The organism is Sphingobium sp. D43FB, assembly GCF_002312805.1.
In the GTDB taxonomy this organism is placed as follows: domain Bacteria; phylum Pseudomonadota; class Alphaproteobacteria; order Sphingomonadales; family Sphingomonadaceae; genus Sphingobium.
This window is the reverse complement of record NZ_NMUA01000007.1, coordinates 1-57,671: the sequence shown is the minus strand read 5'-3', so window position 1 is coordinate 57,671 and position 57,671 is coordinate 1. Positions and strand designations below refer to the sequence as shown.

The 57,671-nt window shown below is 62.5% G+C and carries 40 protein-coding genes (1 of these 40 running past the window's edge); 26 read left to right on the top strand and 14 right to left on the bottom strand.

Annotated features, from left to right (window positions below; all coding sequences use genetic code 11):
* From SxD43FB_RS08075 to SxD43FB_RS08050, 6 genes are all read left to right on the top strand, one after another.
* Nucleotides 1–212: the 3' portion of an LUD domain-containing protein gene (locus tag SxD43FB_RS08075; protein ID WP_096061730.1), read on the top strand. Its footprint begins 397 nt before the window's first position; only the last 212 of its 609 coding nucleotides appear in the window; the start codon falls outside the window, past its left edge; its stop codon occupies nucleotides 210–212.
* A 100-nt stretch (nucleotides 213–312) separates the two neighbouring features.
* Complete coding sequence (kduI, locus tag SxD43FB_RS08070) at nucleotides 313–1,152, top strand: 5-dehydro-4-deoxy-D-glucuronate isomerase (RefSeq protein ID WP_096061729.1); 840 nt, start codon at nucleotides 313–315, stop codon at nucleotides 1,150–1,152.
* Between the two features lie 114 nt (nucleotides 1,153–1,266).
* Entirely contained in the window at nucleotides 1,267–2,022 is a 756-nt protein-coding gene (kduD, locus tag SxD43FB_RS08065) for a 2-dehydro-3-deoxy-D-gluconate 5-dehydrogenase KduD (protein WP_096061728.1), read from the top strand.
* Between the two features lie 102 nt (nucleotides 2,023–2,124).
* Nucleotides 2,125–4,518, top strand: a complete 2,394-nt coding sequence (locus tag SxD43FB_RS08060; protein WP_096061727.1) for a beta-galactosidase — start codon at nucleotides 2,125–2,127, stop codon at nucleotides 4,516–4,518.
* Nucleotides 4,515–5,726: a glycosyl hydrolase 53 family protein gene (locus tag SxD43FB_RS08055; RefSeq protein WP_096061726.1), complete on the top strand. Its 1,212-nt coding sequence runs from the start codon at nucleotides 4,515–4,517 to the stop codon at nucleotides 5,724–5,726. The genes SxD43FB_RS08060 and SxD43FB_RS08055 overlap by 4 nt, the downstream gene beginning before the upstream one ends.
* Nucleotides 5,723–6,667 carry a glycoside hydrolase family 43 protein gene (locus SxD43FB_RS08050; protein WP_096061725.1) on the top strand — a complete coding sequence of 315 codons (945 nt, stop codon included), beginning with the start codon at nucleotides 5,723–5,725 and terminating at the stop codon, nucleotides 6,665–6,667. Before SxD43FB_RS08055 ends, SxD43FB_RS08050 begins: the two co-directional genes overlap by 4 nt.
* Nucleotides 6,668–6,676: 9 nt before the next feature.
* Here SxD43FB_RS08050 and SxD43FB_RS08045 read toward each other — a convergent pair whose 3' ends face one another.
* Nucleotides 6,677–7,072: a polyketide cyclase gene (locus SxD43FB_RS08045; protein ID WP_096061724.1), complete on the bottom strand. Its 396-nt coding sequence runs from the start codon at nucleotides 7,070–7,072 to the stop codon at nucleotides 6,677–6,679.
* Between the two features lie 192 nt (nucleotides 7,073–7,264).
* Here SxD43FB_RS08045 and kdpF point away from each other — a divergent pair, with 192 nt between their 5' ends.
* From kdpF to SxD43FB_RS08010, 7 genes are all read left to right on the top strand, one after another.
* Complete coding sequence (gene kdpF, locus SxD43FB_RS08040; RefSeq protein ID WP_096061723.1) at nucleotides 7,265–7,354, top strand: K(+)-transporting ATPase subunit F; 90 nt, start codon at nucleotides 7,265–7,267, stop codon at nucleotides 7,352–7,354.
* A complete protein-coding gene (gene kdpB / locus SxD43FB_RS08035) occupies nucleotides 7,354–9,363 on the top strand; it encodes a potassium-transporting ATPase subunit KdpB (RefSeq protein WP_096061722.1) in 2,010 nt (669 codons plus the stop codon). Before kdpF ends, kdpB begins: the two co-directional genes overlap by 1 nt.
* Before the next feature lie 18 nt (nucleotides 9,364–9,381).
* Nucleotides 9,382–11,040 carry a potassium-transporting ATPase subunit KdpA gene (gene kdpA / locus SxD43FB_RS08030; protein ID WP_176482709.1) on the top strand — a complete coding sequence of 553 codons (1,659 nt, stop codon included), beginning with the start codon at nucleotides 9,382–9,384 and terminating at the stop codon, nucleotides 11,038–11,040.
* A gap of 30 nt (nucleotides 11,041–11,070) precedes the next feature.
* The gene (kdpC, locus tag SxD43FB_RS08025; protein WP_096061721.1) at nucleotides 11,071–11,625 is read left to right on the top strand and encodes a potassium-transporting ATPase subunit KdpC; all 555 of its coding nucleotides are present in this window, start codon (nucleotides 11,071–11,073) and stop codon (nucleotides 11,623–11,625) included.
* Nucleotides 11,626–11,638: 13 nt separating this feature from the next.
* Nucleotides 11,639–14,287, top strand: coding sequence for a sensor histidine kinase KdpD (locus SxD43FB_RS08020; RefSeq protein ID WP_096061720.1), 2,649 nt, complete (start codon nucleotides 11,639–11,641; stop codon nucleotides 14,285–14,287).
* Nucleotides 14,256–14,978, top strand: a complete 723-nt coding sequence (locus SxD43FB_RS08015) for a response regulator transcription factor (RefSeq protein WP_255245639.1) — start codon at nucleotides 14,256–14,258, stop codon at nucleotides 14,976–14,978. The genes SxD43FB_RS08020 and SxD43FB_RS08015 overlap by 32 nt, the downstream gene beginning before the upstream one ends.
* Before the next feature lie 67 nt (nucleotides 14,979–15,045).
* The gene (locus SxD43FB_RS08010; protein WP_255245638.1) at nucleotides 15,046–16,257 is read left to right on the top strand and encodes a diguanylate cyclase; all 1,212 of its coding nucleotides are present in this window, start codon (nucleotides 15,046–15,048) and stop codon (nucleotides 16,255–16,257) included.
* A 7-nt stretch (nucleotides 16,258–16,264) separates the two neighbouring features.
* Here SxD43FB_RS08010 and SxD43FB_RS08005 read toward each other — a convergent pair whose 3' ends face one another.
* Entirely contained in the window at nucleotides 16,265–17,995 is a 1,731-nt protein-coding gene (locus SxD43FB_RS08005) for a class I SAM-dependent methyltransferase (protein WP_176482708.1), read from the bottom strand.
* 31 nt (nucleotides 17,996–18,026) lie between these two features.
* Entirely contained in the window at nucleotides 18,027–18,683 is a 657-nt protein-coding gene (locus tag SxD43FB_RS08000; RefSeq protein WP_096061718.1) for a class I SAM-dependent methyltransferase, read from the bottom strand.
* A 92-nt stretch (nucleotides 18,684–18,775) separates the two neighbouring features.
* Here SxD43FB_RS08000 and SxD43FB_RS07995 point away from each other — a divergent pair, with 92 nt between their 5' ends.
* The 10 genes from SxD43FB_RS07995 to SxD43FB_RS07950 all read left to right on the top strand — a co-directional run bounded on the left by SxD43FB_RS07995 (nucleotide 18,776) and on the right by SxD43FB_RS07950 (nucleotide 32,529).
* On the top strand, nucleotides 18,776–20,734 hold the full coding sequence (locus tag SxD43FB_RS07995) for a polysaccharide pyruvyl transferase family protein (RefSeq protein ID WP_141249476.1): 1,959 nt from the start codon (nucleotides 18,776–18,778) through the stop codon (nucleotides 20,732–20,734).
* Between the two features lie 148 nt (nucleotides 20,735–20,882).
* The gene (locus tag SxD43FB_RS07990; protein WP_141249475.1) at nucleotides 20,883–22,577 is read left to right on the top strand and encodes a hypothetical protein; all 1,695 of its coding nucleotides are present in this window, start codon (nucleotides 20,883–20,885) and stop codon (nucleotides 22,575–22,577) included.
* A complete protein-coding gene (locus SxD43FB_RS07985; RefSeq protein WP_096061715.1) occupies nucleotides 22,574–23,869 on the top strand; it encodes a polysaccharide pyruvyl transferase family protein in 1,296 nt (431 codons plus the stop codon). The genes SxD43FB_RS07990 and SxD43FB_RS07985 overlap by 4 nt, the downstream gene beginning before the upstream one ends.
* On the top strand, nucleotides 23,866–24,150 hold the full coding sequence (locus SxD43FB_RS07980; protein WP_096061714.1) for an acyl carrier protein: 285 nt from the start codon (nucleotides 23,866–23,868) through the stop codon (nucleotides 24,148–24,150). Before SxD43FB_RS07985 ends, SxD43FB_RS07980 begins: the two co-directional genes overlap by 4 nt.
* Nucleotides 24,147–25,034, top strand: coding sequence for a glycosyltransferase family A protein (locus SxD43FB_RS07975; protein WP_096061713.1), 888 nt, complete (start codon nucleotides 24,147–24,149; stop codon nucleotides 25,032–25,034). The genes SxD43FB_RS07980 and SxD43FB_RS07975 overlap by 4 nt, the downstream gene beginning before the upstream one ends.
* Nucleotides 25,031–25,855 (top strand): phytanoyl-CoA dioxygenase family protein, encoded by an 825-nt coding sequence (locus SxD43FB_RS07970; RefSeq protein ID WP_096061712.1) that lies wholly within the window; start codon nucleotides 25,031–25,033, stop codon nucleotides 25,853–25,855. Before SxD43FB_RS07975 ends, SxD43FB_RS07970 begins: the two co-directional genes overlap by 4 nt.
* Complete coding sequence (locus SxD43FB_RS07965; RefSeq protein WP_176482707.1) at nucleotides 25,852–27,486, top strand: fatty acyl-AMP ligase; 1,635 nt, start codon at nucleotides 25,852–25,854, stop codon at nucleotides 27,484–27,486. Before SxD43FB_RS07970 ends, SxD43FB_RS07965 begins: the two co-directional genes overlap by 4 nt.
* Entirely contained in the window at nucleotides 27,486–28,337 is an 852-nt protein-coding gene (locus tag SxD43FB_RS07960) for a phytanoyl-CoA dioxygenase family protein (protein ID WP_096061710.1), read from the top strand. The genes SxD43FB_RS07965 and SxD43FB_RS07960 overlap by 1 nt, the downstream gene beginning before the upstream one ends.
* Complete coding sequence (locus tag SxD43FB_RS07955) at nucleotides 28,334–29,464, top strand: cytochrome P450 (RefSeq protein WP_096061709.1); 1,131 nt, start codon at nucleotides 28,334–28,336, stop codon at nucleotides 29,462–29,464. Before SxD43FB_RS07960 ends, SxD43FB_RS07955 begins: the two co-directional genes overlap by 4 nt.
* Nucleotides 29,465–29,505: 41 nt before the next feature.
* Nucleotides 29,506–32,529: a glycosyltransferase gene (locus SxD43FB_RS07950; protein WP_176482706.1), complete on the top strand. Its 3,024-nt coding sequence runs from the start codon at nucleotides 29,506–29,508 to the stop codon at nucleotides 32,527–32,529.
* A 16-nt stretch (nucleotides 32,530–32,545) separates the two neighbouring features.
* Here SxD43FB_RS07950 and SxD43FB_RS07945 read toward each other — a convergent pair whose 3' ends face one another.
* The 6 genes from SxD43FB_RS07945 to SxD43FB_RS07920 all read right to left on the bottom strand — a co-directional run bounded on the left by SxD43FB_RS07945 (nucleotide 32,546) and on the right by SxD43FB_RS07920 (nucleotide 42,478).
* Entirely contained in the window at nucleotides 32,546–33,799 is a 1,254-nt protein-coding gene (locus SxD43FB_RS07945) for an MFS transporter (RefSeq protein WP_037475605.1), read from the bottom strand.
* Nucleotides 33,796–35,436, bottom strand: a complete 1,641-nt coding sequence (locus SxD43FB_RS07940; RefSeq protein WP_096061707.1) for a sulfatase — start codon at nucleotides 35,434–35,436, stop codon at nucleotides 33,796–33,798. The genes SxD43FB_RS07945 and SxD43FB_RS07940 overlap by 4 nt, the downstream gene beginning before the upstream one ends.
* Nucleotides 35,433–36,365: a formylglycine-generating enzyme family protein gene (locus SxD43FB_RS07935; RefSeq protein WP_096061817.1), complete on the bottom strand. Its 933-nt coding sequence runs from the start codon at nucleotides 36,363–36,365 to the stop codon at nucleotides 35,433–35,435. Before SxD43FB_RS07935 ends, SxD43FB_RS07940 begins: the two co-directional genes overlap by 4 nt.
* An 8-nt stretch (nucleotides 36,366–36,373) precedes the next feature.
* The gene (locus tag SxD43FB_RS07930) at nucleotides 36,374–38,299 is read right to left on the bottom strand and encodes a glycoside hydrolase family 3 N-terminal domain-containing protein (RefSeq protein ID WP_096061706.1); all 1,926 of its coding nucleotides are present in this window, start codon (nucleotides 38,297–38,299) and stop codon (nucleotides 36,374–36,376) included.
* The gene (locus SxD43FB_RS07925; RefSeq protein WP_096061705.1) at nucleotides 38,293–40,002 is read right to left on the bottom strand and encodes a glycoside hydrolase family 3 N-terminal domain-containing protein; all 1,710 of its coding nucleotides are present in this window, start codon (nucleotides 40,000–40,002) and stop codon (nucleotides 38,293–38,295) included. Before SxD43FB_RS07925 ends, SxD43FB_RS07930 begins: the two co-directional genes overlap by 7 nt.
* Before the next feature lie 85 nt (nucleotides 40,003–40,087).
* Entirely contained in the window at nucleotides 40,088–42,478 is a 2,391-nt protein-coding gene (locus tag SxD43FB_RS07920; RefSeq protein ID WP_255245637.1) for a TonB-dependent receptor, read from the bottom strand.
* A gap of 258 nt (nucleotides 42,479–42,736) precedes the next feature.
* Here SxD43FB_RS07920 and SxD43FB_RS07915 point away from each other — a divergent pair, with 258 nt between their 5' ends.
* From SxD43FB_RS07915 to ligD, 3 genes are all read left to right on the top strand, one after another.
* Nucleotides 42,737–43,783, top strand: a complete 1,047-nt coding sequence (locus tag SxD43FB_RS07915) for a LacI family DNA-binding transcriptional regulator (RefSeq protein WP_176482705.1) — start codon at nucleotides 42,737–42,739, stop codon at nucleotides 43,781–43,783.
* Between the two features lie 169 nt (nucleotides 43,784–43,952).
* Nucleotides 43,953–44,840, top strand: coding sequence for a Ku protein (locus SxD43FB_RS07910; protein WP_096061816.1), 888 nt, complete (start codon nucleotides 43,953–43,955; stop codon nucleotides 44,838–44,840).
* Nucleotides 44,841–44,912: 72 nt separating this feature from the next.
* A complete protein-coding gene (gene ligD, locus SxD43FB_RS07905) occupies nucleotides 44,913–47,390 on the top strand; it encodes a DNA ligase D (protein ID WP_096061702.1) in 2,478 nt (825 codons plus the stop codon).
* 91 nt (nucleotides 47,391–47,481) lie between these two features.
* On the opposite strand, the gene SxD43FB_RS07900 is transcribed toward ligD, so the two are convergent.
* The 5 genes from SxD43FB_RS07900 to SxD43FB_RS07875 form a co-directional block, all read right to left on the bottom strand.
* On the bottom strand, nucleotides 47,482–49,656 hold the full coding sequence (locus SxD43FB_RS07900) for a TonB-dependent siderophore receptor (protein WP_096061701.1): 2,175 nt from the start codon (nucleotides 49,654–49,656) through the stop codon (nucleotides 47,482–47,484).
* A gap of 233 nt (nucleotides 49,657–49,889) precedes the next feature.
* A complete protein-coding gene (locus SxD43FB_RS07890) occupies nucleotides 49,890–51,056 on the bottom strand; it encodes a PepSY-associated TM helix domain-containing protein (RefSeq protein ID WP_096061699.1) in 1,167 nt (388 codons plus the stop codon).
* 282 nt (nucleotides 51,057–51,338) lie between these two features.
* On the bottom strand, nucleotides 51,339–54,281 hold the full coding sequence (locus SxD43FB_RS07885) for a TIM-barrel domain-containing protein (protein ID WP_255245636.1): 2,943 nt from the start codon (nucleotides 54,279–54,281) through the stop codon (nucleotides 51,339–51,341).
* 38 nt (nucleotides 54,282–54,319) lie between these two features.
* Nucleotides 54,320–55,711 carry a glycoside hydrolase family 43 protein gene (locus SxD43FB_RS07880; protein WP_096061698.1) on the bottom strand — a complete coding sequence of 464 codons (1,392 nt, stop codon included), beginning with the start codon at nucleotides 55,709–55,711 and terminating at the stop codon, nucleotides 54,320–54,322.
* A 97-nt stretch (nucleotides 55,712–55,808) separates the two neighbouring features.
* Nucleotides 55,809–57,467, bottom strand: coding sequence for an alpha-L-arabinofuranosidase C-terminal domain-containing protein (locus SxD43FB_RS07875; RefSeq protein WP_343228838.1), 1,659 nt, complete (start codon nucleotides 57,465–57,467; stop codon nucleotides 55,809–55,811).
* Between the last annotated feature and the right edge of the window lie 204 nt (nucleotides 57,468–57,671).

Below are 57,671 nucleotides of genomic sequence, written 5' to 3'. Positions count from 1 at the left end.
CGATGCTGCCCAATTTCCTGACGCTGCATCATATCGTGCTGTTGGCGATCCGCGACATCTCCCCCCACCTGGAGGATGCGCCCCTGCCGGGTCCGCAACCGCGCGCCCATTACTGGATCACCGGCGTATCCGGTACGACGGATATCGAGGGCACCTATGTGCGCGGCGCGCACGGCCCGCGCTTCCTGCATGTCATTCTGCTTCAAGAATGATAACCGCATATCGGTTCGTCATTCCACATTAAGGGATAAATACTTTCCTTCGTGGCACTGGACGCTATAAGGCTTGGCAAAGCCATTCAGGAGACAGCCGATGTTCGACAAGACCTATTACGCGACGCACCCCGACATGATGGAATGCGTGTCGAACGAGGAATTGCGCGATCGCTATCTGATCGGCGGGTTGTTTCGCGATGGCGCGTGCGTGTTGAACTATACCCATGCCGACCGTTTCGTGATCGGCGGGGTTGCGGTGGCGGATGCACCGGTCGCGCTGCCGGTGCAGAGCGAGCCTGCGTCCGCTGCGGGCCACCCCTTCCTCGAACGCCGTGAAATGGCGGTGGTGAACGTCTCGAACGTCGAAGGCACCGTTACCGTCGATGGCGAGAGCTTCACGCTGGGCAACAAGGATTGCCTCTATGTCACCATGGGCGCGAAGGATGTGAGCTTTGCGGGTGCAGGCGCGCGCTTCTATCTCGCCTCCTGCCCGGCGCATAAGGGCTTTGTTACCCGCAAGCTCGGTATCGCCGATGCCAATGCGCTCGAACGCGGCTCCCTCGAAGAATCCAACGAGCGCACCATCTTCCAGCTCGTCATCCCCGGCATCTGCGACAGCGCGCAGCTGGTCATGGGGCTGACCGTGCTCAAGCCCGGTTCGGTGTGGAACACCATGCCCCCGCATATTCATGAGCGCCGCAGCGAGATTTATTTCTACTTCGAACTGGATGGCCCGTCGGATCGCGTGTTCCATTATATGGGCGAAGGCGATGCGATGCGGCATATCGTCATGGCCAATGAGGAAGCGGTGATCTCGCCGCCCTGGTCGGTGCATATGGGGTCGGGCACCAAGGCCTATGCCTTCATCTGGGCGATGGCGGGCGAGAATCAGGATTATACTGACATGAACGTGCTGGATATCTGCCAGCTCGCCTGAACCCTATTGGCGTCATTCCCGCGAAAGCGGGAACCCATCTCCCAGCCTAGCATCCGAAACGACGCTTGGGAGATGGATCCCCGCCTGCGCGGGGATGACGTGGAGTAAAAGTCCATGACCAACCCCTTTGATTTGCGCGGCAAAGTCGCCATCGTCACTGGCGCGAATACCGGCATTGGCCAGGCCGTCGCCCTGTCGTTGGCTGCTGCCGGTGCGGATATCGCCGCAGTCGGCCGCACCCCGGCGCAGGAGACTGTCGAAAAGGTCCGCGCACTTGGGCGTAGGGCGGAGATCATCTCCGCTGACCTGTCGACCATCGCGCCGGTCCAGCGCGTGGTGGACGAGACGCTGGAGAAGCTTGGCGGGCTACACATCCTCGTCAACAATGCCGGGATCATCCGCCGTGCCGACAGCGTGGACTTTACCGAGGCAGACTGGGATGCCGTGATCGACACCAATTTGAAGGTGCTGTTCTTCCTGTGTCAGGCGGCGGGTCGCCACATGATCGGCCAAGGGGCGGGCAAGATCATCAACATCGCTTCGCTCTTGTCCTTTCAGGGCGGCATCCGCGTGCCAAGCTATACCGCGTCCAAGAGTGGCGTTGCTGGCCTGACCAAGCTGCTGGCGAACGAATGGGCGGCCAAGGGTGTCAACGTCAACGCCATCGCGCCAGGCTATATCGCCACCAACAATACAGCCGCGCTGCAGGCCGACGAGACCCGAAATCGCCAGATTCAGGAACGCATCCCGGTCGGCCGCTGGGGCGATCCGTCCGACATTGGCGGGGCGGCCGTGTTCCTCGCGTCGAGAGCAGCAGGCTATATCCACGGGCATACGCTTGCGGTCGATGGGGGATGGCTCGCGCGCTGAGGCGCCTGACCTGCGCGAAGCAACGCCCTTCGACAGGCTCAGGGCGAACGGACGATCGAACAGAGGAGGGATAACCCTCCCAACCCAAATCATGGAGGATGGATGCCCGATATCGACAGGCGTGCGGCGCTTACCGCCACTGGTCTCGTTGCACTGGGAGCCGCCCTCCCCGCGCCCGCCGTCGCGCAATCGCCGCTGGCGCTCGGTGCCGGAAAGTCCGGCCCGCCGCTCAAAACGGGCCATCTGCGCATGGGCACGGGGACCGGCCCCGATGGCACGATCGGCCTCACCAACCTGACCCTCATCCGCGACGGCCAGCCCTGGCTGCCGGTGATGGGTGAATTTCATTTCACCCGCTTCCCGGCGCGCTATTGGGCGGAGGAACTGCGCAAGATGAAGGCGGCGGGCATCACCATCGTCGCCAGTTACATATTGTGGAACCATGTCGAACTGTCCCCGGGCGAGATCGACTGGACCGGCGACCGCGACATTCGTCGCTTCATCCAGCTTTGCGACGCCGAGGGATTGCTCTTTTTCCTGCGGCCCGGACCTTGGGGGCATGCCGAAGCGCGCTTTGGCGGCATCCCCGACTGGATCGTGGCAGGCACGCACCCACGCAGCAATGATGCCGCTTATCTGGCGGAGGTCGAACGCTTCTGGCGCAGTCTTCATCACCAGGTGAAGGGCCTTTTCTGGAAGGATGGCGGCCCGATCGTCGGCATGCAGATCGAGAATGAATATAATCTCGATGGGCCGGGACAGGGCCGCGCCCATATCGCGATGCTCAAAACCATGGCGCAGAAGATCGGCTATGACGTGCCGCTATATACGGTCACGGGCTGGGACCAGACGCTCTATCCCAAAGGCGAGGTCGTTCCCGTCCATGGCGGCTATCCTGACGAACCCTGGTCGGCCAAAACCACCGCGCTGCCGCCCAAGGAAAATTACCTGTTCCGTTTCGATAGCCGGGTGAGCGGTGACCTTGGCGCGCAGACCCGGAGCAATCGCCGGGGCGACGCCGACAGCGACATGGCAGATACACCATTCCTGGGCGCGGAATATGGTGGCGGCGTGCCAGTCATGTATCGCCGCCGACCGCTGCTCGACCCCAAGGACGTGGCTGCCGCCGTCACCACCCAGGTCGGGTCGGGCGTCAATCTGCTGGGCTATTATATGTTCCACGGCGGGGCAAACCCGCTCGCGCAGGGTCGCACCCTGGAAGAGACCCAGCGGTCGGGCGGCTATAATGACTGTCCGATCATCGGCTATGATTTTCAGGCGCCGATCGGCCAATATGGTGAGGTGAACCCGGTCAACGCCGCGCTGCGACCGCTGCATTATTTCCTTGGGCAATATGGCGATCGGCTCGCACCCATGGCCGTTCAGGCCCCTGCCAGGCTACCCAGCGACAAAAACGACCTGCACACCCTGCGCTGGTCGGTCCGGTCGCAGGGGGAGAGCGGTTTCCTGTTCGTCAACAACCATGTCCGCCAATATGCCACCCCTGCCCATCGCGGCGTGCAGTTCACTGTCCAACTGACCAGTGGCCCGGTCGTCCTGCCGTCGCGGCCGGTCACGATTGCAACAGGCGACTATTTCTTCTGGCCGATCGGCCTGGACTTGGACGGCGTGTTGCTCAGCTGGGCCACCGCCCAGCCCGTCACTCGACTGGCCGATGCGGATGGCCCGATCCATGTGTTGATCGCCACTGCGCCAGGGTCCGTCGAACTCGCCTTCCCTTCGGGCACACGCCTGTCCGCGCCATCGCGCACAGAAGGTCCGCACGTCATCGCCGATGTCCCGCCTGCCCCGGACCGGCTGCTGACCGTGACCGGAGCCGATGGCCGCAAGGTTCGGTTGCTTCTGCTCGATCAGATGTCCGCGCGCAGCCTGTGGGTTGGCGATCTGTCGGGCCAGCGCCGCCTTGTCCTGACGTCTGCCGACACGATGTTCGGAACTGACAGCCTGACCCTGCGCCAGCGCGGCGATCCCGCCTTCCGCTATCGCATGATGCCCGGTCGCGCGGGCACGGCAACGGCGAAAGGCCCGGCATCCAGGGCCATTCCCTTTACCCAGAGCCGCGCCGCCGGCACTGCACCGCCCATCATTATCGGCGGCCCCGCCAACGCCGCGATGCAACCCCTGCCCGAAGCGCATCGCGCGGCCGCCGCCTTTACCTTCACGCTGCCCAAGGATGCGCTGGCAACGGGCGACGCCTTTTTGGAAATCGATTGGCGCGGCGACATGGGTCGCCTGTTCGACGGTATGGATATGCTGGACGATGCCTTTTGGGACGGCCGCGTCTGGCGCATCGGCCTCAAGCGCTTCGCCGAACGGTTGGGGCGACCATGGACACTGACCATCCTACCGCTGCGTGCCGACGCGCCAATCTACCTGGACGATAGCGCCCGCGCGAAACTGCCAAAAGCGGCCCAAGTTGCGGACCTGCTCACCCTTTGCCTCGTCCCAGAATATCAGTTGGAGCTCCGCGCATGACCGCTCTTACCCGCCGCGCCACGCTTGGCCTCGCCACACTGCCGTTACTGACCACGCCTGCGCTGGCCGCGCCCAAGAAGACCGGCGCACGCCCCGGCCCTTTCCTGATCGGCGCGGACATCAGCTGGATTCCCGAAGATGAGGCCGCAGGTGCGCGCTATTTCACGAAGGATCAGCAGAAGGACCCTATCCTCCTGCTGCGGGACGCAGGGTTCAACGCCATTCGCCTGCGCATCTTCGTCGATCCGGCGAATGGCTATTCGAAGCGGGAGCCAGACAAGGCATGGGCCGGGCTGGAACAGACCGTCAAACTCGGCCGCCGCGTCCGCGAGGCGGGCCTATATCTGGTTCTGAGCTTTCATTATAGCGACACTTGGGCAGACCCGGAGCATCAGGGCGTGCCCGCTGCCTGGGCAGGCTATGACCTGCCCAAGCTCGCCAAAGCCGTCGATGCCCACACGCATGACACGCTCGTCGCGATGCGTGCGGGCGGCGCGCCTGTCGACATGGCGGTGATCGGTAACGAAACGACCTTTGGCATATTATGGCCCCATGGCCGGGTGAAGCTGTCTACCCCAACGGGCAATCCCATTACCGACGCCAATCATGCCAAGGTCGGTCAGGTTGGTGGCTTCGATGCCTTCGCCGCCTTGTTGCGCGCGGGCATAGCGGGCGCGCGTCGCGCCGAACCGGGCATCGCCATCCAGTTGCACAATCATCTGGGGCGTCATTGGGGCATCGTGCGCGAATGGACCGACGCGCTGGTGGCACGCAATGTCGATTTCGACGTCATCGGCTTTTCCGCCTATCAGCAGCAGCGACAGGGCGACTGGGCCAACAGCTTCGACCAGTTCCTCAAACGCTATCCGCGCAAAGGGCTGCTGGTCGCCGAATATTCCAGCCGCAAACGCTATATCAACGATCTGGTCCACGCCCTGCCGGACAAGCGTGGCTGGGGCACGTTCATCTGGGAACCGACGCGGCATCAGGAAGCGATCTTCGATCGCAATGGCGAGAATGCCGGCGAAGGCCCCAAACCTGACCTGTTGAGCCAAGGCATCAACAGCGCCGAAGCCCCCGGCGGCCTTGCCACCGCTGCGCCAGCGCCCAAGCCCCAACCGACAGGACCGATGGGCGTTGGCGGTGACTATATCGCCAATCCCCTGCTCGATCTCTATGGTCGGATGGCGCAGGATTATCGACCGTGAACCGCCGCGACTTCACGCTGGGCGCTGGGGCGATGGCGCTCACCGCCTGCACCACGCGCCCGGTGGTCGGGGCCGATCCGTTGGTGTTCGCCTATTTCACGACCGGCAAGGGCGAGGCGGATGGCCTGAAACTGGCTACCAGCGACGATGGCTTCACCTTTCGCCCGTTGGCGGGCGGGCGCAGCCTGCTGGTGCCGCAAGTCGGCGAGAAAAAGCTGTTGCGCGATCCCTTCCTGTTTCGGGACGGAGCCCTCTATCATCTGCTGTGGACCACCGCCTGGGAGGGCGTGACGATCGGCCATGCCACCAGTCGCGACCTCGTCCACTGGTCGCCGCAGCAGGCTATTCCGGTCATGGCGACCATAAGCGGCACGCGCAATTGCTGGGCACCCGAAGCCATCTATGATCCGCGCGCGCGGCACTGGCTGCTCTTCTGGTCCAGCACGGTCACCGGCCGCTACCGCGAAACCGAAGGCACGTCGGAATCAGGGTACAACCATCGCCTCTGGTCCACCACTACGCGCGATTTCACGACCTTTTCCCCGCCGCAACCGCTCTATGATCCCGGTTTCAGCGTCATCGACGGCAGTTTTGCGCACGCGCCGGACGGTAGCCTGCACCTGATCGTCAAGGATGAGACGGTGTCGCCACCGCGCAAATGGTTGCGCAGCGCACCCGCCCACAGTCCGTCCGGCCCCTTTGGCGCGCTGTCCGCCCCTTTCTCGCCTGCCTGGGTCGAAGGGCCGATGACCACGCGGATCGGCGATGCGCTGGTCTGCTATTACGACATTTACAAGGAAGGCCGCTGGGGCGCAGCCATGACCCGCGACATGGCGACATGGCAGGATGTCAGCGATCGGCTGGCGCTGCCAATAGGCGCCCGCCATGGCTCGCTGCTTAGCGTGCCGCGTGGAGTGATCGACGCGATCGAGAACGAATAGAGCAGGTGTTTACGCCATCGCGAAGGCTTTGAGCGCACGCAGGTCGCGGGTGATCCATTTGGCGTCGCGAGCGAACATCTCATCATCCATGCCGGGCTGACGGAACAGCGTCAGCATCACCTCCGCCCCATGGCCATTGGCGATGACGCGCAAGGGGACATGGATTTCCGTGCCGTTCCCGGTATCGACATAATGGTCCATCACGCCGAACGCATTATGCGGCGTGAAGCGGATGGCCACTGGACCTTCCGGGCCATCAGCCAACCACCGATCGCCCTCCTGGCGAAGATTGGATTCGGCAAGGCCGGAAGCCCATTTGGGGAAGATTTCCGGCCGCCAGATTCGGTCGTAGAGCGCCTGCCAATCCCGGTCGATCGATATGCTGTAGGTGCGTGCAGGCAGCATGAGGCCTCTCCATCCTGGGTCCAAAGCGAGGTCCGATAGCGCGATAAAGACACCCTGTCACCGATTGGTCGAGCGAGGATGGGTCAGTCTGCACGGCATTTTTACAGGATTTTCATGGGTAAGGTCATGAACCCCCATCGATAGTTCACGCGCATAGCGACCATCATCGGCTCCGATAAAAAGGAGTCTTTGATGACGTTCGACTTTGTCCTTGCTGGTCTGGTAGCATTGGGCCTGCTGGGCTATCTGACCACTGTGCTGATCCGGCCGGAGCGCTTCTGATGGCCGGTACCTCGCTGTTCGAGCGCGCGCTGCTGCTGCCTGCGGTGCGGGATGCGTTCATCAAGCTCGATCCCCGAACGCTGGTGCGTAATCCGGTGATGTTCACTACGGCCATCGTCGCCATGGTCGCGACGGTCATCCTGGTGCGTCACATGATCGCCGGTATGGGCGATCTGGCGTTCGAAGCACAACTCATATTCTGGCTGTGGCTGACCGTGTTGTTCGGCAATTTCGCCGAAGCGTTGGCGGAGGGGCGTGGCAAGGCGCAGGCGCAAAGCCTGCGCGCGACCAAGGACCAGCTTGTCGCGCTGCGCATCGGCAAGAATGGCGCGACCGAGGAAGTGCCCGCCACGCAGTTGCGGCAAGGCGATGTGGTGCTGGTCACGCAAGGCAGACAGATCCCGGCCGATGGCGAAGTCGTGGCCGGCGTCGCCTCCGTCAACGAAGCCGCGATCACCGGCGAAAGTGCGCCGGTGATCCGCGAGGCAGGCGGGGACCGGTCGGCCGTGACGGCTGGCACGACCGTCCTGTCCGACGAAATCCGCGTCAAGGTGACGGCGGAACCGGGCAGCGGCTTTCTCGATCGCATGATCGCGCTGGTCGAAGGCGCAAGCCGCCAGAAGACGCCGAATGAGATTGCGCTGACGATCCTGCTCACCGGGCTGACGCTGATCTTTCTCGTCGCAGTGGGGACGCTCCCGGCCTTTGCCGCTTATGCGGGCGGCGTGCTCTCCGTGCCGGTGCTGATCGCGCTTTTCGTCGCGCTGATCCCCACCACCATATCGGGACTGTTGTCCGCCATCGGCATTGCGGGCATGGACCGGCTGATCCGTTTCAACGTGCTGGCCAAATCGGGCCGGGCAGTCGAAGCAGCAGGCGACATCGGCACATTGTTGCTCGACAAGACCGGCACCATCACGATCGGCGACCGGCAGGCAAGTGAGTTCGTGCCGCTGCCGGGTGTGGCGCAAGCAGACCTGATCGCCGCGGCGCGGATGGCCAGCCTGTCCGACACCACGCCGGAGGGCCGTTCGATCGTGACGCTGGCGGGGGACGGCGACGCCCTGCCCGCCGATGCGACACCGGTGGGCTTTACGGCGCAGACTCGGGTGAGCGGGATCGACCTACCGGGGCGGAGCATCCGCAAGGGCGCGGTGGACGCTGTGCTCAAGCTGGGCGACTTCCCCGAAGACATCGTGCGCGCGCTCAGAAAGATTACCGATCGTATCGCGCAGGCGGGCGGCACGCCGCTGGCGGTTGTGGAGAATGACCGACTGCTGGGCGCGGTGCATCTCAAGGATGTGATCAAAGCGGGCATCCGCGAACGCTTTGGCGAATTGCGGCGCATGGGCATCCGCACGGTCATGATCACCGGGGACAATCCGCTGACGGCAGCCGCAATCGCGGCGGAAGCCGGGGTCGATGACTTCCTGGCCGAAGCAACGCCAGAGGATAAGCTGGCCTATATCCGCAAGGAACAGGCAGAGGGCAAGCTGGTCGCCATGTGCGGCGATGGCACCAATGATGCGCCTGCGCTGGCCCAGTCCGACGTCGGTGTCGCGATGAATACGGGCACGCAGGCAGCGCGCGAGGCCGGCAATATGGTCGACCTGGACAGCGATCCCACCAAGTTGATCGAGGTGGTGGGTATCGGCAAGCAGTTGCTGATGACGCGCGGGGCGCTGACCACCTTCTCGATCGCCAATGATATCGCCAAATATTTCGCGATCCTGCCTGCCATTTTCGTGGTGCTGTATCCGTCGCTTGGCGTGCTCAACCTGATGGGGCTGGCGAGCCCGTCGAGCGCCATCCTCTCGGCGATCATCTTCAATGCGCTCATCATTCCGCTGCTGGTGCCGCTGGCGCTCCGGGGCGTCGCGTATCGCCCCATGCCTGCGGCCAGCCAGTTGCTCCACAATCTGGGCATCTACGGCGCAGGCGGCGTGATCGCCCCCTTTATCGGCATCAAGCTCATCGACGTCGCCGTCGCCGGCCTCGGCCTGGTTTGAGCAGGAAAGGACCAGATCATGTTCACAGCCATTCTCACCATCATCCTGATCGTCGGCGGCGCGGCGCTGCTGTCCTGGCCGCTTGGCCGCTATATGGCGGCGCTGTTTTCGGGGCGCTTCGCGGGCGCCGATGGACTGTTCGTGCGGGTTGCAGGACGCGCACCGCAGCAGGACTGGAAACATTATTCGATCGCACTGTTGGCGTTCAACGCTTTGATGTTCGCGTTTGTTTTCGTGCTGCTGGCGACGCAACATTGGCTCCCGCTCAATCCCGATGGGCAGACCGCCGCGTCGCTCGACCTGGTGTTCAATACGGCGGCGTCCTTCACCACCAATACCAATTTGCAGCATTATTCCGGTGAAAGCAGCTGGAGCTATTTGGCCCAGCTTGGCGGGTTGATGTGGCTGCAATTCGTGTCGGCCGCGACCGGGATCGCCGCTCTGGCAGCCCTTGCGCGCGGGATCGCAGGGCAAGCGAGCATGGGCAATTTCTTCGTCGACCTGCAACGCGCGACTTTTTGCGTGCTTTTGCCCCTGGCGATCCTCGTCGCGCTGATGCTGGCGCTGAACGGCGTCCCGATGACCTTCGAAGGCGCGGCCCATGCTACGACGCTGGAGGGCGTAGCGCAGACGATCGCACGCGGGCCTGCAGCAGCTTTCGTGGCGATCAAGCAATTGGGCACCAATGGCGGCGGTTTCTTTGGTCCCAACTCGACGCACCCGTTGGAAAATCCGAACTTCTGGTCGAACGGCTTTTCGATGATTGCCATCATCACCATTCCCATGGCCTGTGTGTGGATGTTCGGGCGGATCATCGGGCGGATGAAACATGCCGGCGTGATTTTCGCTGTCATGCTCGCCTTCCTACTGTTGAAGATTGGCGGATCAGTCGCCTTCGAGGCCGCGCCGACCCAGGCCTTCGTCCATCTGCCGGTGATGCAGGATGTCGGCAATCTGGAGGGCAAGGAATTGCGCCTTGGTGCCACGACCGGGCCGCTCTGGGCGGTGCTGACCACGTCGACCAGCAATGGATCGGTCGCGGCCATGCATGACAGCCTTAACCCCCTCACCGGCCTGATGCCGATGATCGGCATGTGGCTCAACGCCACCTTTGGCGGGGTCGGCGTGGGGATGATCAACATGTTCCTCTATATCGTCGTGGCGGTCTTCATTGCCGGGATGATGGTAGGGCGGACGCCCGAATATCTTGGGCACAAGGTCGAAGGCGGGGAAATGCGGCTGGCCATATTGGCACTGTTCAGCCACGCCCTGCTCATATTGGGTGGCACCGCCCTGTTCGCGGCAACCACCTGGGGACAGGCGACGCTGCACAATGTCGGCGCGCATGGCTTTTCCGAAATTCTCTACGAATTCAGCTCTGCGGGGGCGAATAACGGGTCGGGATTCGAAGGGTTGGGCGATAATACGGTGCCTTGGAACATCGCCACCGGGCTGGTCATGCTGATCGGACGCTATCTGCCGATCATCGTGCCGTTGGCGATCGTCGGATCGCTGATGGCCAAGAAGCGCAGCGCCGAAAGCGCGGGCACGCTGAGCGTGGAGGGCGGCAGTTTCGGCATCATGCTGGTGATCACCATCTTAATCTTCGGCGCGCTGACTTTCTTCCCCGCCGCTGCGCTCGGCCCGATCGCCGAACATGTGACATTGATGCGCTAAGCGGCCTCTTGGTCGAAAGGATTATACGCAATGGCCTATCTCATTCCCTCGATCCGCCTGTGGCTGGTGACGCTGCTTGTTTGCGTTGTCGGCTACACGCTGCTCGTTCTCGCCTTCGCGCAGAGCGTCGCGCCGTTCCGGGCCAATGGATCGATCATCATAGTCGATGGCCGGGCGGTCGGCAGCGAACTGGTGGCGCAGAATTTCACGTCCGACCGCTATTTCTGGCCACGTCCGTCCGCCGCCGATTATGATGCCATGGGCGCGGCGGGTAGCAATCTGTCGCCAACCAGCGAGACACTGACCATGCGGGCCGCCGACACCGTCGCGCGCTATGGGGCAACGGCCGCCAATCCAGTACCGGCCGATCTGGTAGCCGCGTCGGGTGGAGGGCTGGACCCGCATATCTCCCGCGCCGGGGCGCTGTATCAGGTGCAGCGGGTGGCGCGCGCGCGGGGCATCGATCCAGCGGCGGTGGCACGGCTGGTCGATGACAAGGGGATCGTGCCTGGTGGCCCCTTCGCGCCTGACCCGATCGTCAATGTGCTGCAACTCAATCTGGCGCTGGATCGCCTGAAGCCATAGAGCAGGTCCAGCGATGACCCAGTCCACCCCCTCCACCGATGCGGACCATTATCTGCGGCTGGCGCGCCAGGAGCAACAAGGGCGTCTGACCGTCTATCTGGGTGCTGCGCCGGGCGTGGGTAAGACCTATCGCATGTTGCAGGATGCGGCGCGGCGACAGGCGGAAGGGGTGGATGTCGTCGTCGGCGTGGCGGAAACCCATGGTCGCAGCGAGACGGCGCTGCTGCTTGAACCGTTAAGCATATTGCCGCGCCACCGCGTCGATCATCAGGGCCATGCGCTGGACGAGTTCGACATCGACGCCGCGATCGCGCGGCATCCGGGGCTGATTTTGGTGGATGAACTGGCGCACATCAATGCGCCGGGCAGCCGACATCCCAAGCGGTGGCAGGATGTTGAGGAGTTGCTGGCGGCGGGTATCGACGTCGCCACCACGGTCAATATCCAGCATATCGAAAGCCTCAATGACGTCGTAGCGGGCTTCACCCATATCCGCGTGCGCGAAACCGTGCCCGACCAGATATTGGACGATGCCGAACTGATCATTGTCGACCTGCCCCCCGATGCCCTGATCGAGCGATTGGCGGCAGGCAAAATCTATCTGCCCGACACGGCGGGCCGAGCGCTCTCCAATTTCTTCACGCCGACCAAGCTGGCGGCGCTGCGCGAACTGGCACTGCGCTTTGCCGCGCGCAGCGTCGACCGGCGCCTCACCGATCAGTTGCGCACGGCAGGCGACGAGGGCGATTTCGTCGCTGGCGAGCGGCTGATGGTCGCGGTCAGCCCCGGCAAAGGCGGGGCGCAGGTCGTCCGCCATGCCAGGCGGATGGCCGATATATTTCATGCGCCCTGGACCGCCGTGGTGGTGGAAAGCGGCCGGGCGCGCGCGATCGTCGGCGCGCAGCGGGAGCAGTTGGCCGACAATCTGGCGCTGGCGGCGTCGCTCGGCGCATCATTGATGACGGTAGCGGCTGATCATGTCGGCGATGCGCTGGTCGATCAAGCCCGACAATTGCGGGCCAGCCAGATCGTGATCGGCAAGAGCCGCCGGTCGCGCTGGTTCGAATGGCGGCATGGATCGATCGCTCAGGACGTGATCCGCAAGGCGCAGGGGGTTGCGGTGCATGTCGTGCCGCTCAGCGATGCGGACGAGAGGCCCGACAAGCCGCGCGAAGCCGCCTTTGCCCGCGACGATGTGGTGGCGTTTGCGATCGTCGTCGCGACCGTTGCCCTGTTGCGCCTAGCCCAGCCATGGCTGCCGTTCGGCGCGATCGACCTGCTGCTCTTGATCCCCGTCATCCTGTCCGCGACGGTGCTGCGGCTGCGTGCGGGTCTCTGGTCGGCGGTCTGGGCCGCACTGTGTTATAATTTCTTCTTCATCCCGCCGCTCCATAGCCTGACCATCGACGATCCCCAGAATGTCATCACCTTTGCCGTGCTGGCGCTGGTCGCGGCCGTGGTCGGCTGGCTTGCCGGGCGCATTCGGCGGCAGGCCGAAACGAGTGCCGGGGTCGCGCGCCTCAACGCATCGCTCGCGCGCTTTGCCGGCTTGATGGGGGGATTGTCGGAAAAGGAGGAGACGGCGCGCGTGGCGTGTCGCGAAATCGGCAACCTTCTCGATGTCGAGGCAGTGATCGTCACGATCGAGGATGGGGATATCGTGGTGCGCGGCAATGACGCCTATCGCCGGATCGACATGATCGACGAAGCCGCAGTCCGCTGGGCACTGGAACAGGGTATCGCGACGGGGCGGGACACCGGGACGTTGAACGCATCCGATTGGCAATTCCATCCACTCAGGACATCGCTTGGCACCATGGGGGCGCTGGGACTGGCGCGGCCCTCGCAGGAGCGGATCATCCGGCCCGACGATGCGGTCATGCTCGCCTCGCTGGTGGACCAGGCCGCGCTCGCGCATGAACGCATCGTGCTGGAGGGGCAGGCGCGTCAGGTCGATGCCTTGCGCGAGAGGGACCGCCTGCGCGGCGCGTTGCTCGGCAGCATCGCGCATGACTTGCGCACCCCGCTGACGGCCGTGATCGCTGCGACAGAGGCGATTACGGTGGAAGGGGCGTTCGCGGACGAGATTCGTATCGCCCGTTCGGAATCGCGGCGGTTGCAGCGTTTTCTCGACGATCTGCTGGAAGCGTCCCGGATCGAACATGGCGCGATCGAACCGCGATGGGAGAGTGTGGACCTGACCGATATCATCACCGACGTCCTGCGGGCGCTACGCCAGGACGAGGCCGGTTCGCGGGTCACGACGCGGATCGACGGCGATTGCCCGTTCGTGTCCAGCGATCCGCTACTGTTGCGCCATGTGCTGATCAACCTCATCGACAATGCACTGAAATTTTCGCCTGTAACGACGCAGGTGGAGGTCGAATTGCTCTGCCGTGACGGCGATGTCCTGTGCCGCGTGCTGGATTCCGGCTCTGGCCTGCCCGCCGATACCGACGCTTTGTTCGATCGCTTCCACCGGCTGGAGGGGAGCGACCGGGTCGGTGGATCGGGCCTTGGCCTGTGGATCGCCAAGAATTTTACCGAAGCAGTCGGCGGGACGATAACGGCTGGCAACCGGGCGGGTGGGGGCGCGATGTTCGAGGTCATATTGCCGGGGCGCCCCAAGGATGAAGCGGAAGGACGCGCTGCCGATGCATAAGGATGTGCTGATCGTTGAGGATGAGCCCGCGATCCGGCGCTTGCTGATGGGCGCGCTTGATCGGACGGGGCTGACCTATGCCGAGGCATCGACAGCCGCCGAAGCGTTGCGTCTGGCGGCCGTTCAGCCACATCCGCTGGTCGCGTTGCTCGACCTTGGCTTGCCCGACCGGGACGGGTTGGAGATCATCCCGCAACTGGTGGAGGCTGGATTGGCGGTCATCATATTGACCGCCCGCGATGCCACCGAGGAGAAGGTGGCGGCGCTGGACCTTGGCGCGGATGATTTCGTGACCAAGCCCTTCGACAGCGCCGAACTGCTGGCGCGCATACGCTCGGCGCTGCGGCGCAAGACGGGTAGTCGCGCCGACCCGCAACGGCGGGCGTTCGAGGGCGGGATGATCGATCGTGAAGCCCATGCCGTGATGATCGGTGGCGCGGCGGTGGCGCTGACCCCGCGCGAGTTCGACCTGCTCTGGGCGCTATGCGAAAAGCCCGGCCGCGTCCTGACGCACAGGGCGTTGCTCGAAACCGTCTGGGGCCTGGCCCATCGCGACGATGTCGATTACCTCCGCGTCGCCATTCGCGCCCTGCGCAAGAAGGTCGAAACGGATCCGTCGCGTCCGAAGCTGATCATCAATGAACCCGGTGTCGGCTACCGCCTGGCAGGGTCGGCACAAAGGGTCGCGTGAAGCGGAAGCCTTTTCGGTTCGGCGCACCGGTAGGATACTGTTAACATTCTTGCGCCCATGATGGCGTATGGAGAGACGCGCCAAGAATGGAACGCATCGCCGAATTTCGGCATTCAGCGCGGCAGGTGAGAGTAGCCTGCCGGACGCCGTATATCGCGACCTCGTCTCCACGCTCTTTGCCATGGCGATGCCGATCATCGGCTTTGGCATCCTCTACGCCCTTGTCGGCACGCTGATCTTTCTCAAATGGCAGGATGGCGTGATAGCCGTTCTGACCGGTATTGCCATTGTGATCACCATGGCGCGTGTCTGGCTCATAAGAGCCTATAATCGCGCGGGAAGCACTACGCAGGATATCCCAGCGCTGAAGGCATGGGAGAGACGCTATGCGTTTTTGACCTATATATTCGCGCTATTGCTGGCGGCGCTCCACATACGTGCCTTGTCCGCGCACGAGCCGCTCGTGCATATCGCAACGATCAGCCTCATCTTCACCTTTGGTGCGGGAATCGTATCGCGCAACGCCTCTCGCCCCAAGTTATGCGTCATGAGCTTGTCGCTGGTGGTTCTGCCGACGGCGATTGCCATGCTAATCCATGCCACGCGCGAATATGGCCAATTGCTACACGCCGAATTTTTTGCCCTGCAAGCCCTGCTGCTGGTCACGGTCGCGCTGATGAGCTTGCAGTCGGTGCGGCATCTCTATGCGTCGTCCGTCGAACATCTGACCACCAAACATGATCTGGCGACGCTTGCGCGCTTCGATCCGCTCACCGGCCTGCCCAACCGCCTGTTGTTGCGGGAGACTTTTCAAACCAACGTGCAATCGTCGGAGATTGGCGACCAGATGGCAGTCCATTATCTGGATCTCGACGGCTTCAAGGCGATCAACGATCGATATGGCCATCCCGCTGGTGACGCGGTGCTGCGGGAGGTCGCCCGGCGGCTGCAGAGCATGATCCGGACAGAGGATGTGGCGTGCCGTCTGGGTGGCGACGAATTTCTGCTGCTCCAAGGCCATGTGCGGCATCAGGACCAGGCCGACCTGCTTGCCCGGCGCATCATCAAGCAGTTGAGCGAGCCCTATCTGGTCGATGAGATAGAAATGCGCATCACTGTCAGCGTCGGCATCGCGATGGCCCCCGAATTCGGCCTGGAACTGGAGCGGCTGATGGCCTTTGCCGATACCGCCCTTTACCGATCCAAGGCCAAGGGGAAGGCGCAGGTGCATTTTTGTACGGCAGAGGATTTGCGACAATCCGGGCAGGCCGTAGCCTGAGCGCGGCTTAAAGCGCCTTTGTTGATACGAGCGTCACGCCGACAACATGCCCCGCCCCGCCACGATAAGGAATGGCGGTGGTCGGCAGCCCCATGGCCGACAATATCTGGTTAATATCCCGGCCGAAATCGGTATAGACCAGCGACAGGCTGTCCGCACCCGATCCATGATAGACCGGCGGTAACAGCATGATGTCCTCCGGCCCGCTGGTGTCCACGCGCGGGCGCGTGAGCGGCGGCGGCGGCATGCCGATCGGCACGGTCCATATGTGCATTCCACCTGGACGCAGAATGCGATGGACTTCGGCAAAGGCCAGCATTGGCTTGCGGATATGTTCGAACATGTCGGACGTGATGACGACATCGAAACTGTCATCGGCGAAGGAGGTCGCCATCAGATCCTGACAGGTCAATGCCCCGCGCCGCGTTCCGCTGGGTACGTCCGGTTCATAGAAGGATTGTTCGTAGCGGCGCGCGCGGCCCAGCCAGCGGCGCAATGGCCCTGAAAAGCCAGCTTCGAATATGTCCAGTTTCGGCAATAGGTCCGACGCTGCCAGCGCGGCCAACGTGTCGAAACGGCCGCCACCCAAGCGATCGACTAGGGTTTTGGCCTGTTCGCGATAGCGCAATGTGGCCCGGCAATCATGACAAGCCAGCGTTTCCCGTTCGCTGGCGTGGGTGCGGCGGAACAGCCCTTCCCATCCGCATAGATTGCAGCGGTCCGCCATTTCATAAACGGCAAAGCCGGGTCTGCCGATCGCGTCCAGCCGCGCCTGCAAGGCAGGTGCCACGGCCCAGGCCGCCGGCTCTGAGCCCGCGCTAGCCAGTTCGTGCGCATTGACGATATTGCCGGAATTCTGGTCCAATCCGCGCACGAGCGATGACGGCAAGGCCGCCGCATCCGCGGGCTGATGGATGTCGATATGGCTGTCGCGCACCCCGAAGCCGCCATTGAAGATCAGCGAGGGCAGAATATCCGTCGATCGAAGCGTCAGATCGACACGGACAGACCGGACATTGGAAAGCAGCATGGCGCATTCCGTCCATGTATCAGCATCGACATCAGCGGTAATCGCCTCGATCGGCGCATCCCGGCGACCAAGCAGGGACAACGCACGCCGCACCTTGCTGGCACGGAGCCTGATCTCACCTGTACATGCGCTTTCTCCGGCTTCGCTACGCTCGATAGTGATCGCACTGCCGTTCACATCGTCGATGTCGGCATCGATCGAAAACCCATCGCAATCGATCAGATGGATGGCGGGCGCGGCGGCGCGGTGGGCGATGTTGCGGGCTTTTACCGTCAATCGAAGCTGGTCGCACCGGGTAAATGTCGCGGCCTGCTGGCCTGCGTCCTTAACGATCAGGTCGGTAATGGTGAATCGTTGGCATCCGTCCGCCCGCAAGCCGCTTCCCTGCACGCCGACGATGCGGACGCCGTCCAACACGCAATCATCCGCAGCGACCGTCAGCAATGACGTAGCCCGATGCCCGCTCCCGGTCAGCGCTAACGACTGAAGCTGGCTTCCGTCGCCGCGCATCGTGAGGCCATGACGCGGATCGGTGAAATGCAGGATGGGTAGGAGCCCGTCCGCTCCCAATAGAGTGATCGCATGATCCAGCAGAATGTCCTGCGCCAAATCATAGCGCGGCGCATCGAGCAGGATATGTGCGCCGGGCGCCGCCTGTGCAAGCAGAGCCACCAGGGCTGTGGTGTCGGCGGCACGAAGGTCCGTCATCGGGTGGCGAACCTGCGTCTTGGCACCCGGCTCATAGCTTCCGGTAGGCGCGTCGATGCTCCACGTCGCGATAGCCCAGGGGTATCTGTTCGAAACCGGCATCGGGGTCGAGCAGCAGGCTGCATATCATCTCGACATGCGACAATTCGATCTGCTCCTCGCTATAATCCGCCAGCACGGATGGATTATGCGAGGGTCGCATCGTCGGCGATTTCGCGATGGTCCAGTCATAATCGTCGAGCAGCAAATAGCCGCCTGGCTTGAGCAGCTCCTTGCAACAGACCGCTGCCAACGTATCATATTGATAAAGATGTCCGCCATCCAGATAGATGAAGTCGAACATGCCTTCGGGCCGGTCGATGCGCGCGCGCCGCGTCAGCATCGCGAGCGTCCAGCCATAGCTGTCGAAGGTGCGCCGCGAGTTGCCGACAATCTCGACATTGCTATAGCCGATGTCGGCAAGGTCAGCGCGCAATTCCTGCACGCGGCTGTCGAAATCGAACAGCCATAGCATGCCGCGATGATCCATCGCGCGCGCCAAGGCCAGCGACGTCGCACCGATGCCGATCCCGACTTCCGCGATAAGCGGGTCGGCATGGGTCGCCAGAACGCGGGTCGCCAATTCGACCGCCTCCGCGCAGGGTCGCGAAATGGCTTGATAGCGGGGCTCTGCGTGCTGCTCCAACATGGCTTATGTTCCCGTCCATCGGCCAACAAGGCGGTTTACCAACGCGATAGGCCATAGTAGCTCTGTCCTCAAGACATGGGAGGCTTGGCCGCGTGACCGATGCAAATAATTCGCCGCCGGACAGTTCCGGCGCAGGCCCGCGCGTCGCGCTTTATGGAACATTCGACGTCCTCAACTATGGCGACCTGTTGTTTCCGCTGCTGCTGCGCGATCGGCTGGGCATCCCCGAAGAGGATTTTCACGCTTATTCCCCGCGTGGCGGCAAACCGGCCTGGGACGACACCGTCCCCTGCCTGCCGATCGAGACCGCAGCCGATTGTTCGGCGGACCTGCATGTCATCGGGGGCGGCAACATCATCCATGCGACCAGCACGCCGTTGCCCGACTATGCCGAAACGCGCTTCGGCGCGCAGGGCAGCTATGCGGCGTTGTGGCTGGGCGCGGGGCTGATCGCTGCGCAGACGGGCGGACGGATCGCCTGGAATGCGCCCGGCCTGCCCCACCCGCTACTGCGTGGCCCGGTGCGAACCTTGAGCGACGCCATTCTGGCCGCTAGCGCGCAGGTGACCGTGCGGGACGAGGCAAGCCGCAATTTCCTGGGAAAATCGGGCGATGCATCCGTCCAGATTTTGCCAGACACCGCGCTTGACCTCGCTGCGCTCTGGCCTGCAGCGGACTTGCGCGCCATCGCCGAGACGGCCTTTGCGCGACACGGTATGGCCGTGCCCGATCGCTGGGTGGCGGTGCATGTGAACAGCCGCTATCTCGACGCGGATGAGGCCGAGCAGGGAAGGCAGGTGGCAGCGCTGGCCGACCGGCTGAACGCTGTGCCGGTACTCATCGCGATCGGACCCTGCCATGGTGACGATCAATTGGCCCAGCGCGTCGGCGCATTGCTGCCAATGCCAGTGCTGATTCTGGATCAGCCCGAAGGTCTGAAGGAAATTGCGGCTCTGATCGCCCATGCCGCCTGCTATGTCGGTTCTTCCATGCACGGGCTGATCACGGCGCTTGCCTATGAGAAGCCAGCGCTCGTCATTGCCCGGCCACGCATGGTCAAGTTCGCCGGTTTTCTGGAGCAACTCGGCATGACGGAGCGGCTGAGCCACAGCTGGGCCGAGGCGTTGGGCAAAACGGCCCTGATGACGCCATTGCAAGAGCAAGAACGGAGCGCGATCAACACCGCGCGCGCGCGGATAGCCGATCATTGGGCGCAATTGCGCGCGCTGTTGCACGAGCCCATGAGCGAACGCGAAACGCAAGCCATGGACAGGCTGCGCCACTGGATCGCCGACCGCCCCGAAGGGCAGCGCGACTGGCAAAGCTTTGAGGCCGTCCTGCCCGTCCTTCTACCCCAAGCAGTATCGCCGATCAGCAAGCCGTTCCATTGCAATATCTGTGGCGGCAAGACGGTGCGACCGAACCGCCGACAAGCGGACGATATGGTCGGCCACGATCATATTTGCGCCGGTTGCAACGCGACAGCCCGGCATCGCGCCATGCGCCAGGTGTTGGAGGTGCTTCGGTCGGACCCGGCCTTGCGCACCATGGGATTGCAATATGGGCGGCACCGCGTGGCGGCAGGCGGCTGGTTTGCGCAATTCGACCTGATTGCACCAACGCATGAAGGCTCTACGCTGGTGGCTCCGCCCGCCGACAAACGCTATGATATGATCTTGTGTCTGGACATGCTGGAACAGGTGGCGGATATTCAGGCAACCTTGATGCAATTGCGGGAGACGTTGGCCGATGATGGCGTGCTGCTGCTATCCTTTCGCACCGTGCCGGCGCGGCAAACCACGCTGGAATGGGGATTTCCGCGGGGCGACGACCATGGTCGCCTGCGCGCTTTTGGCACCGATATCCTGGCGCGTCTCGGCACCTATCTGCCAGATGCTTTCCTGACCTTCGCCTGGCCATCGGACCCCTATTCGGACACGGAAACCGTGCTGTGCATCGCGACGGCTACGCAGGCACGGCATGACTGGATACAGGCCAGCGCCATCGCCGAAATGGCCCGATCAACCGACGGTCTTGCTGATCGACTATAGTATCGTCCAATCTCGACCAGTTCCTGCGACACCGTCCAAATCGGACTTCAATATTGACCCGGTTTGGATTAGCCATTGTCATGGCCATTGAAGGCAGGGGGTACACGGGGGGCCGATGTTACACCGGGCAGACAAAAAAGCTGATGGTGTGACCGCATCGCTCCTGCGCGATGAGATTGCCGCACTGGAGGCGCTGACGAGAGCGGCGGGCGACGACGATAGGTCGATCGATCGCCGCATATCTCTGGCGCGCGGGCGCTGGCCCGATGATCTGCGCCTGCGTCTTATCGAAGGCGGCTGGCTGGAAAAGACAGGCCGGGTCGAGGAAGCCGTGGCGGTCTTCCAGACGGCGCGCGACGATCATCCCGCCAACCCTTGGCCTGCGGTCCGACTGGTCGAACTCTTCCTGCGCCGCCAAAGGCCTGACGATGCCCGCATGCTGTTTCGTGAGGCCGTGTGGGCAGGTAGCGCGCCAGAACAGACGCGAACCGGGCTGCTGTCTCGCATCCTCATGACCCTGGTCGATCCGGATATACGGCGCGCCTATCTCGAAACCCTGCTGCGGTCGCACCCGGATGATCGCTTCATCCTGCTGAAACTCGCCGCGATCCGCTTTCGCCAGCAGGATCGAAGCGGAACCGAAGCATTGTTCGACAAGGCACGCGCCTGGGGACCGCTAACCGATGAAAGCCGGTTGATCGAGCTGGAGCTGCATCTGGCGGCCGCACGGTTCGAAGATGCCTATGCCCTGTCCGTCCAGTTGATGGAGCGCAACCCCGACCGGGTCGAGTTCGCCCGCCGCGCGATCCAGGCGGCCATTTTCACTGGGCGGATCGACAGCGTGATCGCGCTGCTCGACGCGGCACTGACCCGCTGGCCGGACGATTGGCTGTTGCTGTTCCGCTATAATCGCTGCCCTTTGTCCGATAGCGTGGACAAGCGGCTGTTCGCGCTATTGCGCGCGCGCACACCGGAACAGGCGAGCAATTCGCGCTGGCTGTTCCAATATGCGATAGCCGCCCTGCGGCACGATGCTGTGGCCGATGCGCGGGCGATCATCGATCGTTTGGCGACGCAGGATGCCGTCGCCCATATGGCCGGGCCGTTGCGCACCGCCATGGCCGCGCATCCTGCTGCGACCTGGGACAATAAGCGCGCGGTTCGCCATGGTTGCGACCTCGACGTTCAAATTCTGCCCATGGCAGGTGCGCAGGCGACAATCCTGTTGTTTGCCAGTGTCGTTGGGGGGCTGGGCTATCTGCCTTTTGGACTGGCCGACGGATTGCTGCGCCAGCGCCCCGTGAACATCCTCTATCTGCGCGATCGCAACCATCGCAGTTTCACCAGCGGCATCGCATCGCTCGGCCCGGATCATGATGCCATGATCGAAGCGTTGCACCGGCTGACCGAGGATTTGGGCGTGCCGGTCATCACCATCGGATCGTCCATCGCCGGGGTCGCGGCCATTCGGTGCGCCGCCATGATGGGAAGCCATGCCGCCATATCCTTTGCCGGGCCGGTCAATCTGGGGCTGGATGCCGCCGAAGACGCGCCGGTTGCGGCCAATGGCACGCGCGCTTCGCTGTTTTCGACCTTTACGAGCGCGGATATGGACTTGGTGGGCCTCATCCGGTCCGTGCCGCAAACCCATGTGCATCAGGTCTTCGGCGCCGCGCACGCCCCCGATGCGGAGGCGGCACGCTGCCTGGATGGTCTCGACAATGTCACCCTCTATCCGATCGCGGACTGCGCCGACCATTTTGCGATCGAACATGCCATCGCCAACGGCCTGTTCTTCACCGTGCTCGACAAGGCGCTGGCCACCATCGGAGACGGGATATGAGCGCGCGGCGCACCATCCTCATATCCGGCATGTTCGATATGAACAATTATGGCGACCTGCTGTTTCCCCTGGTGGCGCGCGCGCGCCTGGCCGATGCGGGTTTTGATGTGGTGTCGGTGTCACCGACCGGCGGGCAGGCCGACTTTCCCGACGCCCTGCCGACCATCGACATTGGCGAGATGTTGTCGGGATCGATCGCCCCGGCCGGGATATTGATCGGCGGCGGCTATATGATCCACGCCAATTCTCTGGCCTTTCTGGATCATTATGGCGATCCGTCGCTTGGCAATTGGGCAGGCGCTGGCCTTTGGTTGGGGGCGACGCTGGCGGCGGCGCTGCGCGACATTCCCATCGCCTGGAACGCGCCCGGCGTGCCGCATCCCTTTTCAAGTCGACAAAGGCGCGTGATCGACGCCGCCCGCCATGCCGCATCCTATGTTTCTGTGCGGGACGAAGGCAGCCGCCGTCTGCTCGCTCCTGCGACGGAAGACGCCAGTATCGCGATCGTACCGGACCCCATTGCCGATCTGCCGCGGCTGTGGTCACGGGCCGATCTTGCCGACCCATTCCGGCAATTGCTGGCTCGCAAGGGGATGGCACCCGACACACAATTGCTGGCCATCCATATCCGCAATCGATCAGTCGCGGGCGTGGATCGCCAGGCGCTAGGATCGGCGCTGCGCCAATTCGCTGAGGCGCGACGGATGGTGCCGATGCTGGTAGCCGTCGGGCAGAACCATGATGATCCGGCGGTCGCGCGCCAATTCGCGGACTCGCTCGGCGCGCCGTGCCTGATGCTCGACGACCCACTTAGCCTGCAGGAAATCAGCGCCGCAATCGCCCATAGTGCGCTCTATATCGGGGCGTCCCTGCATGGCTATGTCGCCGCCAGTGCCTATGGCGTGCCGGGTATTCTGGTCGGCCGTCCGAGCTATAATAAATTTTCAGGCTTTCTGGCCCATTGCGGGCGGCCACGGGATCTCGCGCGCACCTGGGAGGAGGCTTTGACGATGGCATCGACGAAGGGCCAACGCCAGGATGGCAGCCTGCTGCCCGCATCGATCGCCGATGCCCTGGACCGCCATTGGGCGAGAATCACCGCTGCCTTCAACGCGCCTGCGGAGCGGTGGGAGGAAAGGCGCGACTTCGCCCTGACCTGGATGCGCGACATGATCGCGAACGATGGGCCGGGCTGGGCGCTCCAGCCCATTCTCAATCGCCGGATGCGCGCCCAGCCTGCTGCGGCGGGCGGCCTGTTCGACCTGTCCCCTAATGCAAAGGAACACCCATGAATCAACGCCTGCCATGCGACCGTGATACGCTGCGTGCCTGGATGGTCGCCTATATCGGCGGCGTCCTGTCCCTGCCCGAACAGGTGCCGACCGATCAGACATTCGACGCCTATGGCTTCGACAGTGTGGAAGCGGTGGTGATGGCCGGCGTGATGGAGGAAGAGTTCGGCGTGCAGGTCGATCCGGTCCAACTGTTCGAAAATCCCAGCATCGACAAATTTGTTGCCGCTTTTGCCAGCGATGGGGGCGGCAACATCGCGGGTGCGGAGCAACGCGATTGACGCAACCCGCCGTCTCGATCGTGCTGGTAAGCTATAATATGCGGCGGGAATTGCCCCGCACGCTATTGTCGCTATGCCCGCCCTATCAGACGGACATCGCGCGCGCCGATATCGAGATCATCCTGATGGATAATGGTTCCGACCAGCCACCAACCCTGGCGGACGGGGCTCATCTGGATGCCGATATTCGCATCGTGCAACAGGCCCAGCCCAGCGTGTCGCCAGTGTCGGCGATCAACCATGGGCTCTCGCTTGCCCGCGCACCGCTTATCGGGGTGTGGATTGACGGCGCACGACTGGCGTCGCCCGGATTGATCGCCGCCTGCCGTTCGGCAGCGACGCTGCATCCCCGGCCCGTGGTCGCGACGCTCAACTATCAATTGGGACCGACCCTGCAGTTCGACAGCGTGCGCCATGGCTATGATCGCCAGGCCGAGGATCATTTGCTCGATACGATCGACTGGCCGCAGGCGGGCTATCGCCTGTTCGACGTCGCGACGAGCGAATTGCGCGGTGGCCCGGAGGGGCCGATGCTGGAGAGCAATGCGCTGTTCCTGCCCCGGCCGCTATGGGACGAACTGGGTGGCTATGACCCGGCGTTCGTCGAGCCGGGCGGCGGCGTGGTCAATCCCGACACCTATTTGCGGGCCTGTGCCCTGCCCGATGTGCAGCAGATCCGCATAGTGGGCGAAGGGACGTTCCATCAGATCCATGGCGGCGTGTCGACCAGCACTCCGGAAAGCGCGATGGCGGTACTCCAGACCGGTAGTCGCCTGTATCGGCAACGGCGCGGTCGCCCGCTGGTCACGATGCGCGATCCGGGCTGGCTCTATGATGCCCAAAACCGATCCGTCATCCAGTCGCCGATCGGCGCGCGCGCATGACGGCGCATCGCATCGATAAGGCCGCCATCGCCCGCTATCGGCGCGACGGTTTTCTCGCGCCCCTGCCTGTGATGGATGAGGCCGCGATGGTCGCCCAACTCGCCCAGGTCGATGCGCTGGCCGCGATGCGCGCGGGCCGGATCGCGCCCGGCCATAATGTGAAGGTGCATCTTCTCGCCCCTTTCCTCTGGGACATGGTCCATCATCCCGCCATTCTCGACCCCATCGAGCAATTGCTGGGGCCGGACCTTGTCTGCTGGGCAGCGGGCTTTTTCGACAAGGCCCCAGGCACGCCGCAACATGTGACCTGGCATCAGGATGCGACCTATTGGGGCCTGTCGGCGCCCCAGGCGCTGACCGCCTGGATCGCCTTCACCCCTTCCCTGCCGGACAATGGCTGCATGCGCGTCAGTCCCGGCAGCCATTGGACACCCTTGGTGCATGTCGATACCCGCGACAATGACGTTATGTTGCCGGGACGCGAAGCGATCGCCGAGGAGGTGGACGAGAGCAAGGCGGTGGATGTCGTTCTGCGCCCCGGCGAAATGTCGCTGCACGACGTCATGCTGGTCCACGGTTCACGCGCCAACATGTCGACGCAGCGCCGTTGCGGTTTCGCCATCCGCTATATTCCCGCTCACCTCCGATCCATCGGCCCGGTACGCGCTTCCGCCACATTGGTGCGGGGGCGGGACCATGGTCATTTCGATCTCGAACAGGCGCCCGAGGCCACATACGATCCAGCCGCGCTTGACCGATATGCTGGCGTGCTGCGCCGATGGATGCGCAATGTCCTGCCCAATATGGGGGGTCAGTCTTGAGCTTGGCGGTCGCCCCGACCTTGCCCGCCCTGCTGGAACAGCATGCGGCGACCCGTGGGGATCACAGCGCCATCCGGTTCCTGCAACGGGGCGAAGCGGTCACCGAGCATGCATGCTATGCCGACCTGCATGCGGCGGTAACGACCATGGCAGGCCGATTACACCATGCGGGGCTCGTCGGCACGCCGGTCGTGCTGGCCTTGCCACCGGGCCTGCCCTTCGTCATAACGTTGCTGGCATGCTTGCGCGCGGGTGCCATCGCGGTACCGATCCCCTTCCCACCGGCCGGCGACGAGGCGCGGCGGAGGCTGGCCCTGATGGTCGCCGATCTGGGCGCGGGCAGCGTGATCGGCCCCACTGACCACGGCATCGACATGGGCGCGCTGCGCCCGATCGAGCCGGCGGCCATGACTGGAGACGTTGCGGATGTGCCCTTCCCCGATCCCGATGCGGCGGCCGTCATCCAATATAGTTCGGGTTCCACCCAGGCACCGCGCGGGATCGTCATCAGCCATCGCAACATCATGGCCAATCAGGCGATGATCGGACAGATGTTCGGTAGCGGACCGGACATCGTGGCCGTCAACTGGCTTCCCCCGCATCACGACATGGGGTTGTTCGGCGCGCTCCTGCATCCGCTCTATGCGGGGGGCACTGCCGTGCTGATGCCGCCCTTCGCCTTTATCCAGAAGCCGCTCCGCTGGCTGAAGGCGATCAGCGACCATCGAGGCACGACCGCTGGCGGACCCAATTTCGGCTATGACCTGTGCGTTCGTCGCATCACGCCGGAGCAGGCAGGGACGCTCGATCTGTCGACATTGAAAGTCGCATTTTGCGGGGCGGAGCCGGTACGATTACGCAGCCTGAACGCCTTTGCCGACCGCCTGGCACCGGCACGGTTCGATCCGGCTGCCTTTCTGCCTTGCTATGGTTTGGCCGAAGCCACGCTTTTGGCGACTTCGACCCGATGGAACGATGGCGCGCCGGTTGCAGTCCCTGGCGCGGGTCGTGCCCATGTCTCCTGTGGATGGGCACCCGACGACGCGCAGGTCAGGATTTGCGATCCGCAGGATGGACGCCCGCTCCCCGATGGCGAACGCGGCGAAATCTGCATCGCCGGACCGCATGTCGCCATGGGTCTTTGGTCAGGGCGGGAGGGCCGCGTGGTGCCATTGCCCGAATTGCGCGAGGAGGATGATGGGACAGGCTGGCTTCCTACCGGAGATGTCGGGATGTGGGGGGCTGCTGGCCTGGTGATATTGGACCGGATCAAGGATTGCATCATCGTCCATGGCCGCAATATCCATGCCGCCGACGCCGAAGCCGCCGCGCTGGACGTGGATGGACCGCCACTGCTGGCGGTAGCGGCCGTCGGCATCACCGTCGAGGATGAGGAGCAACTGCTGCTACTGTGCGAAGTCGCGCGGAACCGCAGCAGCGCGATGGATCGCAAGGAATGGGCCAGTGTCTTGGCGCAGCAGGTTGGTGAACGGTGCGGCCTGATGCCGCAGATCGTCTTTGTCGGCAGCGGCACCCTACCGCGTACGACCAGCGGCAAAATCCGACGGCAGGCGGCGCGCGCCGCCTATCAGGCGGGTGAGATCAAGGCGCTGGTTGAGGGGGATATGTGATGGGGAAAGGCCTGACCGATGCCCAGATCGATGCTTTTCGTCGCGACGGCGTCGTCTTCCCCGTTCGCCTGTATCCGCAAACCGAAGCCGCGCAATTTCGTTCCGCACTGGAAGCGATCGAGGCGAGCCGTGCCGGGCGGCTGCCGCCTGCGCTGAACGCCAAGCCGCACCTGCTGATCCCCTGGCTATGGGATATGGTCCATAATCCAGGCCTGCTCGACGCGATCGAGGACCTTCTGGGGGCGGACCTGCTATGCTGGGGCAGCAGTTTCATCATCAAGGAGGGCCACAGCCCCCGCCATGTCACCTGGCATCAGGACCAGACACATTGGGGCCTCAATGCACCGCGCGCGGTGACAGCCTGGCTGGCGCTGAGCGACAGCGGCCCCGACAATGGCGGCGTGCAGATAATTCCAGGCAGCCATGCACAGATATTGCCCCATCGCGACAGCGGCGACCGGCTGAACATGCTGGGTCGCCGCGAAGAGGTGATCGGCGGCGTGGATCAGCGGTCGGCGATCGACGTCAGGCTGCGCCCGGGCGAAATGTCGTTGCATGATCCGCTCATCGTCCATGGATCGCCACCCAACCAGTCCAGCGAGCGGCGTATCGGCTTTGCGATGCGCTATATTCCCGCCACGGTGGCGCAGCGCAGCGGCGCGCGCAATTTCGCAACCTTGGTCCGTGGCCGGGACCATGGCCATTTCCAGTTGGAGCAGGCACCCGCCGCGCCCTTCCACCCCGATGCACTGCGGCATCATGGCGAATCGATCCGGCATGGGATGGCCGTGATATTCGACAAGGGCGATCATCAACCCGGACCCTCTGCACCCAAAGGCCTTGAGGGATGACCTCGATCACCGATCCCGATGGGGCGATTATGCCCGCCATGCCGCCCTTCCGCAGCGAAGGGAACGGCCCGTGGGTTATCACGCGCCACGCGGATGCCAGCCTGATATTGCGATCGCCTGCTTTTCGCATGGCGTCACCGCTGCAGCGGGTCGAGCGGATCGCCGCGCGTGCCAGGCGGGATTATTCGGACTTGCTGGCCCTCATGGAGCAGACGCTGTTGTTCCAGGATGGCCCATCGCATCTGGCCAACCGGCAATCCGTGCGCCGGATCGTACAGCAGAGCATGGCGCGCTGGCCAGCGTCCGCCATTCTGGCGGAAGCCCGGCGCATCGCAGCTTCGGTGCCGTCTGGCGGCGCGATCGACGCGGTTGTACATTTGGCTGATCCCCTCCCCTCTCTGATCCTCGCATCGATGCTGAGTTTGCCGGTCGATCAGGCCATGGCCTTACGCGCGGACGCGACCATGGTGACGCGGGCTTGGTCGCATGCCTGTAGTTTGCGGGACTATGATGCCTGCCAGGATGCTGCCCGTCGCTTGCGCCGCGAACTCCGCAGCAGCTTGCAGCGGGATAGCGTTGAGACAGGCGATGCGTCTTTCGATCTGATCGCTTTCCTGCTGGTCGCCGGGGCGGATTCCATTGCGGGCACGATCAGCGCGGCTCTGGACCTATTGGCGCGCAACCCGGCATGGCAGGCGCGCCTACAGTCGGAACCAAAGCTGATGCCCGGATTCATTCGCGAAACGCTGCGTCTTGCCGGGCCGTTGCGCCGTCTCAACCGGCGCGTGGCCCAGGCAGCGGTCGATATTGGGGGCGTGTCGATCGCACCGGGCGATCTGGTGTTGCTGCGGATCGACAGTGCCCACCGGGACGCCGAAGCATTCGCCTACCCCGACCAAATCGATCCCGGCCGGAAAAATGCGCCGTTGCTCGCCTTCGGCGGGGGCGCGCATATGTGCCAGGGGCCATTGCTTGGCGCGATGGAGGCCGAAATGATGGTAACCGCCATCATCGACCGCTTCCAGATACGCCCGGCCGCGGCGCGCGGTGCCTTGCTCGATCATGAGGATTGGCGTGTGTTCGCGCACCTGCCCCTCATACTGACCCCTGTTGCGGCGGAGCAATGATGACCGATCCGACCTCTCCCCAAGCCCCGGTTCAAGACATAATGAATGACGCGCCGACACATGCCTGCGATATTGCGAACGAGACGTTCGACGACTGGATACCGGACAGCGATCAGGACAATGATGGCGCATTTTGCGGTGCCTGGCATGTCGAATATAAGAAGAACAGCCGCTTTGCGCTAACCCCTGCGCTGCAAGGCGACCGGCCCAGTGGGGTGGCGGTGACGCTCCATGACGGCGCGTCCTGGCTGCGCATCTGGCAACAATTGCCGCACCAGTCGGATGAGGCGCAGGCGGATTATGCCCTGGCGCTCAGCGCACCGGCCAAGGGCGGGGACGGTGTGCCTATCCTCAAATGGGTGGTGTTGCTGAGCATAGATGCGAAGGGGCAGCGGGTTCTGCACAAGACGCTGGTGCAGGGACCGATCAGACTTGTACCGGGATCGCGGATCGTTCGCAATTTCTCAACGGCGGGGAGCGTCGATGGTCGTCCGTTATTGTTGGCGATGGATTTCGCCGATGGACCGGGGACATTGGCGATTGCATCCCTCTCCATCCATCCCCGTGGCCCTTTGCCGAGCCAGCCTGCCTTGGCCAAACGGCCCGAACGGGTGTGCGTCATATCCTGGGACATGGCGCATAATCCGGTCGGTCGCGCCTTCCTGCTCGCCGATATGGCCGCTCGCAATCACAGCGTCGAACTGGTGGGACCGATCTTTAAAACCTATGGGAACAGCATCTGGCCACCAATCGCCGACGCCCTGTTGCCGATGCGCAGCTTTCCGGCGAGCGATATGGCGAGCTTCCTGCGCGGGGCGGCGGAGATGGCGCGCAACACGCGCTGCGACATCGTCCATGTCGGCAAGCCCCGCCTGCCCAGCCTGTTGCTGGGCCATCTGATTAGTCAGGCGAATAATTGCCCGATGATCGTCGATGTCGATGATCATGAACTGGCCTTCGTCAAGGACCGGACACCGGCCGATTGGAACGAAGTGCTGGCGGCAGCGGAAGCGGACGCTTCGGGTTTTGCCATACCGCATAGCGACCTGTGGACGCGCTTTGGCGAAACGCTGCTGGCGGAAGCCGATTATGTCACCGTCTCCAATATCGCGCTGCAGCGCCGCTTTGGCGGTGCAGTGCTACGCCACGCGCGCGACGAGACGCTGTTCGATCCAGCCCGCTATGATCGCGACCAAACGCGCGGCGAGTTCGGCTATGGCGCGCAGGATCGCGTCATCCTGTTCCTGGGAACGCCGCGCGCCCACAAGGGCTTGCTGGATGTCGCCGAAGCGCTGCGCCGGGTGCAAGACCCCCGGCTGGCGCTGTGCGTCATCGGACGCATTGGCGACAAGGCGCTGAGCGAGACGCTGGCGACGTACACGGATATCCGCCTGGCGCTGCATCCCGATCAACCTTGGGATCGCTTGCCCGAACTCGTCAACATGGCCGATGCCGTCGTGATCCTGCAAGACCCGGACCACCCGATCGCTGCCTATCAATTGCCCGCCAAACTGACCGATGCGCTGGCCATGGGCGTGCCCGTGCTCGCCCGCACCGTGCCGCCTTTGGAGGATATCGCCCTGGCGCGCGCCTATCTGCCCGTGCCGAACGATGCGGCGTTGGATGCTGCCCTGCGCGATGTGGCGGCGGACCGGATTGCGTCGCAGGGACAGGCGGGACGCACCTATTTCCTGACCGAGATGAGCTATGCCGTGAATGCGGCGCGCCTCGACCTGGCTTATCGCGCCGCGCAGCAGGCACGCCCGGCCGCCAAGCCGCTGCTGGACCGGACGCTCAAGCTGCTGTCGCGCAAGACCGGCATTGCGCTTGGTCCATCGGCACGCCGCCCACCGCTCAGACGCGACGACGCCCCGCGCGACATGATCTTCCTGTGGAAGCAGAATGACTCCGACATCTATGGCCGCCGTCCTGACATGCTGGCCAAATATATGCTGGAGACGGGCAAGGTGCGGCGCATCATCCATCTCGACGCGCCGATTGCTCTGCAGGAACTGGAACAGCAAAGCGAGGCGGCGCAGCAGCAGGCCGCGCATCAAGGCAGGCAGATTTACGAGACCGTAAAAAAGCGGGTATTGCGCCAAGCCGACACAGCGGACTTTCTGCGCCGCACCTTCCTGCATCGCGGTCGCGCGGCATCGGGCGAAGCCTTCGGGCAAGCCTTGCCACCCCCCGAAGCCTACGCCGATTTCCTGCGCGCTTTACGCGAAGAGGCGGCGGTGCAGGATGGGCCGTTGCTATGGGTCTCGCCGCTCGTGTTCGACTATCCGCTGGTGATGGAGGTGTTGAAGCCCAGGCTGGTCATCGCCGACCTGATCGATGACCAGCGCACCTTCCCCGGATTGAGCGCGGCCTATCGCCAGCGCGTCGAAGAAGGCTATGAAGCGATATTGCGGGATGCCGACATGGTGTTCAGCAATTGCGAGCCCATAAGGAAGGTGTTCGCGCCGCTGCGCACGGACATTCATCTGGTGCCTAACGGGTGCGAACGGCTGGACGGCGACGTTGAAGCGCATGCTGCGTTGCGCGACCTGCCGCGCCCCATCATCGGCTATGTCGGCAATCTGCGCGACCGGGTGAACTGGCCGTTGATCGAGCGGATCGCGCAAGCCTACCCCGATGGCAGCATCGTGCTGGTCGGATCGGCGCATGGCCGACCGGAAGTGGCCGCGATCGCCGAACGTCACGCCAATATCCATATGCTGGGCGTCAGGCCCTATGAAGAAGCCTTGCAGATCATGCGTGGCTTCGACGTCGCGATCATGCCGCATCTGCAAAATGCGCTGAGCGATCGGATGAACCCGCTCAAACTCTATGTCTATTTCGCCTCCGGCCTGCCGATCGTCGCATCGGCCGTCGCCAACATCGATGAACTGGCACCCTATATCGCGGTCGCCGATACGGATGATCAGTTCATGGCCCAGCTCAAGGCGGTGCTGAACGGGTGGATTCCACCGGTCAACCCGGCGCTACGCGACTATCTGGTCAGCAAGATGTCATGGCAGGCGCGGATCAACGCGATCTGGCGGGTACTTGAAGGCGAGTGACGCGCCGTGGCGCCGCCTACCGAGAGCGGCGGACTGGGTTGATCGCGAAGGCCCCTAGCAAGGCGAAGAGGCAGCCGACGATATAGATGGCGGCGTAATTTTTGCCGCTCGCGCTGCCGATGGCGAGGATGATGGGGGCGATGGCCGGGGCCAGGGACTGGGGCAGGGAGTTGGCGATCTGGAACACGCTCATATCCTTGGCGCGATCTTCCTCGCTTGGCAGGATCGCCGCGAGCAAAGCCAGATCGACGGCGAAATAGAGCCCCTTGCCGATCCCCGCCAGGGCAACGCCGACCAGAAATTGCGACACGGACGGCGCAAGCGCGATCACCAGAAAACCGGAGGCTTCCAGCGCGGCGGCAACGAAGATCAGCGGCTTGCGGCGGCCGGTCCAGTCCGTGATGAAACCACCGACCAGCGAGATGGCGATGGTGGCCGATGCGATGATCGCCATCGACTTGACCATCACCTGGGTCGCGTCCGACCGGCTGAGCGATAGCTGGTCGGTCAGAAAGAAGAGCTGATAGGTCAGCAGGAACGACCAGGCCATCATGATGAGGAAGCGGCTGCCGAAGGCCCAGCTGAAATCCCAGTCGCGGAACGGCGCGAAAATGGAGCGCAGCATGATGAGCGGGTTCATTTTGCTGTCGCTGCTGACCGCCGGACGATCGGGCAGGATGACGCATAGGGTCAAGACGCTGGCGACCGTGATGCCAAAGGGCACCAGGAACATCAGCAGGTCCGACGATTGCGTATATTGCGTGATCCAACTCCCGACAAAGGTGCCTGCGGTCGATGTCATGCCGAGCATACCGGCTACGCGGCCCTGCATGCGGAAGGGAATGATGTCGGGCAGGATGGGCAGGCAGGCGGCTTGCATGGCATTAAATCCGGCCTGACAGATGACCCAGCCAATACCCAGCAGCAGCAGATTGGGCGCAGTGCCGAGGATGGTCAGTCCCAATCCGCTGACCAACAGGCCACCGACCAGCCAGGGGCGACGGCGGCCGAAGCGGCTGCGGGTGCGGTCCGACAGCGCACCGCAGATCGGCGTGATGACGAGCGCGACAAAGCCGCCGATGGCGAGGATGATGCCAAGCCAGCGGCCCTTTTCGGCTTCCCCCGCAATTTCACTGACGCGCAGCGCGATGGTGATGACGACCGGCGTCAGCAGGGCGATCCAGATGCCGAACTGCGCCAGCACATAGATGGCGATGAAGCCGAGCGACACCGGCGGACGCCCCTGATGCACGGTCGGTTGACCGATCATGGCCGATAGGCCTTGCCCGCGGCATCGGCTTTCTGCTTCGCGGGCGTATCAGCGAACAGGTCGTTCATCTTCGACGGCAGGTTGGGCTTAACATACCAGTCGGCCGGGAAATCGGCGGCGCGGGTGCCATCGATCTTGCGATGGACCAGGCCCGAACTCGTCTTGCGGGTGTAGGGGACGACATGCTCGCCCTTGCTGTTGCCGAGTTGGTCGAACAACGCCTTGCGCAAAGTAATCTTGGTGTCGAGCCACGCCGGATCTTCGATCAGATTATGCATCTCGTCCGGGTCGGTCTTGAGGTCATACAATTCCTCCAGATCCCAGACGCCATGATATTGGATATATTTCACCCGGTCCCGTTCGATCGCGAAGGTCGTGGGGGTCTGCGGGAAGCTCCATTCCCAATAATATTCATAGACGAAATCGCCGGGATTCCAGGCCTTCTCGTCGATCTTGCCTTCGGCCACGGGGAGGAAACTCTTGCCCTCCATCTGCTGCGGCTTGGCGACATGGGCGATGTCGAGGAAGGTCGGCGCGAGGTCGAGGTTGCGCACGACCGCCGGATTGGTGACGCCCTTTGGCACCATGCCCGGTGCCCAGACGATCATCGGCACGCGGACCGAGGGCTCATAGGCGTTGCGCTTGTCGATCAGGCCATGTTCGCCGATCATGAAGCCATTGTCGGAATAGAAGACGACCATGGTATTCTTGTCGAGCTTGTTCTTCTTGAGGTAAGCCATGATCCGCCCCAGACTGTCATCGACGGGGCTGAGCGTGCGATAATAGTCGCGGACCTGCTCGGTCATGGGATTGTTGGTATGATAGGGGAAGTCCGCGCCATGCCAGCTGTTGCGCTGGTTCTGAACCCACAGAGGTTTGCCCGCGTTATTTTCCGGCGTGTTCGCCATGCTGGCGGGCAGTTTGATGTCGAGCTTGCTGTACTGGGTCTTGTAGCGTTCGGGCGGTAGCGGGTCGCTATGGACGGCCTTGTGGCTTAAATAGAGGAAGAAGGGCTTGGACGTGTCGCGCCCCTTTTCCAGCCAGTTCATCGCATAGTCGGTCAATTCGTCGGTGATATAGCCGGTGCGCTTCACCGCCGTACCATCGACGTTGAGCATTTGCCGATCGCCCGCCGCGAGCCGTTCGGGCGACAGCAATTCGGTCGGGAAATAGGTGCCCTGCCCCTTGAAGCTGACCCATTTGTCGAAGCCTTCGCGCGGCGCATCGGTGTCGAAACCCATATGCCATTTGCCGAAGAAGCCGGTCTGATAGCCTGCCTGTTGAAGATATTTGGGGAAGAAAGTCAGGCCCTCCTCCGAACTATTATTATTGTCGACCACGCCATGGTTGCGCGCGGTCTGGCCGGTCAGGATCGTCGCGCGGCTGGGCGAGCAGAGCGAGGAGGTGACAACGGCGTTGGGGAAATAGACGCCATTCTTGGCCAGCGCGTCGATGTTCGGCGTCTGAAGGCCCGGCGTCAGAAAGCCCATCGCATCATAGCGCAGGTCATCGACCAGCACGAAGATCATGTTGGTCGGCTTTTGCGGCGCATTGACGGGCTTGGCCAGCACGCCCGGTCCCAACAAGGTGCAAGCGGCAAGGGCGGCGGCGCGCAGCGCGCGGCGGGCGTTCTTCATGAGCGGTTTTCCTTCTTGTCGCGGATGATGCAGCGAAAGCCGATATGGCTGGTCGAACTATCCACCGCCTGTGGATGACGGGCGGCCGGGCGATAGCGCTGGCAATAATTGGGCGCGCACAGGTGGGAGCCGCCCTTGAGCACCTTGCGCGGGACGGGTGTATCGGGATTGGCGGGGTCGAGGCTTTCGCGCTTCGTGCCGCCGCGCGGATTGGCGGGAACACAGCAACTGCCCTTGGCCTTGCGCTCGATCCGGGGCTGAGCGAACCAGTCGGTCGTCCATTCCCACACATTACCGATCATGTCGAACAGGCCATGGCCGTTGGCGGGATAGGTGCGGACCGGCGAGGTCCGTTCATAGCCATCGTCCAATGTGTTGGCGAAAGGAAAGGCCCCTTGCCAATAATTGGCCAACATCGCGCCGGCCGGTGCCAGTTCGTCACCCCAGGCGAAGTCCGCGCCATCCAGGCCGCCGCGCGCGGCATATTCCCATTCCGCTTCGGTCGGCAGCGATTTCCCTGCCCATTTCGCATAGGCTTCGGCATCCTCGAACGCGACATGGACGACCGGATGATCCTCCAGCCCGTCGAGGCTGCTGTCGGGGCCATGGGGGTGCCGCCAGTCGGTGCCGAAGCTGAATTGCCACCATTGGCTATAGTCGGCCAGATCCACCGGGCCGCGCGTGCGTTGGAACAACAACGATCCAGGCAGCGCCGAGGCCGGGTCCATGCCGGGATAGTCTTTGGGGTCCGGCGCAATCTCGGCCAGCGTGACGTGGCCGGTCGCTGCCACGAAGCGCGCGAAATCGCGGTTCGTTACCGGGGTCTCGTCCATCCAGAAGCCATCCACCTGAACCCGGCGGACGGGTGCTTCTTCGGGATAGAAACGGTCCGATCCCATCTGGAACGCGCCGCCGGGCACATGGCGCATGCCGTCGGTCATTGGTCGCCGCCCACCACGATCCCCGCGCCGCGCGGATAGGCGGAGGGTGGGCCATCATCGGAAAGATCGGGACGCTGCGCCTCCACATCGGCCATCGACCGGGGCAGCGAGAAGGGCAAGCGGCCCTTTGCCGTGGCGCGGCCCGCGACCACGTCCAGCACGGCGGCATCGCTCGCGCCGAAGGTGACAATCACGGCGCGAGCCATGGGTTCGATCGCGGTCAGGATCGCGGGGCGGTCCATTTCTACCGCGACGATGGTGGGGACGTGGGCGGCGGCGCGTGCGATCGCCTGTACATCCTCGTCATCGGCGCGGAAGTCCAGCCGCCCTTCATGCTGGCGAGAGCCGAAGAAATGATGGGGGTGCAAGGTTTCGAACGGCGTCGCTGTGCGCACCAGCGCGATCTGTGCCTGCGCCGGATCGTCCACCACGACGAAGCCAGCGGCGCGAGCTGCAACCGGATCGACGCCGTGCAGCCAGATGCGCTGGCCCAGCGCCACCGGCAGGGTTGCGCGATCGTTGCGCAACAGCACCTGGCTAGCGCGCTGGACCGCATCGGCCTGGCGCTGGGCCTCAGGATTGCCGACGATCCGTGCGGCCGCCTGTTCATCGACATAAGGGTTGTCGAACAGCCCCTGTTCGAACTTCAGGCGTAGCACGCGGCGGGCGGACTCGTCGATCCGCTGGACGCTGACCTGCCCCGTGGCGACGGCTTCAAGGATTGGCGCGGGGTCGTCGGTACCGCCGAACTGGTCGATGCCTGCCGCTATGCCCTTGGCGAAGCGGGCCGTCTTGTCCGCTTGCTCCATGCCCCAGGGCATGCCGATCGATGCGGGTGTCTGCGGGTTGGCGGCGTTCGGCGCGACGCAGGCCTGTGGGCAATCGCGGGTGATCGACCAGTCCGATACGATCAAACCGGCAAAACCCTTGTCGCCACGAAGCAGGCCGGACAGCAATTGCGTGTTGAAGCCGCCGCCGACCGGCTCGATGGGCTGTCCTGCAACCTTGGGCCCCTGCACAATGACATAGGTCGGCATGACGCCTGCACTGCGCGCGGCCAGTGCGCCATCGAAGGCGCGGATATGATCGGCGAAGGATGCGTCGGTCAGAGTGGCATGGCGGCCATAGCCATTATGCCCGTCAAACCCCTCCGGCTGCGCGCCATAGCCGACCCAATGTTTGACGACGGTGGCGACGCCCTGCGCAGTGACGCCGTTGGTCCCCTGCTGGAAACCCTCGACATAGGCACCCGCGAGGCGCGACACCGTGTCGGGTTCGGACCCGAAGGTCGCCGAAAAGCGCGCCCAGCGCGGTTCGGTGGCAAGGTCAGCCTGGGGCGACAGGGCCATGTGGATGCCAACGGCGCGATATTCGGCGCGGGCGATATCGCCGAAGTTGCGCATGACGGCCGGGTCGTTCAGCGCTGCAAAGCCGAGCATATCGGGCCAGAGCGAAAAGCCGCCGCCGGTCGTGCTGGCCCCCAAGGTGGCCTGAAAATGGTGGCGCGGGTCGGTGCTGATCGTCGCTGGAATGCCGAGGCGTCCGGCCTCCGCCAGTTTCTGGATCGCATTATTCTGCGCCGCCAATTGGGCAGGCGGCACTACGAGGCGGGTGATGAAGCTGGATATGTGGCGATCGCGCATCAGGCGGGTGGTCGCCGCCTGATCATAGGCCTGTCCGGCAAAGCCGATCGACGATCCGGGCGTCGGCAACGTCCCGTGCAGCATCAGGCCAGCTTTTTCCGCCAGCGTCATGCGCGCCAGCAGATCCTCGACCCGCTGATCGATCGGGACATGCTTGTCCTCATAGGGATCAAGCCGACCATTATGATTGAGGTCGCGCCAGCCTGACGGCGGCGCAGCCGCCGCGTTGAGCGTAAAAAGCGCGATGGACGCCGCCAGCCATTTGCCCAAGCCTACCATCGCAACTGCCCTTTCCCGCAAAACGCATCGACCGGGCTGACCCCTGTAAAAGCGGCCTCCCCTACCAGCCGTTCGACCAGCGCCGTCTGAATATCGGGCAGCGAAGCGTAGGCATTGATATAGGTAGAGAAGTTCGGCGCGTCATACAGATAATAGGGTTGCCCAAAGGAGACGAGCAGCGTCGGAATTTCCCGGTTGAACTGGATCATCGCGTTGCGGGGACCAGCGTGGAGCTTGGCGAAGTCGAGGAAGATATGACCAAGGCCCGGTGTCGCTTCCTGGCCGATGAGATAGAGGACGAGGTCGGTGTCATCCGGCTTCGGCATGGCTTCGGCGTCGAAATGCCGGACCGCAAAGCCCCGTTCTTCAAGGCCCTGTACCAGCGGGGTGAAGTCGCGGTCCGGTGCGCCTGCGAAAAAGCTGGTGCCCGCGTCCGATATCATAACGACGCGCTGGTGGTTCGCGGGGCTGATCGGCAGGAGCGCATCGCGATCCTTGACCAGGGTCAAGCTGTCCGCGACGGCGCGCCGCGCGACGTCCAGATGGTCGGGACGGCGCAAGGCTTCGCGCACCTGCGGCAAAGGCGCGATCCGTTCGTCCAGCGTCATACGGTGCAGACCCAATTTCGCCTTGAGCGACAGGCAGCGGGTGACCGCTTCATGCAGGCGGCGCTCCGACAGGCGGCCTTCACGTAGCCCCTTGAGCATCAGCGCCATGTCCTGCGACGGATCGCGGCTGAACAGGAACATGTCGCAGCCATTTTCGATGATGGCCGGCACGGCTTCGGCGCGCCCCATCCAACTGGTGATGCCACCCATGACGGTGGCATCGGACAGGATCAAACCCTCAAAACCGAGCTGCCCGCGCAACAGCTCTTCGTTCAGCAGGCGTGACACGGATGCCGGTTCATAGGCCTGCGCACCCGCGCGCGGCAATTTGTCCCGTATATAGGCGGGCAGCGCAATATGGGCGGACATGATCGTCATCACGCCATCGTCGATCAGCGCGCGGAAGATGCGGCCGAAGGTCGCTTCCCATTCGGCGAGGTCCATGTCGTTGACGCTGGTGACCAAATGCTGGTCGCGATCGTCCAGCCCGTCGCCCGGCCAATGTTTGGCGCAGGCGGCAACGCCCTGTGCCTGTAGCGCACGGATATAGGCCTTGGCCTGGTCCAGAATGCGGTCGGGGTCGGAACCATAGGAGCGCGTCCCGACGACAGGGTTGCGGAACGCCCGGTTAATATCGACGACCGGCGTGAAGGACCAATTATAGCCAAGCGCGCGGCTTTCCTGGCCGACGATGGTCGCGAGTTGGGTGCTCAGCGCAATATCGTCACACGCGGCGATGCCCATCTGGTTGGGAATGGCAGTGGTGAAGGGATAGCTGACCGTTCCGCCTTCGATATCGCCCGACAGGATGAGCGGCACGTCCGACCGCTCGACCGCATCGCGGGCCGCCGCCCAGGCCGCGTCCAGATTGCGCGTCGGAAATCGGTGAATGCCACCGGGCGCATGCGCGAGCAGTTCGTCGGTTTCCGCCACACTGTCATGGCGCGAGGACAGGATGAACAGCTGCGCGATCTGCGCCTCGACGCTCAGGGCGTCGCGCGTGCGCTCGACCCAGCGTGTGTCCTCAGGTGACAGGGTAAGCGGAGAGGTGCGTTGCGCTACATCGGTCGACAGGGATTCACGGCCAATATTCATGCGGGCGAACCTTGCGGGTTCTTCATCGGTTCAGCTCCCACCAACAACAGGGGCGCGACGGCGATCTCGCCGCCGCGCCGTCGGATCAGAACTTCACGCCGAGGGTGGCGCCGAAGTAGCGGTCCGCGTCCTTGTTGAAGGTGCCCACGAGGTCGGTATTGCCGCCCAGGAACGACGTATGGCCGATGCTGGTGAGGTAGTTTTCGTCAAACAGGTTCTTGACGAACAGGGTCAGGCTGTAACGACCATCGATCTGCTTCACGCCGATGCTGGCATCGACCAGCGTATAGGCAGGTTGTTCCAGCAACGGATCCTGCTCGACCGAGAAGTTCATCGCGCTCTGGAAATTGACGCCGACCTGCGCAAAGCCCGAAAGATTCGTACCTGCAATGTCCGCCTCATAGCGAGGAGCGAAGCTGATCTTCCAGCGCGGGCTTACCGGCAGCGTCGCGCCGCGCAGGTTCTGGACCGGCGTGACCCCCGCGGCCGGGCGATAGCAGATGTTGGTCGGCATGCCCGACAGGACCGGCGCGGCAGCGTTGAACTGCTGCGGGCAATTGAGACCGTCAATATCGATGGTGGCGTGGGAGTAGGTGACGGCGCCGGTCAGGCTGAAGCGATCGTCGGGACGGACGATCGCTTCAATTTCAAAGCCCTTGGTTTGCGACTTGCCGGCGTTAGTGGGCGCGAATTGCGTGACGCCCGCGGCGATGTCCGAACGGTTGGCCTGAACCTGAAGATTGGAATAGTCAGCCAGGAACAGGGCGGTGCTGACGCTCAGGACGCCATCTGCCGTGCGTCCCTTGAAGCCGACTTCATAGGCATTGACATGTTCGGGTTCGAGCACTGTCTGATCGGCGAGATTGGCCGAAATCTCGATATCATAACCCAGCCCCTTATAGCCGCGCGTATAGCTGGCGTAGACCTGCGCATCCCGGCTGAATTCATATTGCAAGCCCGCCTTGCCGGTCACTGCCGTATCGTCCGCCGTGACCGATCCGCTGACAGGCGCATTGCCGGGCATGACGGCATCGCCGGGGACTAGCGGCGCGATGCGGCTGCCGCTGTTGGTGCCCTTCTCATATTGCAGGCGCAGGCCACCAATGGCCTTGAGACCGCCGGTGATGCGATATTCGACCTGACCAAAGGCAGCGACACTGTCCTGCTTCAAGCGGATGTTGCTGGCCGAAGATTGGTAGATGGTATTTTCGGGCGCACATGGCTGACCGAAGGTGCCCGCCGTGCAGCGCGCGCGACGACGGTCGAAAGGCCGCTTGATGTCGGAATGCATGTAGAAAACGCCAGCGACATAGTTGAAATTGCCGCTGTCATTATTGGCGATCCGCAGTTCCTGACTGAAAGCACCAATATCAAGGGCACCGCCGTTGCGGTTCCAATTGGAGTAGGCGGCCGAGGCACCAACGAAGAGCGGAACATCGCTGTTGATGCGCTCGATCGGCTGGTTCACTTCCAGATAATAATCCTGATAGGCGGTAATGGAGGTCAGGGTCGCGCCGCCCAGATCCCAGTCGGCCTGTAGCGAATAGGTCTGCTGGTCGCTGTTGGAAGAGGTGACCGTCTCATCATTGAGCGTGCGGTTTTCGCGGGTCGCATTGATCGGACCGACCAGCGTCTGCAGGTTGGGATTGTTGATCGCGATCCAGGTCGACGCACAGCAATCCGCTTCGGTCTTGCGATATTCGCCCGTGAAGAGCAGGTTCAGATGCTCGGTCGCGTCCCATTCCAGCTTGCCGCGCACGCCCCAGGATTTGGAGCCATTGTCCCAGCTGTCGGTGGCGATGTTGCGGGAAACGCCGCGCACGTCGTTGTAGAAGCCGGTGACGCGGGCGCGCAGCGTGTCGCTGATCGGGCCGGACACGGTGCCGCGGGCGCGATATTCGTCATGCTCGGCGATGGTCACTTCGCCGCGGCCTTCAAATTCGCGCGAGGGGCGCGCGGTCGTGACGCTGATGACACCAGCGGTCGCGTTCTTGCCGAACAACGTGCCCTGCGGCCCGCGCAGCACTTCGATACGCTCGATATCGGCGAGGTCGGTAAAGCCCTGCGTCTGGCGCACGGCGACGACGCCATCGACGACGGTGGACACGGAGGATTCGACACCCTGCCCAAACAGGGCGGTGCCGATGCCGCGGATACGGAAGCTGCTGTTGGTGGGTGTTGCGCCCTGCTGGAAAGTCAGCGAGGGCACGGCCTGCACCAGCGAGGCGCTGTCGTTGATCTGGCGGTTGGACAGGGCATCGGCCGAAACGGCCGTGACGGCGAGCGGCACATCCTGCAGCCGCTCGGCGCGCTTTTGCGCGGTGACGACGATGTCGGTGCCGGCATTATTGTCCTCGACCGCGGCAATCGCTGCATCTTGCGCAAAGGCGGGAGTCATGTTGGCGGCGGCGAGCGTCGCGATCAGCCCGATCATCGACGAGCCGGACAGACGCTGAGTGACCTTAGAAGCTTTCATAGTACCTCCCCTTTATGCCTGTCGGATTGATTTCCGACGTTTGCAAACAAACAATATGGGCTATGCGACCCGAAGCGCCCATTGATCTTGTAGCGCTACATGTTGCCTTCCGACCCTTGAGTCAAACAAATATGTAGCGCTACATATTTTTCCGGGCGGGGTTGTCGCTTTTCCGACACAGGCCGCGCCCGTGCAGGCGATTCATGGATTGAAGCGCAGGCGCGTTAAGCTATGGAAGAGTATGGGTTTGGGAAAAAGATGACAAGACGGCCGAGCAAGACGATCACCATCAAGACCGTCGCCGAACTCGCAGGCGTGTCGCCCATGAGCGTGTCGAACGTTCTCAACAACCGGCACAAGGTGCGCGAAAGCACGCGGCAGGCGGTGATGGACGCCGTCAAGACGCTTAACTATTCCCTCAACCCTGCAGCCAAGTCGCTGGCTGGCTCCGGCATGACCCGCATCGGCCTGATGTATCGCAATATCGAAAATGCGTTTCTCAGTTCGATCCTGATCGGCAGCCTGGAAACTACCAACCGCATGGGCGCGCAACTCTTGTTGCAGCCGCTCGAAGTGGGCGACGCCGGGGAAGTGGCGGCGGGTATTCAGACCCTTATCAGCAACGGTGCGAACGCCATCCTGATTGCTCCGCCCTATTGCGAGATCGCCAATAGCCATGGCCTGACCAAAGATGCGCCAGTGCCGATCGTGGCGCTTTCCCCCGGCGACGATCTCACTGACGAATATTGCATCCGCATCGATGATTTTGCGGCGGCGCGCGACATGACGCGCTATCTTATCAGCCTCGGCCATAAGGATATCGGCTTCATTCGCGGCGCCGGGCATCATCTGATCAGCAGGACGCGGCGGGACGGCTATATCGCCGCGTTGCAAGAGGCCGGCATCGCCCTACGCCCCGAACTGATCGCTGATGGCGATATGAGTTTCGAATCCGGGCTGGACGCCGCGCAGACGCTTCTGAGCCTTGCCCCCCGGCCCACCGCCATTTTCGCCAGCAACGACGATGTCGCGGCGGCCGTTACGTCGCTGGCGCATCGGCAGGGGCTGGATGTCCCGCACGACCTGTCGGTCGCGGGTTTCGATGACACCCCCATTGCGGTGAAGATCTGGCCTGCTTTGACGACAGTTCGCCATCCGGGGGCAAGGATCGCGTCGGAGGCGGCGACGCTGGGCATCATGCTGGCACGCGGAGGAGATGCCCCAGCAAAAAGCGCCACGCACCTCGACTATATGCTCGCCGTCCGCGAATCGACTGCGCCGCCGCGTCGATCGGAGGATCATTAGATCATCGGACTGACCAAAAGTAAGGACAGCGCAGTTATGAGATGGGGCCTGTGACGATGTCCTGCCCGCGTTCAAAGCAGTGGACGGCGAACTGGGCGTGCAGAAGCCCATAGGCTGGAACCGCGTCAACGCGCGGAGGGTTGATGCCTTGGACCGACGGGAGATGATCATGGCTGCACGACCCTATTGGAAAGGCCAGATCCGGCTCGCGCTTGTGTCCATCCCTGTCGAAATCTATTCCGCGACCAGAAGTGGCGCGACGATCGCCTTCAACCAGATCCACGAGCCATCGGGCAAGCGGATCAAATATGAAAAGGTCGTGCCCGGCATCGGGCCGATCGATCTGGACGACATCGTCAAAGGCTTTGAATATGCCAAGGGCGAATATGTGCTATTGGACGAGACGGACATCGAAGGCGTCAAGTTGGAGAGCAAGAAGACGCTGGAATTGACCCAGTTTGTCGATGCACACGACATCGACATGGTCTATTTCGAAAAGCCCTATTATGTCGTGCCCGCCGACGACCTGGCGGAGGAAGCCTTCATCGTCCTGCGGGAAGCGCTGCGGCGCAGTCGGAAGGTTGGCCTTGGCCAACTGGCGATGCGCGGCCGGGAATATGTCGTCAGCATCAAGGCGTGCGGGCGTGGTATGGTGATGGAGACGTTGCGCTACGCCGATGAAGTCAACAAGGCCGCCAGCTATTTCCGCGAGATTGGCGATGACGAGCCGGACGACGAATTGCTCGAACTCGCCACGACCTTGATCGACAAGAAGACGGGCAAATTCGATGCGAGCGATTTTCACGATCGCTATGTCGATGCGTTGAAAGAGCTGATCGAGCATAAGAAGAAGGGGAAGACGCTCAACATCGATAGCGATGATGACGCCAGCGCCGATCCACGCGGCAGCAATGTCGTTGATCTAATGGCCGCGCTCAAGAAATCCATCGGCCCGGCCAGCAAGGCCAAGACGACCGCGAAGAAACCAGCGGGCAAGGCAACGGCCAAAAGCGGCGCGAAGTCGGCAGGCAAAACATCCGCCAAGAAGCGGGCATGACCCGATTGAGATACCCTCGGAACGAGTCGCCACGTCTGTGGATTGACGGGCAAAGGGACGGATCGAACCGGCATGGCCAAGGCGCAGGACAAATCTCCAAAGGACAGCCTGGCGCTCTATCGGGCCAAGCGCGATTTTGCGCGCACGGCCGAGCCTGCCGGTGCGGAGTTTCCGACGACCGGCAACGGCTTTGTCGTCCAGAAACATGCAGCGTCGCGGCTGCATTATGATTTCCGACTGGAACTGGATGGCGTGCTGGTCAGCTGGGCCGTCACCCGTGGGCCGAGCGCCAATCCCGACGACAAGCGTCTGGCCGTGCGGACCGAAGATCACCCGCTCGATTATGCGCGGTTCGAAGGCCTGATCCCCAAAGGCGAATATGGCGGCGGCACCGTCATGCTGTGGGACAATGGCACATGGGAACCGGTGGCGGGCAAAGACCCCCGCAAGACGCTGCCCGAAGGGCATCTCCATTTCATCCTCCACGGCCGCCGGATGCAGGGCGAATGGATATTGTTCCGGCTCAAGCCACGCGGGAAGGAGCGCGGCGAAAACTGGATATTGCGCAAGGTCAATGACGCCTTCGCCGGTGGGTCGGACGATCTGGTCAGCCATCATCTCACCAGCATCGACAGCGGCCGCACGATGGAGGAAATCGCTGCCGGAAAAACCGTTCCCAAGCGTAAGGCCGCAAAGGCGGAGGCGGCTGTACGCGGAATAGCGAAGGGCGATGCTCCGCCGCCGTTTCAGCCGGTACAGTTGGCGACGCTGGTCGATCATGTGCCAGCGGGCAATCATTGGCTGCATGAGCTGAAATATGATGGCTATCGCACGCTGTTGGCCATGAGCGGCGACGATGGCCGCGCTTATACGCGATCGGGCCTCGACTGGTCCGATCGCTTTGCCGGATTGATCGCTGACGCAACAAAACTGGACGCATCCAGCGCCCTCATCGACGGCGAGGCCGTGGTGATCCTGCCCGATGGCCGCACCAGCTTTCAGGGTTTGCAGGCCGCGCTAAAAGACGATCCGGGCCAGATCGACTATATGGCGTTCGACCTGCTGGCATTGAATGGCGAGGATCTGACCGGGCGGCCGCTGATCGAACGCAAGGCGATGCTCGCCACGCTGATCGGCGACGGGGTGGGGCATATTCGTTATTCCGACCACATTGTCGGGCGCGGTGAGCAGTTGTTCGAGCGCTTTTGCGGCGCGGGACTTGAAGGCGTCATCTCCAAGCGGGTAGATGCGCGCTATTCCGGCGCGCGATCGGGCAATTGGGTCAAGACCAAGTGCATCCGGCGTCAGGAATTCGTGATTGTGGGCTGGTTACCCTCGGACAAGCAGCGCGGGTTCCGCTCGCTGCTGCTCGGCGTCCATGACAAGGGCGTGCTGCGGTTCGCCGGGAAGGTCGGCACCGGCTTTTCGGCAGATGAGATGGCGCGGCTGCTGGCCTTGATGGCACCGCTGGCCCGGAAGACGCCGACGGTCGAGGCCCCGCGCGCGGCGGTGCGCGAGGCGCGCTGGATCACACCGAAACTGGTCGCCGAGGTCGCCTTTGCGGAGTTTACCGACGAAGGCGTGCTGCGCCATTCAAGCTATCTGGGTCTACGTGAGGACAAGAAGCCGGAAGCCGTCGTGCTGGAGGTCGAAGCACCGGTCGGACAGGCGACGCAGCCCGCCGCGACCAGCGGGGTCAAGATCAGCAATCGCGATCGGGTGATCTTCCCGGAGGGCAAGCTCACCAAGGGCGAGTTGGCCGACTATTATGAGACGGTGGCGGATATCATGCTGCCCTGGGCAGGCAGTCGGCCGATCAGCGTCGTGCGCTGTCCACAAGGTCGCGACAAGAAATGCTTTTTCCAGAAACATGATGCTGGCAGCTTCGGCGACGACGTCAAGCAGGTGGGTATCCTCGAAAAGGACGGCCAGGAGGAACCCTATCTCTTTGTCGATACGCCCGCGGGGCTGCTGACCTGCGTTCAAATGGGGACGATCGAATTTCACGGCTGGGGCGCCAGAATCGAGGATGTCGAGAAGCCCGACCGGCTTGTGTTCGATCTTGATCCCGACGAGGGGTTGGCGTTCAAGGATGTGGTGTCAGCCGCCTTCCACCTTCAGGATATGCTGGCGCAGATGGGGCTCGTGACCTTTCCGATGGTGACGGGTGGCAAGGGGGTGCATGTGATCGCGCCGCTGACCCCCAGCGCGGAATGGCCGCAGGTCAAGGATTTCGCGCATCGGTTTGCCATCGCTTTGTCGCAGGCTGACCCCGACCGGTTCACCGCCGCACTCGCCAAGGCGAAGCGGACGGGCAAGATCTTCATCGACTATTTGCGCAACCAGCGCGGCGCGACGGCCGTCATGCCCTATAGCGCGCGATCGCGGCCGTTCGCACCGATCGCCGTGCCGATCAGCTGGGAGGAACTGCGCACGCTCGATGGCCCAGACCATTGGCATATCGGGGATGCAGGCGAAATGGCGAAGCGCGCGGCATCCAGGGATCTGGCCCATTGGGGCAGAGCCGATCAGATCCTGCCCGACCTATAGATTGGGTCGGGCAGAAGACGTGGCCGATTCATCCTTCGGGTTTGCGCCACCGATATTGGGGCACCTCCGACTGCCCGACCACACTGACGGCTCAAAATTCAATCGATGCCGACGCTTTGAAGGTGCGGGGCATGCCCTGCAACAGGTCCGGACGGAAGCTGTCGAACGCGGACGCCCAATAACGCCGGTTGGCAATATTATCGATGCCCGCACGCAGCGTCAGCGGGCTGTCGCCCAGCAGCGAGACATGGCGCAGGCCGAGATCAAACCGTGTCCAGCTAGGCAGGAACAGCGTGTTATCAAGGTTGGCGGCCTGCTTTCCCGTATGCACCGCCCGGCCCGTAACGGTGAATGCCGGGGCGAACGGCAGATCCCATTCGACATTGGCGTTGAGCATATATTCAGGAACGCCGGTCGGTTTATTGCCTTCATTGACCCCACCCTGGGTCTGGCGCAGTTCGGCGTCGATCACCGATCCGCCAGCGATCAGGCGCAAGCCCTCCAACGGCTCCGCTTCGATGCTCAATTCTATACCGCGGTGCCGCTGCGTGCCGAACGGGCCATAGACAAGAAAGCCCGGCCGCGCCGCGTCGAGCGTATAGATAGCGATGTCGCGATCGATCTGGAATAAGGCCAGGCTGGCGTTCAGCTTGCCAAGCGCAACCTTGCCACCCAATTCATATTGCGTGGATAGAAAGGGTGGAAGCGTCTCACCGCCATTGCTGACGGGCAGGACGCCGGTGCCGGTATTGGCGCTGACCGCTGCAGTGGCACCGGGCACCAACGCCTCTATCCGGTTGCCGTAGAATGACACGCCGTTGACGGGCTTGAAGACGAGACCGAGGACCGGCGTCACGGCATCTTCATCATAGCGGCCGGTCAGACCACCGGCAGCGATTGGTCCCGTGGCGTTTGCGGCATAGGATTTGCTGCCGATCATCTGCAGCCGCAGTCCGGCGGTGATCTGCAGCCGGTCGTTCCAGAAACCGATGGTGTCGGACACGAACAGACTGCTCAATTTCTGCCGGTTGATCGGGAATGGATCGTCAATGTCGCCACCTGCGAAGGTGACCACATCGGGACGCGGGACAGCGACGGGATCATAGATATTGGTCGCCACCGGCGAGGCCGCATAGAATAAATAGGCATTGCGGTTAACCAGCCAGTTGATCGACCCGCCGACATTGACTTCATGCGTCCAGAGGCGCGATGCCAGCATGGCGCGCAGACCTACGGTAGCCGCCTCGTTGTTATCCGTGCGCGGGATATAGGAACCCTGTGCCGTGGCCGCGCCGGTAGCTGCGTCGGTCAGTCTTATGGTCTGGTAGAAACCGCGCTCCGACCCGTCGCGCGCGCCGAATGATGCATAGAGCAGCGCATTGTCGGCAATGTCATATTCGGCCCTGAATTGCCCGAAGATATCGCGCAGCGTGCTATTCTGCCATGGCTGACCATAATTGGTCGATGACCCCGGCACGGCAGGAATGATATTGCCGACCACCAGCTTGGGTCGCTGGTGCGCGACCCTCACACGTTGGTAGACGATGTCGAGCGCTAGCCGCAGCGGGCCATTGTCATAGTCGATGGCGCCGCCCAATAGGTAGGAGCTGCGAAATTCATCGTCGATTGCCACATCGCCCCGTCGCGCCGTGCCGTTGATCCGCACACCCCATTCGTCGTTCGCCCCATAGCGACGGCTGACGTCGAACGCGCCGCCAATATGCTCTGGCCCGGTATAGTTGACGGTCAGCCGATTGAGATCATGCGCGCCCGCACGCTTGGGCATCAGGTTGACGCTGCCGCCGATGCCGCTGCCGCCCGGCGCGGCCCCGTTGATGAAGGCGCTGGAGCCGTTCAGCACCTGCACTGACTGAGCGAGTTCGGGCGCAACCAACTGGCGCGGCGCTATGCCATAAAGGCCACCGAACCCGACATCGTCTCCGCTCAGAGCAAAGCCGCGGATCACAAACAGTTCGCCGGCAATCCCAAAGCCCAGCGTCGTGCGGATCGACGGATCATTCTCCAGAACCTGGCCCAATGTCTGCGGCTGCTGGTTGAGGATCAGCGCCTCATTATAGGTCTTGATGCTGAACGGCGTGTCTTGCGCAGCCTTGTCGCCGAATATGCCGACATTACCTCCGCGCAACACAGCCGTCTGGTTCTGCTTCTGCGCGGTAACGATGATGGCACTGTCCTGCGCGAAGGCGGGCACAGCGAAGGTCGCGAGCGATGCGCCGATCATCAGGCGCGAAAATTTGGACGTCACAATGGTATTCCCCAGGACAAAAAGATCGAAAGATGGGCTGAATCAGCGTCTATGTTTCCGCATCGCCCAGACGACCGCGAGAGGCGGGACCAAGAGAGCCGCCCAGGACAACCAATCCGCGGCGCCGTCACCGGCCAGCGCAGACACCAGCCCGACCAGACTCAGTAGGGCGATGATCAGCGGCGCGCCGAAGATATGGCGAAGCGACCGGACATGATTTCGGGACTTGCCAGTCATTCCGCCGCCGCCACGAGACCACCGCTCTCGACCTCGCGGACATGCGCGTCAGCGCCCGCACGCCGCTTGCCCAGCCACAGCAGCAAGCCGGTCCACAGGACATAGAGGGTGAAAAGGTCAAGGATCGCCCAGAGAATCTTGAGCGGCAGCGCACCATAGTCGCCAAAATGCAGAGGTTGCGAATAGGATAGCGCAACCATGTACCAGGGCATTTGGCGGATGTCGGTCAGCACGCCGCTTTCGCCATCGACCAGCGCTGGCGTCAGCACATGTTCGGTCAGCTTCGTCGTGCCCTGCAGGAAAACGGCATAATGATGCTTGCTGCTGAACCCACCCCCAGGGAAGGCGATGAACTGCGGGTTATTGCCCGGCCGCGCCGCCCGTACCGCCGCCATGGCTTTGTCGATCGACCCGTATCGCGACGGTGGCAATGGCGGCTGGCCCGCATAGGCTAGGGTCATTTCGGCAAGTTCGTCCATCTGCCACATCTGGCGCAGCGGCGTCGCGGCGGCATTGATCACGCCGGTCAGCCCGACGACGCCCATCCAGGCCAGGGCAACGATGCCCAACAGATTATGATAGTCGATCTGCCGCAGCCGCCGACTACGGCTCACACGCAGGGTGCCGAAGTCCAGCTTGCGCATGAAGGGCGCGTAGAGAACCGTCCCTGACAGCAGCGCGATGAAAAACAGGAAGCCCATGACACCCAGGAAAAGCATGCCGGGCAGACCCATAAACATGTCGGTATGCAGTTGGAGCAGAAAATGCATCACACCTTCCTCGCTCTCCCGACCCGTCACTTCCCCGGTCGCGCGATCAAGAACATGAATGGTCATGTCCGCACCACTGCTGTCCGGCTGCGGGGCCGTGGTGATGGTCATCAGTGGCGTGTCATTGTCGAACGCCATGAATACCGGAACTTGGCCCGGTGCATTTGCCAAAACCGTCCCCAGCAAAGCATCAAGCGATTTCAAGCCGGGCGCATCGCTGGATGAAGGCGGTCCCCCTGCGGCCATGCTGTCGGGTTCGCCTGACAGCGCGTCGATTTCATCGTGAAAGATCAGCGGCAGTCCGGTGACGCAAAGCATCAGCAGGAACAGCGTGCAGATGAGGCTGGTCCATTTATGAACGAGATACCACACGCGGATTGTGCCGCGGGTCATTATAGAGCGCCCCTTGCTTAGTAATGCGAATTATTCGCGATAAATCGGGACGTGCAAACATTCAAGGGCAAATAGGTCTGTGATAGGATTGAAAGCCGCTACACCAAGGGGAATTGGACAAGCTGAATATGACCGCTGGGGGCGAGCGCCGCGCGCGCCTCTATCAATGGCTGAATAAGGAGGATCGCGCCATCCTACACTTGATTGATGATACGCAGACGGGCGTGTAGAATACGTACAACCGTTAGAGCATGATTCTCACTTTGCAGTCATTTTCTGGCACTATGGAGCGTTGAAGCGCACCTCCTGGCTGTTGCCGTTATAGACAACCTCTCGTTCGACAGGGGGTAAAGCGGCTACCAAAGATTTCTCTTGTCCTATGACGGTGACCTTAAGCTGACGCTGTTTTGTCATCGCAGGGAAAGACCCGCGCCGTTGACTGATTGTCAGCGTCCGTTTCGCATCATCCCAGTCGAGATCAAAGCGTGCCGACTGCCCCTTTTCATAGGCATAAGTCTCGTTGTCGTCCTCATAGAGCGTGAAACGCCCACTTGCCCCCGCATAAATGCGCACATCATAGGGCGCGTCCGGCTTTTCGGTCGCATATTGCATCACCGGCCCCATCGGCACGATTGATCCAGCCCGGACGTAGAGTGGCATGATGTCGAGCGGCGCTTCGCGCGACACCGTTTCGCCCCCGCCATGACGTTGGTTGGTCCAGAAATCATACCAGTCCGTCCCTGCTGGCAGATAGGTCCGCATCGTCAGGTCACGCGGCGCATTGATTGCGGCTTTATCGCGCTGCAGTTCGCTCGGCGTTCGCCATATGAAGCGGAACACCCGCCCACCTTCGGGATGGAAAAACTCCAGCCGCACGGGAAGCGCCTCGCCCTTCTTCAGCGTCCGCTTCACCGTCCGCGTGCGCGTCGCGCTGCGGTTCCATTCGTCGATCACCACCTTGCCGCCCAGATACAGCCGCATCCCGTCATTGCCGTTCAGCCCGATCTCATACTCGCCATCCTCCGGCGCGATCAGTGTGCCGTTCCACCGGGCGGAAAAATGGCTGAGCGACGTCAGGCCCGGCGGCATTTCGGCCAGCGGTGGGTCGGGCCATGTATGGTCGATCTTCGCGTCCACGCCCTTGCCACGCGGCGTCTCGAAATTCTCGCCCGCGAAATATTGGACATCCAGCCCCGCTTTGCCATCAGCCGAGCGCAAATGCTGCGCTGGCACCATCGTCGGTAGCGACGGCAGGATATTATACATCGCCCGCGTCACGGGATGCACCAGCAACGATGATCCGAACATGAAACTGTCGTTGATGTTACGCACCGCCGGATCGTCGGGGAAATCCATCGCCAGCGGCCGCATCAAGGTGGAGCGATCCGCCGTCACCTGCGCGCTGAGGCTATAGATATAGGGCAACAACCGATAGCGCAGGTTCACCGTGTCGAGCAGCGTCTTGTACACCGGCGGGTCCAGCGTCTTGAAGATATAGGGTTCGCGCTCCACGTTCGTCCCATGCACACGCATGATCGGGTTGAACGCGGCATATTGGAACCAGCGCGCAAACAGTTCGCGCCATGCCGGATTCTTCTCGCCACCGGGAAAGTCGCTGACGAAGAACCCGCCGGTATCCTGCGTCCAATAGGGATTGCCCGTGACCGTCACATTGACGCCGCCTGCCACCTGCTGCGCGAATGTCTGCCAACTGGCATAGATGTCGCCCGACCATGACACCGCGCCCGTGCGCTGCGCCCCCGCCCAGGCCGATCGCGTCAGCGTGAAGACGCGCTTGTCGCTAATGGCGCGCTGCCCCTCATAGGTGCCTTGCGTCGTCAACAGCGAATAGGGGTTCAGGTAACGAGTGAAATCGCCCAGCGCATTCTGGCCCAGCGCCTTGGTGTCGCGCACATTGTCGACCGGGTTCCACATGGCGGAACTCACCTCGACCTCGGTCCCGTCCATCCACAGCGCGTCCACGCCCTTGTCGAGCAGCCCAGACTTGATATGTTTGAAATAAATCTCCCGCCCCTTGGCGCTATAGGCGTCATAGACGCGCGCCTTTTTGGAAATCCAGTGCAGTGGCTTGAAGCGCAGGCCATATTGGTCGAGTTCACGCGCCAGCGCCGTGTCATTGCCCACCGATGGCCAGATCGACACCATCAGCTTCATGTTGAGATCATGGATCGTCCGGCTCATCCCCGCCGGGTCGGGAAAGCGTTCGGGGTTCCAGATCATGCCTGACCATGTGCCGTCGCGGTCGCTGCCCCAATATTGCCAGTCCTGCACGATATAATCGAGCGGGAAGCCTTCCTTGCGAAAGGTCTTGGCAACCTCAACGATGCGGTCCTGCGTAGGGTAACGCTCCTTGCTCATGAACAGGCCGAACGCCTGTTTGGGAACCATCGGCGCGTCGCCAGTCAGCCAGCGATAGGCACCCACGACGCTATCGAGCGTATCCTTGGCCGCCGGATCGCCCGCCATGAAATAATAATCCACGCCGCCCGGCGCGCTTTCCGCCCACAACCGCGCGCCCTGTGCATCATCCTTGAACCGCATCTGGGAGTAGGTGTCCCACAAAATGCCGTATCGCTGCGTCGACACCATCACCGGGATGATGATGCCGACATTGGTCTGGACCAGCAGCAATTCCTTGTTCCGGCGATTGACCTCATCATCGGCGGTGAAGCCGAACCCGTAAATCCCCTCATCGGGTTGCAGCGTGAAGCTATTTTCCACTTCATAGGTCGGCGCGTCGGAGATAGTGCGCTTCTCGATCGACTGCGGTGCCTCCGCCTTTTCGCGCGTCAGCAATCGTCCCGACGGATCATGATAGGTCAGCGCGCCGCTGCCCTTGTCGATGCTCACGCGCAATTTCTGCCCGACCAGTTCCAGCGTGTCGGCCGTCTCGCGTACGGTAAAGGGCACCGCTTCAGGCTCGCGAATGACGACCAGGCTGCGCTGGGTCCAATAGGATGCGCCCAGATTGGCGTTCACCCGCACGACCGTCGGGGAATAGAAGATCACCGACTTGGTGACGCCGTTCAGCCGAAACTGAACCCCGCTGCGCAGCTTTTGAAAATGGAACGCCGCATCATCCGCCGGAACCAGCGCCTGCATCTGTCCCAACTCGTCCAGTCCGGTCGGCGGCGGCGCGGCCCGTGCCGATACCGGCGCCAATGCCAATATGGCCGCAACCGTACCCATCCAATATGGCGACATCCGCCCTCTCCTCATTTCGTTCGTCATTATGCGACCGTTCATCGTGCGAAACGCCAATAGTCGAAATCGAGCAGCGAGCGTTCGTCATCGCCCTTACCCTTGAACAGGATGAACAGGTCGCGGACGCCGGTCGCGCCGGACACCTCCGTCGATTGCTCCTGCCACTGCCCCGCCGCGCCGGTCGCCCCAACCGTCAGCGTGCCGATCACCGGCCCGGTCAGGCCGTCCACCCGCAATTCGATCTGCGCCCCGGGCAGCGCGTTGGCGACGCTGGCCACGAACGTCCTGGCCCCATCATTACCAAAATCCACGCCTGCAACTTTGATATAGCTGCGGTTCGTGGTGCGCGTGACGATCATGCCGCCCGCATCCCCGGCCTCCGTCAGTACGCCCGGTGCCCAATCATAGGGCCGGTCCCGGTCGCGCTTGATCCGTGACGTCCAGGCGATCGTCTCCGCCTCCACTCGGCTGTACGGATCGACCGGAGCAATCTGCGCTGCGCCCTTCGTGTCCCACCAGGGCTGTTTGGGGATGGTGCCGTCGGCATTATACGTGAAGCTGGTGACGTTGATCGCCCGCCGCTCATGATGGATCGGCGTCATGTCGAAATTCAGCTCATAGTGAAATCCGAACAGATAGGATTTGCCCTTATAGTCGACGATGCCGGGGTGGTTGCCGGTCGAGCGCGGGCTGGGGTCCATGAGCTTGCCCTTGTGGACCCACGGCCCGGTCGGCCCCTTGCTCATCGCATAGCCGATCCCTTCGGGGCAGCAGGTCGATGCATAGGCCATGTAATAATGACCCGCCCGTTTATAGAACCACGGCCCTTCTTGATAATCGGCTGGCTGGGCAACCTTCTGAATTTCACCGGAATAGGACACCATGTCCTTGTTCAGCTTGACATACCACAGGCTGGGATTGCCCCAGTAGAGATAGGCCTGCCCGTCATCGTCGATCCACACGGTCGGGTCGATATAGCCATTGCCAGGCGCGATCAGCGGCTTGCCGATCGCATCCTTGAACGGACCTTCCGGTCTGTCCGCTACGGCGACAGCGATCACATTCTTGGGCGATCCGGCCACGCTGATCGGCGCATAAAGGTAGAATTTGCCATCGCGTTCGATCACCTGCGGCGCCCAGGCATCATTGCTCTGCACGGCCCAGGGAAATGTCTTGAGCGAAGCGACGACGCCCCGGTCGGTCCAGTTGACCATGTCGGTCGAACTATACAGCCGCCAGTCGAGCATCTTGAACCCGTCGGCATCATCCTCGTCATGGCTGGCGTAGAGATACACCACGCCATCATGCACGAACGGAGCCGGGTCCGCGGTAAAGCGGGTCTGGATGATAGGATTGTCGGCCTGTGCAGCAGACCAGGGCAATATCACCGCCAGCGACATGATAGCGAGAAATGGGCGAACTGATTGCATGGATAAGGATCCCATTTGCAGAAGCGAAGAAGCAGTCCTGATCGACCTGGGCTGGCGCATCGCTTCAAGCGTCAAAGAAGCCAGTATCCCCGCGTTATCATGGCGTAACCGACAACACAGTGACCGACTTTGGCGGCAGCGTTACCTGTAGGCGTCCCCCATTTACCCGTGCGGAGATTGGTCGCGGCGCGACAGTGTCAGGCTTGTCAAAGCTGTTGATCGCATCAACCCGATCGGCGGTCAGCACTGTCCCAGATGCAGCGCCGACACGAATACACGCTATCTGCGCATCTATCTCAGCAGGCTTGGAGGGATCGACGTTGGTTAGCACGATCCAAAGTTTCCCATCCGTGCCCCGCGCGGCAATCGCGTCTATGCGCGGAACACGCACATCCCCGAAGCTGTAAGTCCCGGCATCGAAATCTATCGGCAGTCGCGTCGCGTTCTGGAAGGGCACATACATTTTGAAGAGATGATAGGTGGGCGTCAGCACCATCCTGGGCCCATCGGTCAAGATCATGGCCTGGAGAACATTCACCATCTGGGCGATCACCGTCATGCGAACGCGGTCTGCGTGGCGCGTGAACATGTTGAGGTTGATCGACGCTATGATGGCATCGCGGATCGAGTTCTGCTGATGCAGGAAACCGTCCCGGCTACCGGGCAGCTTGGCAAGCCATACGCCCCATTCATCGATGACCAGCGGGACTTTCTTGGCCGGATCATATTTGTCCATGACAGCCGAATGGACCCGGATCATATCCTCCATTTTCAGCGTATCCTTGATGAGCATGGCATATTCACGCTCGCCAAAGTCGATGCTTGAAAAGGAAGGGGGCCAACTCATCCAAGTGTAGTTATGCATCGAGAGACCTTCGATGCTCCAACTCCAGTCATGGCCTTTCCATGCCTTCATGACGGCTTCGGTATAGGCCGTATCCAGCGATCCTGGGCCAACGGCTATCCGCTGCATCGGATCTGTGCCCGCGACCGAGCCGCCAGCGGGGTTGTCCGTGCCTTGCTGCTGGATATTGAGGTTGCGCGTGAAGCGAGCGTAGCGCTTCATCTCATCGACATAATAGTCCGCGCTATAGGCGCCGCCGCAACTCCAGCTTTCATTGCCGATACCCAGAAACTTGACGCGGTACGGTTCGCGGTGCCCGTTGGCCGCACGCTCCGCACCTGCCGTCGTACCCGGATCAGCGGTCATATAGGCCATCCAGTCGGCCGCTTCCTTGGCACTGCCTGATCCCATATTCACCGAAATATAGGCTTCTGATTCGATCTGATTGAGAAAGTCGAAAAATTCGTCGGTGCCGAAGTCGTTTTTTTCCAGGGCATTGCCCCAACTGCCGTTTACGGTGACTGCGCGCTTGGCCCGTGGCCCGACGCCATCGCGCCAGTGATACTCGTCGGCGAAGCAGCCTCCAGGCCAGCGAACGCTTGGGACTTTCAAGGCCTTCAGCGCGCTCACGACATCGCTGCGCATGCCCCGAACATTGGGGATCGACGAGTCCTCACCGACCCAAACGCCGCCATAAATGCCGGTTCCCAAATTTTCGGCAAACTGACCAAAGATGTTGCGATCGATTTTCGGACCAGTGCCATCCGCCGCGACACTCATCTTTATCGGAGTAGGCTGAGCCAGCAGCGGAGAAGCGGCGACGGAAATGGCCAACGCTAGCGCATGTTTGACGATCATATTCCGCATACCCTCCAAGCCAGTCACTCTGTTTGAGACGCGCCATCCCGTCACACAGAATTTAACTCATACAATTGCTATCAGTTATCTCCCTTTGTCAACACAGCCTATCCTCCCGCCACCAGGCTCTTAGCTCGACTTTGTACGTTTTTGGTCAGGTCCAGGTCCAGAAGATGCTGTTTTCAGCGATGTGGTCGAGGGCTTGATCGAGGGGCAAGACGCATCCGCCCATATCGTCGATATCTTCCCATTTTCGTC

Coding starts and splice junctions, on each gene's coding strand:
- kduI (WP_096061729.1), top strand. CDS start 313: ATGTTCGACAAGACCTATTACGCGACGCACCCCGACATGATGGAATGC.
- kduD (WP_096061728.1), top strand. CDS start 1,267: ATGACCAACCCCTTTGATTTGCGCGGCAAAGTCGCCATCGTCACTGGC.
- SxD43FB_RS08060 (WP_096061727.1), top strand. CDS start 2,125: ATGCCCGATATCGACAGGCGTGCGGCGCTTACCGCCACTGGTCTCGTT.
- SxD43FB_RS08055 (WP_096061726.1), top strand. CDS start 4,515: ATGACCGCTCTTACCCGCCGCGCCACGCTTGGCCTCGCCACACTGCCG.
- SxD43FB_RS08045 (WP_096061724.1), bottom strand. CDS start 7,072: ATGCTGCCTGCACGCACCTACAGCATATCGATCGACCGGGATTGGCAG.
- kdpF (WP_096061723.1), top strand. CDS start 7,265: ATGACGTTCGACTTTGTCCTTGCTGGTCTGGTAGCATTGGGCCTGCTG.
- kdpB (WP_096061722.1), top strand. CDS start 7,354: ATGGCCGGTACCTCGCTGTTCGAGCGCGCGCTGCTGCTGCCTGCGGTG.
- kdpA (WP_176482709.1), top strand. CDS start 9,382: ATGTTCACAGCCATTCTCACCATCATCCTGATCGTCGGCGGCGCGGCG.
- kdpC (WP_096061721.1), top strand. CDS start 11,071: ATGGCCTATCTCATTCCCTCGATCCGCCTGTGGCTGGTGACGCTGCTT.
- SxD43FB_RS08020 (WP_096061720.1), top strand. CDS start 11,639: ATGACCCAGTCCACCCCCTCCACCGATGCGGACCATTATCTGCGGCTG.
- SxD43FB_RS08015 (WP_255245639.1), top strand. CDS start 14,256: ATGAAGCGGAAGGACGCGCTGCCGATGCATAAGGATGTGCTGATCGTT.
- SxD43FB_RS08010 (WP_255245638.1), top strand. CDS start 15,046: ATGGAGAGACGCGCCAAGAATGGAACGCATCGCCGAATTTCGGCATTC.
- SxD43FB_RS08005 (WP_176482708.1), bottom strand. CDS start 17,995: ATGACGGACCTTCGTGCCGCCGACACCACAGCCCTGGTGGCTCTGCTT.
- SxD43FB_RS08000 (WP_096061718.1), bottom strand. CDS start 18,683: ATGTTGGAGCAGCACGCAGAGCCCCGCTATCAAGCCATTTCGCGACCC.
- SxD43FB_RS07985 (WP_096061715.1), top strand. CDS start 22,574: ATGAGCGCGCGGCGCACCATCCTCATATCCGGCATGTTCGATATGAAC.
- SxD43FB_RS07980 (WP_096061714.1), top strand. CDS start 23,866: ATGAATCAACGCCTGCCATGCGACCGTGATACGCTGCGTGCCTGGATG.
- SxD43FB_RS07970 (WP_096061712.1), top strand. CDS start 25,031: ATGACGGCGCATCGCATCGATAAGGCCGCCATCGCCCGCTATCGGCGC.
- SxD43FB_RS07960 (WP_096061710.1), top strand. CDS start 27,486: ATGGGGAAAGGCCTGACCGATGCCCAGATCGATGCTTTTCGTCGCGAC.
- SxD43FB_RS07955 (WP_096061709.1), top strand. CDS start 28,334: ATGACCTCGATCACCGATCCCGATGGGGCGATTATGCCCGCCATGCCG.
- SxD43FB_RS07950 (WP_176482706.1), top strand. CDS start 29,506: ATGAATGACGCGCCGACACATGCCTGCGATATTGCGAACGAGACGTTC.
- SxD43FB_RS07945 (WP_037475605.1), bottom strand. CDS start 33,799: ATGATCGGTCAACCGACCGTGCATCAGGGGCGTCCGCCGGTGTCGCTC.
- SxD43FB_RS07940 (WP_096061707.1), bottom strand. CDS start 35,436: ATGAAGAACGCCCGCCGCGCGCTGCGCGCCGCCGCCCTTGCCGCTTGC.
- SxD43FB_RS07935 (WP_096061817.1), bottom strand. CDS start 36,365: ATGCGCCATGTGCCCGGCGGCGCGTTCCAGATGGGATCGGACCGTTTC.
- SxD43FB_RS07930 (WP_096061706.1), bottom strand. CDS start 38,299: ATGGTAGGCTTGGGCAAATGGCTGGCGGCGTCCATCGCGCTTTTTACG.
- SxD43FB_RS07925 (WP_096061705.1), bottom strand. CDS start 40,002: ATGAATATTGGCCGTGAATCCCTGTCGACCGATGTAGCGCAACGCACC.
- SxD43FB_RS07920 (WP_255245637.1), bottom strand. CDS start 42,478: ATGAAAGCTTCTAAGGTCACTCAGCGTCTGTCCGGCTCGTCGATGATC.
- SxD43FB_RS07915 (WP_176482705.1), top strand. CDS start 42,737: ATGACAAGACGGCCGAGCAAGACGATCACCATCAAGACCGTCGCCGAA.
- SxD43FB_RS07910 (WP_096061816.1), top strand. CDS start 43,953: ATGGCTGCACGACCCTATTGGAAAGGCCAGATCCGGCTCGCGCTTGTG.
- ligD (WP_096061702.1), top strand. CDS start 44,913: ATGGCCAAGGCGCAGGACAAATCTCCAAAGGACAGCCTGGCGCTCTAT.
- SxD43FB_RS07890 (WP_096061699.1), bottom strand. CDS start 51,056: ATGACCCGCGGCACAATCCGCGTGTGGTATCTCGTTCATAAATGGACC.
- SxD43FB_RS07885 (WP_255245636.1), bottom strand. CDS start 54,281: ATGTCGCCATATTGGATGGGTACGGTTGCGGCCATATTGGCATTGGCG.
- SxD43FB_RS07880 (WP_096061698.1), bottom strand. CDS start 55,711: ATGCAATCAGTTCGCCCATTTCTCGCTATCATGTCGCTGGCGGTGATA.